The following is a 54,884-nucleotide window of genomic DNA, read 5'->3' as shown; positions in this document are numbered from 1 at the left end:
GATCGGCCACGATGTAAATTACGCCGTGACCTGCTCGGTATTCGACGCCTTTTATGGTGACTTCCGTTTCCAGCCCTCGCTTGTACAGAAAGAGCTGGTGGATGCCGGGCGTCTTGGGCGCAAGAGCGGCCAGGGTTTCTACGATTACAGCGAAGGTGCGCTGCGGCCGCAGCCCGCCGAGGTGCAAAGCACGGCGCGTGTCGAGTGCTGCGTGGTCGAAGGCAGCCTGGGCGTTATGCAGCCCTTGCTGCAGCGCATCCAGGCCAGCGGCGTCCAGGTCACTGAGCGCCCGGGCAGTGGTCTGCTGCGGGTAGGTGATGCCACCCTGGCGTTGTCTGACGGCCGCCTCGCCAGCCAACGCGCGCGTGAAGATGGGCTGCGCAACCTGGTGCTGGTGGACCTCGTGCTGGATTACAGCAAGGGCGAACGGATTGCCATCAGCACTTGCCCCGACACCACCCCAGAGGCGTGCGAACACGCCGTGGCGTTGTTGCGCCAGGCGGGCCTGAAGGTTTGCCTGATAGCCGACCTGCCGGCCCTGGTGGTGTTGCGCACCGTCACCACACTCGCCAACGAAGCTGCCGATGCCGTGCTGCAAGGCGTCGGCTCGGCAGCCGACATCGACCTGGCCATGCGCGCTGGGGTCAATTACCCGCGCGGCCCGTTGGCCTGGGCCGAGCAGATCGGCATCGGCTACACCCTGCGCGTGCTGGACAACCTGCAGAGCTGCTACGGCGAGACCCGCTACCGCCCTTCGCTGCTGCTGCGCCGCGTACATGCCCAAGGAGGCCGACTGCATGACTGAAGCCCAACGTACCCCAGAGCAACTGGCACGCGCCTGCGCCGATGCAATGTTGTCCCGCGACCGCGCCACCCAGGCCCTGGGCGCTCGGCTGCTCGACGTCGGCCCCGGCCAGGCCCGCCTGAGCATGCCTGTGCGCGCCGACATGATTCAGGGCCACGGCAGTTGCCATGGTGGTTTCTTGTTCAGCTTGGCGGACTCGGCGTTTGCCTTCGCCTGCAACAGCTACGACGAAGCGACCGTGGCCTTGAACTGCAGCATCGACTACGTGGCACCGGCTTTCGAGCAGGACGTGCTCACCGCTACCGCCAGCGAAATCACCCGCAAGGGCCGCACGGGGCTGTATGACGTACGCCTTGAAAACCAGCGCGGCGAACTGATTGCCCTGTTCCACGGAAAATCCTACAAAGTGCGCGGCACGGTGTTGCCGCAGGAGACCCAGGATGACTGACCAGACTTTCGAACAGGCGTTGATCATCGACGCCGTGCGCACGCCGATCGGCCGTTATGGCGGCGCTTTAAGCAGCGTGCGCGCCGACGACCTCGCGGCAGTGCCGATCAGGGCGCTGATGGCCCGCCATCCCGAACTCGACTGGGCCGCCATCGATGACGTGATCCTCGGCTGCGCCAACCAGGCGGGCGAAGACAACCGTAACGTGGCTCGCATGGCTTCCCTGCTGGCCGGCCTGCCCGATGTGGTGCCGGGCACCACCCTCAATCGCCTGTGCGGTTCCGGGCTGGATGCCGTCGGCAGTGCCGCCCGCGCCCTGCGCTGCGGCGAGGCTGGGCTGATGTTGGCCGGCGGCGTCGAGTCGATGTCGCGAGCACCTTTCGTCATGGGCAAGTCAGAGCAGGCCTTTGGTCGCAGCGCCGAGCTGTTCGACACCACCATCGGCTGGCGTTTCGTCAATAAACTGATGCAGGCGCAGTACGGCATCGACTCGATGCCCGAGACCGCCGAGAATGTCGCCGCGCAGTTCGGTATTTCGCGTGAAGCCCAGGACGCCTTCGCCTTACGCAGCCAGCAAAAGGCGGCTGCCGCCCAGGCAAGGGGCCGGCTGGCACGGGAGATCGTGCCGGTCGAGATCCCACAGCGCAAAGGCCCGGCCAAGCTTGTCGAGCATGATGAGCACCCCCGCGCTGACACCACCCTGGACCAGTTGGCCAGGCTCGGCACGCCGTTCCGTGAAGGCGGCAGCGTGACAGCAGGCAACGCTTCGGGCGTCAACGACGGCGCTTGCGCCCTGCTGCTGGCCAGCACTAATGCGGCCCGCCGCCATGGCCTGAAGCCGCGCGGCCGGGTCCTGGGTATGGCCGCCGCTGGAGTCGAACCGCGCATCATGGGCATCGGCCCGGTCCCGGCGACCCGCAAGGTACTTGCGCAAGCCGGCCTGAGCCTGGCCGACATGGACGTCATAGAGTTGAACGAGGCATTTGCGGCCCAAGGCCTGGCGGTGCTGCGCGAGCTGGGCCTGGCTGACGACGACAAGCGCGTCAACCCCAATGGCGGTGCTATCGCACTGGGGCATCCGCTGGGCATGAGCGGCGCACGGCTGGTGACCACCGCCCTGCACGAGCTGGAAGAACGCGGCGGCCGCTACGCCTTGTGCACCATGTGCATCGGCGTTGGCCAAGGCATTGCCCTGGTCATCGAGCGCCTCTGAGCACATCAGACCAATGGCCTGAGACTGAACACGACACGGGCAGTATGCTGCCCGCATGACACTCAAGGCCTTAGCGCCTACGTACAAGAACAATTCGAGTGAAGCCATGAACATGTACCACGATGCCGACCGCGCCCTGCTTGACCCGATCGAGACCGCCAGTGTCGACGAGCTGCGCCAGCACCAGCTGGACCGCCTGCGCTGGAGCCTGAAGCACGCCTACGACAATGTACCGCTGTACCGCCAGCGTTTCGACGAGTGCGGTGCCCACCCTGACGACCTTACCGCGCTGGAAGACCTCGCCAGGTTCCCCTTTACCGGCAAGAACGACCTGCGCGACAACTACCCCTATGGCATGTTCGCCGTGCCCCAGGAAGAAGTGGTGCGCCTGCACGCCTCCAGCGGCACCACAGGCAAGCCGACCGTAGTCGGTTACACCCAGAACGACATCAATACCTGGGCCAACGTGGTCGCCCGTTCGATCCGCGCGGCCGGTGGGCGCAAGGGGGATAAGGTGCACGTGTCGTACGGCTACGGCCTGTTCACTGGCGGCCTGGGCGCGCACTATGGCGCCGAACGGCTCGGTTGCACGGTGATCCCCATGTCGGGCGGCCAGACCGAGAAGCAGGTGCAGCTGATTCGCGACTTCCAGCCTGACATCATCATGGTCACGCCCTCGTACATGCTCAACCTGGCTGACGAGATCGAACGCCAGGGCATTGACCCGCACGACCTCAAGCTGCGCCTGGGGATCTTCGGCGCCGAGCCATGGACAGATGAGTTGCGCCGCTCGATCGAGCAGCGCCTGGGCATCAATGCCCTGGATATTTATGGGCTGTCAGAGATCATGGGGCCAGGGGTGGCGATGGAATGCCTGGAAACCAAGGACGGGCCGACCATCTGGGAAGACCACTTCTACCCCGAGATCATCGACCCGGTCAGCGGTGAGGTGCTACCGGACGGGCAGCTGGGCGAACTGGTGTTCACCTCGTTGAGCAAGGAAGCGCTGCCAATGATCCGCTACCGCACCCGCGACCTGACACGCCTGTTGCCGGGTACGGCGCGGCCGATGCGGCGGATCGGCAAGATCACCGGGCGCAGTGACGACATGCTGATCATCCGCGGGGTCAACGTATTCCCCACGCAGATTGAAGAGCAGGTGCTTAAAATAAAACAGCTTTCAGAGCTGTATGAGATACACCTGTATCGCAATGGCAACCTGGACAGTGTCGAGGTGCATGTGGAGTTGCGTGGCGAGTGCCAGGCACTCGACGAGGCGCAGCGCAAATTGGTGGTGGCTGAGTTGAGCAGGCAAATCAAGACCTACATCGGCATCAGCACCCACGTGCGGCTGCAGCCTTGCGGCACACTCAAGCGCTCCGAAGGCAAGGCATGCCACGTTTACGACAAGCGCTTGGCTGGCTGATCGCTCAGCGCTGAGTCCTTTTTCCGGGGCCACCAAGTGCTTGGCTTGGCATTTTCAGCGCCTATCAGATCGAGCGCCGCCGGCGCGGCGCAAGGCCGCTCCTACATTTGTTTCGGGCCAGTTATTCCTGAGGGATTGGCGCGCGGCCCCTTGGTGCCTGTCCCGATATCGCGTCGGACAAACAAGGCGGTCGCGCGCAAATGCCATAGGCCTCACTGACCCGAAACAAATGTAGGAGCGGCCTTGCGCCGCGCGGGCGGCGCTCGATTTCCGCCCCACCTCCAAACCCAAGACAGGCACCTAGCCGCCATCACCCTATCTCGCGACAAGCACATAGCAGCCGCTGTGGGCACTTCTTCGCGGCAATCCGATACAAAAACATTATCCGATACCTAATAATATGTTTGATGTTGTGTTTTGTATCGCTTATAAATGACTCATGCCCCACCCAGCCCTGAGGCAGGAGTCAGAACATGTACGCACAGCTAGTCGATACCGGTGTAAAACGCGTCAAGTCGCTGGACGAAATGTCGCCTGAAGAGCGTCACTTCCAGGAAAAGATCGACGCCGAAATCAAGATCGAAGCCAAGAACTGGATGCCCGAGGCCTATCGTCAGACCCTCATCCGGCAGATCTCTCAACACGCCCATTCCGAAATCGTCGGTATGCTGCCCGAAGGCAACTGGGTCACCCGTGCGCCAAGCCTCAAGCGCAAGCTGCAGCTGATGGCCAAGATCCAGGACGAAGCCGGTCACGGCCTGTACCTGTACAGCGCCATGGAAACCCTCGGCGCCGACCGTGACGGAGAAATCGCCAAGCTGCACAGCGGCAAGGCCAAGTACTCGAGCATCTTCAACTACCCGACCCTGAGCTGGGCCGACATGGGCGCGGTAGGCTGGCTGGTCGATGGCGCCGCGATCGTCAACCAGGTGGTGCTGCAGCGCACCTCCTACGGCCCCTACTCCCGCGCCATGATCCGTATCTGCAAGGAAGAGAGCTTCCACCAGCGCCAGGGCTACGAGCTGCTGCTGACCATGATGCGCCACGGCACCCAGGCACAGAAGGACATGGTCCAGGACGCCATCAACCGCCTGTGGTGGCCGTCGCTGATGATGTTCGGCCCAAGCGACGAGCACTCCCCCAATAGCGCCCAGTCGATGGCCTGGAAGATCAAGCGCCAGACCAACGACGAACTGCGCCAGCGTTTCATCGACCAGACCGTGCCACAGCTCGAACTGCTCGGCTGCACCGCGCCCGACCCGCACCTGAAGTGGAACGAGGCCCGCGGCCACTACGACTTCGGCGAAATCCAGTGGGACGAGTTCTACGAAGTCATCAAGGGCAACGGCCCGTGCAACCTGGAGCGTGTCGCCACCCGGCGCAAGGCTATCGAGGACGGTGCCTGGGTGCGCGAGGCCGCCGTGGCCTATGCGCGCAAGCAACAGAACAAGAACGCCGCCTGAGCGGCGATTGATGCGGAGAGCGAAAATGTCTGTCTGGACCCTCTACGAAGTGTTCGTGCGCAGCAAGCACGGCTTGAACCACAAGCATGTCGGCAGTGTGCATGCCGCCGACGCCGCCATGGCCATTGAGAATGCACGTGAGCTGTACACCCGCCGCAGCGAAGGCGTGAGCCTGTGGGTGGTGCCTTCGGCGCTGATCACCGCCTCCTCGCCTGACGAGAAAGACCCGTTGTTCGCCCCTTCGGACGACAAGGTCTACCGCCACGCCAGCTTTTACGAACTGCCCGACGAAGTCGGACACATGTGAGGTTGGCCATGCATACAGAAACGCTTATCCCGTATTTGCTGCTACTGGGCGACACCGCCCTGGTGCAGGGCCAGCGCCTTTGTGAATGGTGCGGCCATGCGCCGGCCATCGAAGAAGAGCTGGCCTTGATGAACGTCGGCCTCGACCTGGTCGGCCAGGCCCGCAACTGGCTGGAGTACGCCGCCGAGCTGCTCGATGACGGCCGAGACGCCGACGCCCTTGCCATGCTTCGCGACGAACGCGCCTACCGCAACCTGCTGCTGGTCGAGCAACCCAATGGCGACTTCGCCGTGACCATGACCAAGCAGTTCTTCTATGACGCCTGGCATTACGCGGTGCTACAGGGCCTGGCCGTGTCCAGCGACGAACGAATCGCCGGCATTGCCGCCAAGGCGCTCAAGGAGGTCACCTACCATCTGCGTCGCTCCGGCGAATGGGTGCAGCGTCTGGGCGGCGGTACCGACGAGAGCCGTCGGCGCATGCTCGATGCGATCCCGGCGCTGTGGCGCTTCACCGTCGAACTGACGCAAGGCTGCGAAAACGAAGTGCGCCTGGCCGAGGCTGGTATCGCTGCCGACCCACGCAGCGTCGGCGCGGCTTGGCTCAAGCAGGTGACAGCGATTTTCGAGTCGGTGCAACTGCCACTGCCCAAGGCGGCCAGCCATTTCTACCTGGACAGCCGCAAAGGCCTGCACACCGAGCACTTGGGGCTGTTGCTGGCCGAAATGCAGTTCCTGCCACGGGCCTATCCCGATGCAACCTGGTGAGCTGATTGCCAGCGACCTCGGCGCCCGTGCGGCCCGCGGCGATGACCTGGCACGGGCCTGGGCGGTACTGGAGCAGGTCATGGACCCGGAAGTGCCGGTAGTCAGCGTGGTCGACCTGGGCATCGTCCGCGACCTCGACTGGCGCGCAGGCCACCTGCACCTTGTAGTCACGCCGACCTACTCCGGTTGCCCGGCGACCGAGGTCATCGAGGCCGACATCCGTGACGCGCTGCAACAGGCCGGTTTCGCTGCACCTGCGCTGGAGCGGCGGCTGACTCCGGCCTGGAGCACAGACTGGATCAGCGAGCTGGGCCGGCAACGCTTGCGTGCCTACGGCATCGCACCGCCAGAGGGCAGCACCAGCAAGCGCAGTTTGCTCGGTGAGGCTCCTCAGGTGTGCTGCCCGCAGTGCGCCAGCACACACACCGAAATGCTCAGCCAGTTCGGCTCCACGGCCTGCAAGGCGCTGTACCGCTGCCGCGAGTGCCTGGAGCCGTTCGACTATTTCAAATGTATTTGAGCCGTGGAGAACACCATGAGCCAGTTTCACAGCCTGACCATCAAGCAAGTGCGCAACGAGACCCGCGACGCAGTGTCCATCGCCTTTGAGGTGCCTGAGCACTTGCAGGCGCAATTCAGCTTCACCCAGGGCCAGTACCTGGTCATGCGTACCCAATTGGACAACGAGGAAGTACGCCGCTCCTATTCCATCTGCAGTGCGGTACAGGATGGCGAGCTGCGGGTAGCCGTCAAGCGAGTGCCGGGCGGGCGGTTTTCCGCCTTTGCCAATGACGTGCTCAAGGCTGGCCAGCAGTTGGAGGTGATGCCACCGTCCGGCAGCTTCTACGTACCGCTGGACCCTGCCCGCCAAGGCCACTACCTGGGCGTAGCCGCAGGCAGCGGCATCACACCGATCCTGTCGATCATCGCCACCACCTTGGCCAGTGAGCCGCACAGCCGCTTCACCCTGCTGTATGGCAACCGGTCCAGCTCGGGGGCGTTGTTCCGCGACAAGCTCGAAGACCTGAAAAACCGTTACCTGGACCGTCTGAACCTGATTTTCGTGTTCAGCCGCGAGCAGCAGGACGTCGACCTGTACAACGGCCGCATCGACGCCGACAAGTGCGGCCAGCTGTTTTCCCGATGGATGGACGTTGCCACGCTGGACGCGGCGTTCATCTGCGGCCCCCAGGCGATGACCGAAACCGTGCGCGACGGCCTGCTGGCCAATGGCATGGGCAAGGAGCGCATCCATTTCGAACTGTTTGCCGCCGCTGGCAGCGAAGCACGCCGCGAGGCCCGTGAGGCGGCGCGCCAGGTCGATTCGGCGCTCAGCCATATCACCGTGATCAGCGATGGCCGCGCCCTGTCGTTCGACCTGCCGCGCAACAGCCAGAACGTGCTGGACGCCGGTAATGCCATCGGCGCCGAGCTGCCCTACTCGTGCAAAGCGGGCGTGTGCTCCACCTGCAAGTGCCGGGTGATCGAGGGCGAAGTGGAGATGGACAGCAACCACGCGCTGGAAGACTACGAAGTGGCGGCGGGCTATGTGCTGTCGTGCCAGACGTACCCGGTGAGCGACAAGGTGGTGCTCGACTTCGACCAGTTGTAAACCCGCGCCGCTTTTCAACACCGCATGCAACACCCGTGTGACCTCACAAAAAACAACTACAACACCAAGAGATCGCTGACCCATGACCCCCGAACGCATCGCAAGCATCGCCAACCACCCCGACTTCCAGCACCTGGTCCGGCGCAAGCGCCGCCTCAACGGCAGCCTGACCCTGGCCATGCTGGTGATCTACTACGGCTTCGTCCTGCTGGTGGCGTTCTCGCCCAGCACCCTCGGCCAGTCGCTCAGCGGTGGCGTGACCACCGTCGGCATGCTGGTGGGCGTGCTCATGGTGCTGTTGTCGTTCGCCCTCACCGGCATTTACGTGCACCGCGCCAACAACGTACTCGACCCGCTCAACGACAAGGTCAAGCAGGAGTGCGCGCAATGAACTGGACCGCCATCTCGATGTTCATGGTGTTCGTCTGCTTCACCCTCCTGGTGACCCGCTGGGCTGCCCTGCGTACCCGCTCGGCCAGTGATTTCTATACCGCCGGCGGCGGCCTGACAGGTATGCAGAATGGCCTGGCGATCGCAGGCGACATGATCAGCGCCGCGTCGTTTCTGGGCATTTCGGCAATGATGTTCATGAACGGCTACGACGGGCTGCTGTACGCCCTGGGCGTGCTCGCGGGTTGGCCGATCATCCTGTTCCTGATTGCCGAACGCTTGCGCAACCTGGGCAAGTACACCTTTGCCGATGTGGTGTCCTACCGCCTGGCTCAAACCCCCGTGCGCCTGACGTCGGCGTTCGGCACCCTGGTCGTGGCGCTGATGTACCTGGTGGCGCAGATGGTCGGTGCCGGCAAGCTGATCGAGCTGCTGTTCGGTATCAGCTACCTGTATGCGGTGATGCTGGTCGGGGTGCTGATGGTCGCCTACGTGACCTTCGGCGGCATGCTCGCCACCACCTGGGTGCAGATCATCAAGGCGGTGATGTTGCTCAGCGGTACCACGTTCATGGCCTTCATGGTGCTCAAGCACTTTGGTTTCAGCACCGAGGCGATGTTTGCCAGTGCCGTGGCCGTACACGCCAAGGGCCAGGCAATCATGGCGCCGGGTGGCCTGCTGTCGAACCCGGTGGACGCGATTTCCTTGGGCCTGGGCATGATGTTCGGCACGGCGGGCCTGCCTCATATCCTGATGCGGTTCTTCACCGTCAGCGATGCAAAGGAAGCGCGCAAGAGCGTGTTCTACGCCACCGGCTTCATCGGCTACTTCTACCTGCTGCTGATCGTCATCGGCTTCGGCGCCATCGTCATGGTCGGCACCGAGCCCTCTTACCGCGATGCGGCGGGCGCGATCATCGGCGGCGGCAACATGGTCGCGGTGCACCTGGCGCAGGCGGTGGGTGGCAACCTGTTCCTCGGTTTCATTTCTGCCGTGGCCTTCGCCACCATTCTGGCGGTCGTGGCTGGCCTGGCGCTATCCGGTGCGTCGGCGGTGTCCCACGACCTGTATGCCTGTGTGATGCGCAAAGGCCAGGCCACCGAGCAGCAAGAGATGCGGGTTTCGCGTATCGCCACCCTGGTGATCGGCCTGCTGGCAGTGGTGCTCGGGCTGGTGTTCGAGTCGCAGAACATCGCCTTCCTCTCCGGCCTGGTGCTGGCCGTCGCCGCGTCGGTCAACTTCCCGGTGTTGCTGCTTTCGATGTTCTGGAAGGGCCTGACCACCCGCGGTGCGGTGTGCGGGAGCATGGCGGGGCTGCTTTCGGCGGTCGTACTGGTTGTACTGGGCCCGGCGGTGTGGGTGAACGTGCTGCACAACGAACAGGCACTGTTCCCCTACAGCAATCCGGCGTTGTTCTCGATGAGCCTGGCGTTCCTCGGCGCCTGGGTGTTCTCGGTCACCGACAGTTCGGCGCGGGCCACCGAAGAACGTGGCCGCTACCTGGCGCAGTTCATTCGCTCCATGACCGGTATTGGCGCCGCCGGCGCCAGCAAGCACTGATTTTGAGAACAACCATGTCGGGTACAACAACAATGAACCGCACTCGCTTCTCTTGCCTCACCTGGCTTGCCACGCTCGCCCTGCCCTTGCCGGCCATGGCGGACTTCGTCGGCGACAGCCATGCGCGCCTGGAACTGCGCAACCACTACCTCAACCGCGACTTCCGCCAGAGCAATGCGCCGCAGGCCAAGGCCGAGGAATGGGGCCAAGGCTTTACTGCCCGCCTGGAATCGGGCTTCACCGAAGGCCCGGTAGGCGTCGGCGTGGATGCCATGGGCCAGTTGGGCGTCAAGCTCGACAGCAGCCGTGACCGCCGCAACACCGGCCTGCTGCCGTTTGGCCCGAACAGCCACGAGCCTGTCGATGACTACAGTGAGTTGGGCCTGACCGGTAAAGTGCGCGTGTCCAAGAGCACCCTGCGCCTGGGCACCTTGCAGCCGATTCTGCCGGTAGTGGTTTACAACGACACACGCCTGCTGGCCTCGACCTTCCAGGGCGGGCTGCTGACCAGCCAGGAACTCGACGGCCTGACCGTCAACGCCGGACGCTTGACCAAGGCCAACCTGCGCGACTCTTCGGGCCGCGACGACATCGGCTACGGCGCCGCCAGCAGCGACCATCTGGACTTCGGTGGCGGCAGCTATGCCATTACCCCACAGACCAGCGTCAGCTACTACTACGCCAAGCTCGAAGACATCTACCGCCAGCAGTTTGTCGGCCTGGTCGACACCCGCCCGCTGGGCGAAGGCCTTAGCCTGCGTAGCGACCTGCGGTACTTCGACAGCCGCAATGATGGCGCCGAACGTGCCGGCAACATCGACAACCGCAACTTCAACGCCATGTTCACCCTCGGCGTCAGGGCACACAAATTCACCGCCACCTGGCAACAGATGTCCGGTGACAGCGCCTTCCCCTTCGTCAACGGCGGCGACCCGTTCACCGTGAACCTCGTGACCTACAACACCTTCACCCGTGCCGGGCTCGATTCGTGGCAGGTGCGCTATGACTACGATTTCGTTGCCATGGGCATTCCCGGCCTGAGTTTCATGACCCGTTACACCGACGGACGCCACGCCGAGACCGCGACCGTCAGCAACGGCCGTGAGCGCGAGCGCGATAGCGACCTCACCTATGTCATCCAGAGCGGTCCGTTCAAAGACGTCAGCCTGCGCTGGCGCAATGTCACCTTCCGTTCCGGCAATGGCCTGACCAATGCCGTGGACGAAAACCGCCTGATCATCGGCTACACCCTGGCGCTGTGGTAACAGTGCCCTTCAAAGGAGAACAGCATGTCTGACGCCCCAACCCTGCAGAGCTTCATTGCCGGCCGCTGGATCGGCCAGCACGGCGCCCAGGCCCTGCGCAGCGCCCTGGACGGTCATGTCCTGGCACACAGCCATGAAGAACGCCCGGACTTCGCCGAGGCAGTGGACTTTGCCCGCGCCCGAGGCGTGGCTGAACTGATGGCCATGGACTTCCAGCAGCGCGCCGCGCGGCTCAAAGCCCTGGCGCTGTACCTGGCTGAACGCAAGGAACAGCTTTACGCCCTGTCCCACCACAGTGGCGCCACCCGCGCTGACAGTTGGATCGACATCGAAGGCGGCAACGCCACGCTGTTCTCCTATGCTGGCATCGGCAGCCGCGAATTGCCTTCAGGCAACCTGGTACACGAAGGGCCGGCGATCCCGCTGGGAAAAAAGGGCCACTTTTCCGGTAGCCATATACTTGTGCCGCGTGCCGGTGTTGCCGTTCACATCAATGCCTTCAACTTCCCGATCTGGGGCATGCTGGAGAAGTTCGCCCCAACGTTCCTTGCCGGCATGCCATGCATCGTCAAGCCGGCGACTTCCACAAGCTACCTGACCGAAGCGGTGGTACGCCTGATGGATGCCTCTGGTCTGCTCCCCGCCGGCTGTCTGCAATTGGTGATCGGCAGCACCGGTGACCTGCTCGACCGCTTGCAGGGCCAGGATGTGGTGACCTTCACCGGTTCTGCTGACACCGCGGCAAAACTGCGTGTCACGCCTAACCTGATCCGCAATTCGGTACCCTTCACCGCCGAGGCCGACTCGCTCAATTGCGCCATCCTCGGCCCTGACGTGAGCCCGGACAGTGAAGAGTTCGAGCTTTACCTCAAGGAAGTGGTGCGCGAGATGACCACCAAGGCCGGGCAGAAATGCACAGCCATCCGCCGTGCCATCGTTCCGGCCAAGCACCTGGATGCCGTGGCCACACGCCTGCGCGAGCGCCTGAGCAAGGTGGTGGTCGGCGACCCTTCATTGGACGGCGTTCGCATGGGGGCCCTGGCCTCTCATGACCAGCAACGCGATGTCGGCGAGCGTGTACGTGCCCTGCTTCAAAGCTGCGATCAGCTGTTCGGCGCCAGCGACGGTTTCGCCCCACGTGGCGAGAGCGTTGCCGAGGGCGCGTTCTTCGCCCCAACCCTGCTTCAGGCACGAGACCCGCATGCCGAAGGCGGCGCCCACGATATCGAGGCCTTTGGCCCGGTCAGCACGCTGATGGCCTACGATGACCTGGACGAAGCTCTGGTCTTGGCAGCTCGTGGCAAGGGCAGCCTGGTCGCGACGCTGGTAACGGCCGACCGCGCCGTGGCCGCCAAGGCGATCCCGACCGCTGCAGCCTGGCATGGCCGCCTGTTGGTACTCGACCGTGAAGCTGCGCAAGAATCCACCGGCCACGGCTCGCCGCTGCCGCAACTCAAGCACGGCGGCCCCGGCCGCGCGGGGGGCGGCGAGGAGCTGGGTGGCTTACGTGCGGTCAAGCATTACCTGCAACGTGCGGCGATACAGGGCTCGCCGAGTATGCTGACGGCAGTGACCGGGGAATATGTACGCGGCGCCGAGGTAATCGAGAGCGAGGTACATCCCTTCCGCCGTCATTTCGACGAGCTGCGCATCGGCGAGTCGCTGCTGACCCACCGCCGCACGGTCACCGAGGCCGATCTGGTGAATTTCGGTTGCCTGTCGGGCGATCACTTCTACATGCATTTCGACGAGATAGCCGCCAGGCAATCGCAGTTCGGCAAGCGCATCGCACATGGTTACTTCGTGCTTTCGGCGGCGGCCGGGCTGTTCGTCTCCCCGGGCGAAGGCCCGGTATTGGCCAACTACGGGCTGGATACCCTGCGTTTTATAACCCCGGTCGCCATTGGCGATACCATTCAGGCGCGCCTGACCTGCAAACGCAAGATCGACCAAGGCAAGACCAGCCCGTTGGGGCAGCCTCAGGGGGTGGTAGCTTGGGATGTAGAAGTCACCAACCAGTTGGGGGAGCTGGTGGCCAGTTACGACATCCTGACCTTGGTGCTGAAGCAGCCTTGAGCGATGGTTTTGACTGCACCGGCAATTGCTCCGCAGCCAACAAGGCAGGTCGCGCCCATGGGCAATGACCCATTGGTCGGTATTTTCAGGACGCAGGCTGATCATCCGTAGCTCGATCACACTCCAAACTGCATCTGACGCCAAGGAGAACCGTGATGAGCCAACTAATGAAAATGGGTGGCGGTAACGTCCAGGATGACTGGCCTGAACTGGATCCGGGCCAGCCCGACGATCGGGTGGACGACCCGGATGCTGACCCGAATGTCACCGACGATGAGGAGAATCGCCCAGGGGTACCAGCAAGCGATCCCGAGTCAGGCGCTTGACTATAGGGAGCGGGCGAAAGCCCGCTCCCTTTCCCTCAACTGCTAATCGCAGAGTCACTGACCGGCTGGTGGGGTTTTCCCCCGGACAGCCGCCAACTCACTGCGGTAATCCCATAGCGCTCAGCCATTGGCTTGCTGACTTTCTTGATTTTTTCGCGGCCAAACTTAGGAATGATGCCAATACCCGCATCACAACTGGCCCAGTGCCAGGCTTCGGTGTTATCCATCCGCTCCATGCGGATAATGAAACTGCGTGGCTCGCCATGCAGTTGGTAGTCAATGATGTACAGCTGGGGGTTAGGCATCACGGGGCCCTCCTCTTCTCCATGGATGACTCATTCATTGAGTGATGCCCGCCAGGAAAGATTCAAAATAATTGTCCAACAATTCCCCTCTGCGACACCCCTCAAGGCAACGGGTCGGGTGCAGCGCCAGGTACCAGGATCACCTTGCGGCAGCGCTCCTGCTGCTCATCGAACATTTCGTAGCCTCGCGCGGCATCTTCCAGCGCCAGCCGGTGAGTGATGATCGCTTGCGGGTTGAGCCGGCCTGCCTCGATGTGTTCGAGCAACTCCGGCAGGTAGCGATGGACGTGCGTCTGGCCCATGCGGAAAGTCAGGCCCTTGTCGAATGCGTCGCCGAACAGGAAGCCGTGAATGAAACCGGCATAGACCCCCGGCACGCTTACCACGCCACCACGGCGGACCGCAGCGATGCTCTGGCGTAAAGCCTTACCGCTGCTACCTTCGAGTTTAAGGGCAGTCAGCACGGTTTCGGTGGTGCTGCCTTTGGCTTCGAAGCCCACGGCATCGATCACTGCATCGACGCCCCGCATGCCGCGCGTCTGGCGAATGATGGTGTCGGCAGGATCGTCGTCGTGGGCAAAGTCGATAGGAATTACGCCGTAGGCCTGATGGGCATAATCCAGGCGATAGCCGCATTCATCGACCATGAAAATCTGCTCTACCCCCAGCATTCTTGCACAGGCCGCTGACAGCAGCCCGACCGGCCCTGCGCCATAGATAGCCAGCGATGCACCCTGCCCGACTTCTGCGTTGAGCACCGCCTGCCAGGCGGTGGGCAGGATATCAGACAGGAACAGCAGCTGATCATCGGCCAGGTGCCCCGGTACCTTGAACGGCCCCGTGTTGCCTTTAGGAACGCGTACGTAGTCGGCCTGGCCACCTGGCACCCCACCGTACAGGTGGCTGTAGCCGAACAAGGCTGCACCCGGCGGGATCACCTTCTTGTTGAGAATCGCCCCGTGGCCCGTATTGGTGGTTTCACAGGCCGCGAACAGCTGGTGCTGGCAGAAGAAACAGCCGCCGCACGCGATCACGAACGGGATCACCACCCGGTCACCGGGGCGCACGGCTGTCACTGCGCTACCAACGTCTTCGACGATCCCCATGAACTCGTGGCCGAGGATATCGCCCGTCTCGACCAAAGGGATCTTGCCGCGATACAAGTGCAAGTCCGAGCCGCAGATGGCCGTGGCGGTCACACGCAGAAGGATATCGTCATCTTCCTGCAGGTCCGGTTCTGGCACGTTGTCAACACGGACATCGCCAGCGCCGTGATAGGTCAAAGCGCGCATGCTTGAGTCTCCCTACGAGGACATGGGACGAGGCCGCTGGCAATGCCGACAGGCCTCGGCTAACGCGTCTGTTCAACTCGGCTGGCGGCCTCCACCATGGCTGTTCTGCCCGCCCTTGCGGCCAGCTTGCGAGGCACGCTCTCTGTCATTGGCAAAGTTGCCACCCGACGCCTGCCCGCCCTTCTGGCCGGCACGGGATGCCCGTTCGCGGTCATTGGCAAAGTTGCCCGGGTTGGTTTCCTTGGTGCCGCCTCGTTGTCCAGTCCGCTCTTGATCACGAGCCATGTCGTTTCTCCTTGCGATGGGATGGTTGGACGCATGAATCTTTGCCATGCCCTGTTTCCGAGCCGCCGATGCGCACGAATGCTCAATTCAATCGTGGGCAGCCGACCGGTGGCACGAAAAACCGCCCGGGAAAATGTTTGCGCGCTCCCTGATGCCGGTGCTGTGAGCTTTACGCATGCACACTCCACTGTGTGACTTGTGCCTCGATCGGCATTTCATCGACGGCATGGATCAAGCCGCTCCCCAGCGCCTCCTGAGGATCCAGTATTCGCGGGTCAGCCATCAGGTAGCGCTGCACATCCAATACTTCGGCGCTGCCAGCGGTTCTTTCGGCAACGATCTGGGCATACAGCCGCAAATCATAATCAAGACTCATCGCATACTCGGCCATACGCGCGTGGTCGACCGCGCCATGCAGCGTCCAGTGAAACGGGTGAAACAGGAACTTGCTCATGGCGCAGGCGGTACGGTGCTCACCCGCCAGAAACAGGATGTTGCCCATCGATTCCACAGTACCGAGGTTGTGCGTGTGCACGTGTACAGGCAAGGCGCGCAGGAAGTTGTACAAGGTAAACCCATAACTGCATTCGCCGCCCATCGTAGCGATATTCAACTGAAGCACATCGGCCCCCTGTTGCATCACCTTGGAGCAGGTACTGATCAGGTTGCCGCAGGTGGATGAGTTGATCGGGCCGGTGAAGTGAATGATGTGTCGGGCCATGCTTACCTCCAGATTGGCGGGTCATTGCCGTATGTCGAACAGGCCTCCCATCGCAACATATTGGTCAGGTCTGGTTTTCGGTGGAAACGTGTGCGGGTGCAAAGTTCCCTGGGCAGGGCCAGGTCGCCACTGGTCAACCATCCTGAACCGTTTGTGGTCGTTGCGTGTCGCTAGTGAAGGGACAGCAATGAGGACCACAGTGTGAGCGAGATCCGCATCGGCATATCCGGATGGCGCTATGGCCCCTGGCGCAAGGACTTCTACCCCAAGGGGCTACGGCAGGATCACGAACTGGCATTTGCCTCGCGCGCCGTGAACAGCATAGAAATAAACGGGTCGTTCTATAGCCTGCAGACACCGGAACGCTATGAGCGCTGGCGGGACGATACGCCGGAGGACTTCATCTTTTCAGTCAAAGGGCCCCGCTATATCACGCATGGTCGGCGCCTCAAGGACATCGAAGAGCCGCTGGCGAATTTCTTTGCATCAGGCCTTTTGTTGCTGGGCGATAAGCTGGGGCCGATTCTGTGGCAGTTTCCGCCGAACATGAAATTCGATGAGGATCGCTTCGAGCGTTTCCTCGCGCTATTACCGCACGACCGCGAGGCGGCGCACGCCTGTGCCCGCAACTGCGCGGAGCGTTTACGGGGCAATGGCGGGACGGCCATCGACGGCAATGCACGCATTCGCCACGCAGTGGAAATACGTAATGAGAGCTTTCTGTGCGAGGCGTTCGTCCGGATGCTGCGCAAGTACCGGGTGGCGCTCGTGGTCGCCGACAGCGCGGGCAAGTGGCCCTATGTCGAAGATGTGACCGCCGACTTCGTCTACCTGCGTCTGCACGGCGATGTCGAGCTTTACAGCAGCGGATATACAGCCCGCGCATTGCGCCGCTGGAAGCAGCGTATCGAATGCTGGAGCCGCGGCGCACAACCAGACGATGCCCACCTGATCATCGATCAGCCGCCACCTCGGCGTACCTCACGGGATATCTATTGCTACTTCGATAACGACCAGAAGGTACATGCCCCATACGACGCACGCCGTCTACTGGACAAAATGGATCTGAATGGCCACTTGGTGACAGAACCGGGTGTCACACCGCAGGTGCAATTGTGAACAAGACACTGCAAACACCCGCCAGCATCATCGACCGAGTCACCACGGTACATCGCCTCAATGTACTGACCATCAACGTACACAAAGGCTTCACCGCGCTGAACCGGCGTTTCATCCTGCCCGAATTGCGCGAGGCGGTACGTGCCACCGATGCCGACCTTGTGTTCCTGCAGGAGGTCCATGGCAGCCATGAGCACCACGCCTTGCGCCATCCCGCGTGGCCCGAAACCCCGCAATATGAATTCCTCGCCGACAGCATGTGGCCGCAGTTCGCCTACGGCCGTAATGCCATTTACCCGCACGGTGATCATGGCAACGCGCTGCTGTCGAAATTCCCTATCGTCGAGCACCGCAACCTCGATGTATCGATCCATGGCAACGAACAGCGCGGCTTGCTGCACTGCCGTCTGGACGTGCCAGGCCACGAATCGGTTCATGCAGTCTGCGTGCATCTGGGGTTGCGTGAAGCCCATCGGCAGCGCCAGGTAAGCCTGCTGTTCGACTTGCTCGACAGCTTGCCTGCCGAAGCGCCTGTGATTGTCGCCGGGGACTTCAACGACTGGCGCCTGAAAGCCGATGCCGTGCTCTCGCAACGCCTGGTAGAAGCGTTCGGTGAGCATTTTGGTAGCCCGGCCCGCAGTTTCCCGGCGCGCCTGCCGCTGCTGCGGTTGGACCGTATCTACTTGCGCAATGCCAAACCGAGCAAAGCGCAAGTGCTGTCCCATTATCCCTGGTCACACTTGTCTGACCATGCACCGTTGGCTGCGGAGATCAATCTGTGAACAAACCTTGGGTGGAGGGCAACAGCGTCGAGCTGTTGATCAATGGAGAAGGCTATTACCCGCGTGTATTCGAGGCCATGGCCCAGGCGCGCGAAGAAATCCTGCTGGAAACGTTCATCATCTTCGACGATAAGGTCGGCCAGCAGCTGCAGCGCGTTCTGATCGATGCGGCGCGCCGCGGCGTACGGGTGGAACTGGCGGTGGATGGGTACGGCACAGCCGACCTGCCGGATGCCTTCATTTCGGCCATGACCGAAGCGGGTGTGCGTTTTCACGCTTTCGACCCGCAACCGCGGGTGGCCGGCATGCGGACCAACCTCTTCCGGCGCCTGCACCGCAAGATCGTCGTGGTAGATGGCGAGCGGGCGTTCATTGGCGGGATCAACTACAGCGCCGATCACCTGGGCGATTATGGCCCGATGGCCAAGCAGGACTATGCGGTGGAAGTGCGTGGCCCGGTGGTGGCGCAGGTGCACGCCTCCAGCCGACGGCTGATGGCTCCGGTGCTCGAACAGCCCAGTGAGGTACAGCCGCTCACCCAGCCCGCCGGCCAGGTAAGCGCCGTGCTGGTCGAGCGGGACAACACGCGCCACCGTAGCGATATCGAGGCCTGTTACCTGCAGGCCGTGCGTTCTGCCCGTCAACGCATCGTGGTTGCCAATGCTTACTTCTTCCCCGGTTACCGCCTGTTGCGCGAGTTACGCAATGCAGCGCGCCGTGGGGTGCAGGTAACCCTGATCCTGCAGGGTCAGCCGGACATGCGCTGGGTACGTGCGCTGTCGAGACTGTTGTACAACTACCTGTTGCGCGACGGCGTGCATATCCACGAGTACTGCCAGCGTCCTCTGCACGGCAAAGTGGCGCTGGTGGACGATGAATGGTCGACGGTAGGCTCCAGCAACCTCGACCCGCTGAGCCTGTCGTTCAATCTTGAGGCCAACCTGCTCATCCGTGATCGGGCGTTCAACCAACATCTGTACCAACACTTGGCCTCGCTCGCCAGTGACCAATGCAAGGCGGTGACACTGGAGCGGATGATCCGCGGCTACTGGTGGCGGGCGCCGCTGATTTTCATCGGTTTTCACCTGACCCGCTACTTCCCGCGCATTGCCGGCTGGTTCCCGGCGCACCGGCAACGCCTGAAATCTGTCCAGCCTGAAGTGCAGGCCCAGGGCGACCTTCACGAGGGCAATACCTGATGAAGCACAAAGCCTGGCATACCTGGGGCAAGCGCCTGCTGACCCTGCTGTTCATCGTGCTGATTCCGGCGCTGCTGTACATGCTGGCGCGCAACCTTGACTGGAACGAGGTTCGCCAATCACTGGTCGCCTACAAGCCAAGCACCCTGATCATCGGCTTGGGCCTGGCGCTGTGCAGCTACCTGACATTCGCCAGCTACGACCTGCTGGCACGCGCCTATACCGGCCACCACCTGCCAGCGCGCCAAGTGTTACCGGTGGCCTTCGTCTGCTATGCCTTCAACCTCAACTTTACTACCTGGGTGGGCGGTGTTGCCCTGCGTTACCGGTTATACGGGCGGCTGGGCCTGGACACGGGGACCATCACCAAGATCCTGACCCTGGGGCTGCTGACCAACTGGATGGGTTACATGCTGCTTGCCGGTACGGTGTTCGCCCTGCGCCTGGTCAAATTGCCGGAAAATTGGGCAGTGGGCGTAACCGGGCTGCAGATGATCGGTTTTCTGCTGCTGGGTGTGGCGCTCGCCTATCTGCTGGCCTGCGGTTTTGCCAAGCGTCGTACATGGCGTGTGCGCGAGCATGAAATCACCCTGCCTTCGCTGCGTCTGGCGCTGTGCCAGGTAGCGCTGGGTGCCAGCAACTGGGCATTGATGGCAGCGCTGATTTACTGGCTGCTACCCGGCGACCTGTTCTACCCCTCGATTCTCGGTATCTTGCTGATCAGTTGCGTGGCTGGAGTTGTCGCTCACATTCCCGCCGGGCTGGGTGTGCTTGAAGCCGTGTTCCTCGCTTTGCTGCACGGCCAACTGGGCCAGGGCAGCCTGGTGGCGGCGCTGCTGGGCTACCGCACCCTTTACTACCTGATCCCGCTGCTGCTGGCGGTTATTACCTACCTGGTGCTGGAAAAACGCGCCCGCGCTATGCGCCAACGCGGTGAAGCGACATTACGCAAGACCTGAACACGGGCCCAAGGCCCGGGAGGTGGCACATGCGTTTATCCCTGGTGATGGTGGTGCTGGGCGGCCTGGCTAGCACAGAGGTATTGGCCGAAGCGTGCGAGGTGATGACCCGCTCCGCCAGTGAAGCTGTCAAACCCGTTGAAGGACGGACCTGCTACAGCTACAGCAACATGCCCGCTGAAGCCATCGATTGGTCATGCAGCAATGAAAGCAAGGAGATGCTCAGCACTGAGAAACGTAAAGTCCCGCGCTGCGCCGATGGCAGTGTGGGTAGCTGCATCGCGCCGTTGACGCAGGAGACCCTTGCCAATCCGAAATCGGCAGGGCGCGACGAGCCCTCCACGCGCCCGACACTGCCGAAGGGGGCACAGGTAATCACCTATTATTACGACACCCCCAGCCTCGGCCAGGCCCGTACCGACTGCGAGCGCAATGACGGGATCTGGCAGACGCATTGAAGCTCAGGCCTGCCGCACCCCGGGAGCCGGCATTGCCAGTTCCCGGGGCGCGTACTGCAACAGATATCGAGCTGTTCAAGAGGCTCAGGGGGAAATCGGATCGCTGGCCGGGAAGGTTCCATCCAAGGCATTGTCGACCTTGTTTTCATCGGGCTGAGCCGCTTCACCGCACTTGCAATCACTCATACGGCACGGCTCACCGTTGCGGTGCCCTGATGCACAGGCCTCACAGCAATAGGCTTTTTCATTCTGCATGCGGGCATTCTCGTCCACCGTGCACGAACAGTTCGCACAGGCACATCGACGCTCATTCATGGTCACTTCCTCGGCTCGTTATCAACCACTTCATCAGTCCAGGGTTCACCGTCCAGCGGAGCGGACCGTGCCAGCTCGGCTTCGTCCAGGCCAATGCCACCACCGATCTCCTGCTCATCGACCTCACGCAGGTTCTCATCCGCTGGGCCGTCGTCATCGCCCGGTTCGTAGGGGTCGCGTGCGCCGGTTTCATCCAGCAGGGTGCCGGGGCTAAGGTCATCGTCGGTGACGTTATCTTCCTGCGCGCTGGCCGTCAGTGTCTCACCACCGGTCATGCCGCCTTCTGCGACACGCCGCGCAGGGAACTCCTTCGCCACTTCAGCCGCCGGGCGTTCGTCCCCTATGCGCCCCTCAGGGCGGTCATTGAAGTCCAGCTCGTGCACGCTGCCCATGCGGTCCTCGGTGTCATCGATTTCGCTGGGGGTATAGGGCTGGCGATCATCGGGTCGGCTCATTTGGGATCTCCGTCAGGGGTGTGTCCGGTCGACTGTGAGTGGGCCTGGAAAATTCAGAGTTTTTTCGCCCGCCAGCGTGCAATCGATTTTTTGAACTACCGCCCGGCCCGCTGCCTCCCAAATGAGAGACCGCGACCCCTGGGAGCCTTAGATGACGGCCAAGCCCCTGCAGGAATATGAGCGCAAGCGCGACTTCAATGCCACACCCGAGCCCAGTGGCAAGCGCGGCCGTGCAAAACGTAATCATGCCCTGCAGTTCTGCATTCAGAAGCACGACGCCAGCCACCTGCATTACGACTTCCGTCTGGAACTGAACGGTACGCTGAAAAGCTGGGCCATCCCCAAGGGGCCCTCCCTGGACCCCAAGGTGCGGCGCCTGGCGGTGCACGTAGAGGATCACCCTCTCGACTACGCCGATTTCGAAGGCAATATCCCGGAGGGTCACTATGGCGCCGGCGATGTGATCGTCTGGGATCGTGGAGTCTGGGAACCAGAGGGTGACGCAAATCAGGCCTATGCCAAGGGCAAGCTGCGCTTTCGCTTGCAAGGAGAGAAGCTGAGCGGCGTGTGGAACCTGTTCCGCACCCGTCTGGCAGGCAAGAAAGAGCAGTGGATGCTGGTCAAGTCCCACGACGCTCAGGCACGCAGCGAGGCCGACTACAGCATCGTTGAAGCGCAGCCTGACAGCGTGATCAGCGATCGCACGCTGGTGCCGCGACGCAATGCCAGCGCCAAACCGGCGCCGGCGCCCAAGCGCAAGCGGGCCGGTGCGTGCAAGAAAGCGGCCTTGCCCGGTCTACTGCAGCCGCAGCTTGCGACCCTGGTGGATTCCCCCCCCGCTGGCGACTGGCGCTATGAAGTCAAGTTCGACGGTTATCGCGTGCTTGCCCGGATTGAAGGCGACGACGTGCGGCTGTTCACCCGTAACGGCCATGACTGGAGCCACAAAATGCCACGACAGGTGGCTGCGCTTCGCGCTTTAGGTCTGGACAGCGCCTGGCTTGACGGTGAGATGGTCGTCAACGGCGACAACGGGGCGACGGACTTCCAGGCCTTACAGAATGCCTTCGACACTGCCCACGACGAGCAAATCGTCTATTACCTGTTCGACCTCCTCTTCCTGGGTGGCCAGGACCTACGCGCGCTGCCCTTGGAGGACCGGCGCAAAGCATTGGGTAAACTGCTTGAGCAGGATCAGTCCGAGGTTCTGGAGTTTTCCGCCGACTTCCAGCAACCGGTGGAGTCGCTGCTCGACAGCGCCTGCCGCCTGGAGCTCGAAGGGTTGATCGGCAAGCGCGCCGGTAGCCCCTATACAAGCCGGCGCAGTGCTGACTGGATCAAGCTCAAGTGCAAACAGCGCCAGGAGTTTGTGATCGTCGGGTTCACCGACCCCAAGGGGAGCCGCAGCGGCTTCGGTGCGCTGTTGCTCGCCCTGCATGACCCGGACACCGGTGAGCTCCGCTATGCCGGCAAGGTCGGGACCGGCTTCAGTGCCACCACGCTCGACAGCATCCATGCGCGCCTCAAACCCCTGGAAATCGGCAAACCCGCCCTGCCCCGGCCTCCCACCGGGGCTGAAGCCCGAGGAGTTCATTGGCTCAAGCCAAAACTGATGGCCGAGGTTTCTTATGCGCAAATGACCCGGGACGGCGTGGTTCGCCATTCGGTTTTCCATGGGCTGCGCGACGACAAACCTGCCAGCGCCATCGACCAGGAGCGTGCCATGCCAGCCAAGACCGTGCCAAAAGCCAAGCGTGCCAAAGCGACAGAAGACCTGGGCGACCTGCGCCTGACGCATCCGGACAGGATCATCGACGCCAGCATTGGTGCGACAAAGCGGGAGATTGCCGAATACTACGCCGGCGTCAGTCAGTGGATCCTGCCGCAACTCAAAGACCGCCCGGTGGCGCTGGTACGGGCGCCGGAGGGCCTCAATGGCGAACTGTTCTTCCAGAAGAACGCCGGCCAGTTGCATATCGCCAATGTGCTCAGTTACGACAGGGCCGAAGCCGGCCAGGCGGCGATGGTCATCAACCGTCCTGACACGTTGCTCGGTGCCGTGCAGATGAACATGCTTGAACTGCACACTTGGAATGCCACCGACAAAGACTTCGACAAGCCCGACCGCTTTGTGCTCGACCTTGACCCGGACCCGGCATTGCCCTGGAAGGCCATGCTCGATGCTACCCAGCTCGCCCTCACGTTGCTCGACGAACTGGGCCTCAAAGTGTTCCTCAAGACCAGCGGCGGCAAAGGCATGCACCTGGTGGTGCCATTGACCCGCCGTGCGGGCTGGGACGAGGTTAAAGACTTCAGCCATGCCATCGTCAATTACCTGGCCAAGCTCTTCCCCGACCGGCTCAGCGCCGTGTCCGGGCCAAAGAACCGGGTCGGACGGATCTTCATCGATTACCTGCGCAACGGTAAAGGCGCGACCACCGCCTGTGCCTACTCCCTGCGCGCCCGGGAAGGCCTGCCGGTGTCGGTGCCGATCTGGCGCGAGGAACTTGGCCACCTCAAGGGCGCCAACCAGTGGCACATCGGCAACCTGCACGAACGCTTGGCCGAGGTCGATGACCCTTGGGCGGACATGAGCAAGACCCGACAGTCAATCACAGCGCGCATGCGCAAACAGATGGGGATGACATGAGCATCATTCAGGATTTTGACCTGAACACCCTCGACAGCCTGTTGCGTACGTTCAGCGAGCGCGCGCAGCCTTTGAACCTGGACACCAAGCTTTCGCAACTGATGCAGGCGCTGTTGGCGGACCATCTCGACCTGCTCCCGCTGCCGGGCCAAGGGCATACCTTGCAGCGCTGGCAGACCTTGGCGCGCATTGCCGGCTGCGACCTGGCACTGGCCAAAGTGTACGAGGGCCATACCGACGCGCTGGCGATCCTGGCTGAATGCGGCGCTGCTCACCTGGTGGGGGATGCTGTATGGGGCGTGTGGGCCGCAGAGCCCCCTGAAGCGCGGGCGCGGATCATTGCCCGTGACGGCGATCAGGTGCACCTTGCCGGCAGCAAGGCCTGGTGCTCAGGTGCCTTGCAGATCGACCGTGCGCTGATCACTGCCTGGGCTGAAGATGACCAGCCGCAACTGGTGGCGATTGAACTGGCCCACCCCACCCAAGGCTTGCAGGTCGATCACTGGCAAGCAGTGGGTATGGCCACGACCGCCAGCATTGAAATCACCTTTGAGGGTTCGCCCGGGATCGCCGTAGGCCAGCCAGGGCAGTACCTTTCGCGCCCCGGTTTCTGGCACGGCGGTGCGGGGATCGCCGCCTGCTGGTACGGCGCGGCAGAGGCGCTGGCCGATTACTTGCGTGAACGTTGCCGCAAACCACGCCCTGATCCTCATGCCCAGGCACACCTTGGGGCAGTGGATGCGGCGTTGTACGGTGCCCGTGCAGCACTACGCGAATGTGCCGCGTGGATAGATCGCCAGCCCAGCGCCGACGCCAGCTTCGAGGTGCGCCGTGTGCGTGCCCAGGTAGAGCATGCTGTAGAGCAGGTGATCCACCATGTGGGGCGTGCGTTGGGTGCAACGCCGTTCTGTCGCAGCAGCCATTTTGCACGGCTAAGCGCCGACCTCCCGGTCTTCATGCGGCAAAGCCATGCTGAACGCGACCTGGCCGAACTTGGCCAACAGCTGGCCCAGGTGCCGGCAGGAGCCTGGCAACTATGAGTGAGAACCTGATCAAGGCCAGTGAAGGCAGGCCGTGGGCCGCGTGGCAGCAGTCTGCACACCTGGCGCGGGCGAGCTGGATCACGCCGGACCAGTTGCTACCCGCAGGCCGGCGCTTGGTATTGCTGGCTCCGCACCCCGATGACGAAATCCTCATGGCCGGCGGACTGTTGGCAGGGCTGCACGGCCGCGAGCAGGACGTGCTGCTGATTTCCGCTACCGATGGTGAAGGGAGCCACCCTGAATCCGCGACCTGGACCGAACACCGCCTGCGTCGCCAACGGCCTCTTGAAAGCAGGCACGCCTTGCAACAGCTGGACCTGGACCTCAACCGGCTGGACTGGCGGCGCCTGCACCTTAAAGACGGTGCGCTGCCGCGAGACGAAGCGTTTCTGGTCAATCACCTTAACCAACTGCTCAAGCCCGATGATGTGCTGATGACAACCTGGCGCGGCGACGGCCACTGCGACCATGAAGCGCTTGGCCGGGCGGCAGCGCAAGCCGCACTGGCGCGCCAGGTGCAACTGGTGGAGGTGCCCGTGTGGGCCTGGCATTGGGCACAGCCTGACGACCCCCGCCTACCCTGGTCGCGGGCGCATCGCATTGAGTTGGATGAAACACGGGTTGCGCGTAAGCGTCGGGCCTTGGCGGCGCATCACAGCCAGCTGGAGCCCGACCAGGGGCGCGCGCCGGTATTGCCTGCCACCCTGCTCGATTGCCTGCTGCAACCCTTCGAACTGGTGTTCCTGTAAAGGAGTTGTCATGAGTATCGATGCGCAATATTTCGCCGACCTGTATGCCAACAATGACGACCCTTGGGCGTTTCGTACCCGTTGGTACGAGCGCCGCAAACGCGACCTGCTGATGGCCAGCCTGCCGCGCCAGTGCTACCAGCGGGTGTTCGAACCCGCCTGCGCCAATGGCGAGCTGAGCGCCTCGCTGGCGGAGCGCTGTGCCGAACTGCTGTGCCAAGACCTTGATCCTACGGCAGTGGCGTTGGCTCGCCAGCGCCTGGCGGGCTTGCCCAATGCTTCGGTCGTCGCTGGCCGCTTACCAGCGGACTGGCCTGGCGGCAGCTTCGACCTGATCGTGCTCAGCGAAGTGGGTTACTACCTGAACGCTACCGACTGGTTGCAGGTGATCGAGCAGTCGGTTGCGAGCCTCACTTATGACGGTGGCCTGTTGGCCTGTCACTGGCGCCATCCGATCGCAGGCTGCCCACAGGATGGGCGTGAAGTGCATCAGTTGCTGGCCAAACACGTGCCGTTGTACCCGGTATTTCGCCACGAAGAGGCGGACTTCCTGCTGGAGTACTGGTCAGCCGAGCCTAGCGTGGTCGACCTGGACGAGATATGCCCATGATTGCTGTCGTCATTCCCGCCCATAACGAAGCCCGACGGCTGGGGCGCTGCCTCAAGGCCATGGCGGCGGCGGTTGCCTTGGCCAGGCAGGCAGGCCAGCAGGTCGAGGTGCTGGTGGTGCTGGACCGCTGCCGTGATGCCAGTGCCGCTGTGGCCAAGCGCTTCGGGGTACACACGCTGGCAGTGGAGGCTGGCAGCGTTGGCATGGCCCGCCGGCTTGGCGCTGCGCTGATGCTGGACCGCGGCGCCCGCTGGCTGGCCTGTACCGATGCCGATAGCCAAGTGCCCTCGCACTGGCTGCTTTGGCAACTGGCCTGCACTGCCGAGGTGGTCTGTGGCACGGTGCACATCGAGCACTGGCAGCCCTGGCAACGCGCTGCGCTACGCAAGCTGTACCGCAGCGGTTATCAGGCATGTGAGGGCCATCGGCATATTCATGGTGCAAACCTTGGTGTCTGTGCCCGCGCTTATGAGCGTGTGGGGGGCTTTCAACCGCTGGCGGCGCATGAGGACGTGCAGCTGGTACGCGACCTGGAGGCTAGCGGCGCACAGATCGTATGGACGGCCAAGCACAGTGTGGCGACCAGCAGCAGAGGCGACAGCCGGGCTCGGGAAGGGTTTGGGGATTTTCTGGGGGGGCTGCAGGTTCGTTTGGACGGGTGATCAGCCTGTCGCAGGGTGGTTAGTGTTCTTGAGAGCGGGCGCAGCGTGAGCGGCGCTCGGTCTCAAGGCAGGCGCCCGCCCCACGCAATCATGAGGCCTTGCGAGTACGCTTGGCAGGCTTCTTTTCGGCAGGTGCTTTTTTCGCAGCTTTACCACCCAGGCTGCGCTTGAGCAGTTCGGTGAGGTCGATGATATCGGCGCTTTTCTCCGCTTCGCCCCCTTCGCCCTTGTCCACCACGCTGATCTTGCCTTTGCTGGCCTTTTCTTCCACCAGGTCCATGATGGTCTGGCGGAACGCATCATGGTACTCATCAGGGGCCCACGAGCCGCTCATGTCTTCGACCAACCGCTTGGCCATGTCCAGTTCGCGCTTGTCGACCTTGGTGTCGGTCACGCTTTTTTCCAGCTCAAGCGTCTCCAGGCCGCGCACCTCTTCGGGCCAACGCAAGGTGATCATCACCAATGCGTCGTCCAGTGGCCGCAACAATGCAAGGTGCTGGCGTGTATGCAGCACCACCGTGGCCAGCGCCACCTTGCCAGTGCTCTCCAGTGTTTCACGCAGCAACGCATAGACTTTGCCGCCGCGACGATCCGGGCTCAGGTAATACGGTGTATCGAAGTGCTGCAAGGGGATCTCGCTGGCAGCCACGAATGAGAAGATATCGATGGTCTGGGTCGCTTCCGGGCGGGCCTTGCGGATCTCTTCCTCGCTGATCACCACATAACGACCTTTCTCGTGCTCCACACCTTTGACGATGTTGTCTTTGTCGATTTCCTTGCCGGTCACCTTGTTGATCCGTTTATAACCCACCGGCTCCATGCTGCGCTTGTCCAGCCAGTCGAAATCGATGCGCTCGGTGCGCACTGCCGTGTTGAGCGAGACGGGGATATGCACCAGGCCGAAACTGATCGCGCCTTTCCAGATTGCCCTAGCCATGGCGTGCCTCCGAAGATTGCAGGGAATGGCCCGGCTGGCAGTAACGCAGGGCGCCACAGCGTTCGCAAAGCTGGCATTGCAGCCCAGGCACTTCGGGTTGGGTCATGGCGCGCCAGTGGCAGCCCCGCAGCAGACAGACAATGGTCATCAGCCACCTCCTTGGCCCGGAAATGTCGGGCGCTTACCTGAAATGACTGCACGGCGCGCTGAAGGTTTAGCCCAAATGCCCTACGGCTGTCGAAACTACAGTGGCTTGATCGTCATGGCTGATCAGGGCTCGATGGCAAAAAGCACGCGCTTGAACGCCTCGGCGGCCAGATGTACCTGCACAGACCAGTCCTGGGCTGCATCGCTGCCGGCATCATCGGAGATGTATTTCAGGCACACGAACGGAATGCCTTCATTACGGGCGATCAACGCCAAAACGTACGCTTCCATGTCGACGATGTCGTATGGAGCATCCCCGTGGCTGACCTCAAAGCTGTCACCGCTGCCGCAGCTGCCCAGCGGCAGCCCTTCTATCGGCTGGCCATGCTCGAGCAGCACCGGAACGTCCGACAGCGGCGTCTCGTAGCGGGCGAAGCCCAGCGCAGTAACGTCCATGTCGCGCTGCACGAAGTGCGTGCAGCACACCACCTCCCCCTTGCCGTATCGCTGGCTGCCTGCCGAACCGAGGTTAACGATCAGTTTGGGGCGCTGGCGCTGAACCGCCTTGGTCAGGGCGATGGCAGCATTGACTTTGCCGATGCCGGTGAAAACCGTATTGAGATCAGCGAACACAGTACCGGCTTCAGCCTCGAGGGCGAATACGAACAGGGTGTCGGCCAGCGTAATGTCGGGGAATTGCTGGGTCAGCATCATGGCGCAGGGCGTTCCAAATGGCTTGCTAAGGGCGCTGCCATTGTCGGTGAACGCTAACTGATTGCAAGCCCCATCGGGGTGGCAAGCTGCAATAACGCGTCATGTACTGCGGTTGACAGTCAGCGCAACTGCGGCAATACGCTCGACCTGCTCATAACCTGGCTGCAGTAATTGTTCACCGAATACGTCCGGGTCGACCTCACGGTACACCCAGGCCCATTCAGGCCCCGCCAGGCACAGACGAATGGCTTCGAGCAAAGGATCACGACCTTCGACGATCGCCACGCCTGTGTATAACAACAGTGATCCGCCGGGGCTCAGACGCTCGCGCGCCTGCTCAATGATGCGCAATGACAGATCGGCGCCCAGCGTACCGCCACCATGGCGATACGTGCGCTGGCCGTCATCAAGCATGTAGGGTGGGTTGGCTACGATGAGGTCGAAATTGCCACTGATCCCCGCCAGCAGGTCACTGTGTGCAATGAACACATTGCTCACCCCCGCCAGCGCAGCGTTGATCGCGGTATAGCGCAGTGCCAGAGGGTTGATGTCCACGGCGCTGACCTGGGCGTGTTGCGCCGCGCGGGCGATCAGCAAGGCACCGACGCCGCTGCCGCAACCAATGTCCACAGCGCGCTCGATCCGTACCGGGCTGCGCTGTAGATGGTCATGGATGACCTGGGCGAAGCGATAGCTGTCGGGGCCGAAGAACACCGCATCAGCCGCCTCGGTCGGGTAGGCGGAATGCACCAGCAGCAGATCGTCAAGGCTGGACCAACGTACTCGGCTGCGCAGGAGTGCGCCGTCCTCGTAAAGCACCTGCGCGGTGCTGAGCTGGTCCAGTTCGTCGGCGCTGATCAATGACGCCGGGAACGGGCGGCTCCAGCCGAATACGTCGCGCAGGTTGCCGGCCCGCTCTGCGCCCCGGCGGGCATTGTTGTGTGCATGGGTGGCCGGCGTCACGCAGGTGAACTGGTAACCGTCAGCACGCAGGCGGCGGCCCAGTTGCAGCAAGGCTTCATCGGCCTGGGCTCGTTGCGGGTTGAGTATCATCAGTGCGGCCCCTCCTCGCCAAGACCTGTGGCATGCAGGTACGCCCGAGTGGCAGACAACCCCTGCGGCAAGGCGTGCTGATTGCCCGCCATGTTATCGATCAACGTTTCGATATCGACGTTCTCATGGTTTTCTTCCCCATGCGGTGCCTGGTGCAGCGAAGCCTCCCAACTGCCTGGCGGCACGCGACGCACTGCGCTCTGCCAGTCGCCGGCGATCCAGTCGTGCCACAGCTGCTTCTCGTAGGCATTGAAGACTCCGAACATGGGGGCGCCCGGACCATCGACCAGTGACCACCAGCGGCTGTCGGCTGGATTCTGCCCGCGCTTGATCCAGCCTTGGGTCACAAGCGCCTGCAAAAATGCGGGTAGCGCAGCGGGTTCGGACAGCCATTGGTTGACCGTTCGCTGCTGCAATCGGCAGCGGTCAGCGTGCATGAACTGCCCGAACACGCGCTTGCGCTCCAAGGCAGCCAGCAGTTGGGCTTCAAGGTCGAAGCCGCTGATCAGCGTGGGCGTGTCGATGCCCAGATCATTGAGGCGGTAGCCATGCCTGACTCGACGGTAAAACACCTCAGCATCCTGCGCCGGGCACAACTGCTGCACCGCCTGGATGGCCTTGCTGGCATGGCCGCTGGCAGCATTGTCGATCGTTACATGGAGCTGGAAATAATGACCGTCGATGCCGAGCTCAGCCAGCTCGTGGGTGGTGATCAACAGGTGTAAAGGTGGCTGCTCGTAACCCAGGTTGTACCCAATGACCTCAGGCAGAAACCACTGCGCGCAGTTGCCCAGCGCCAATTGTACTGCCCCTTGCAGGTAGCGCTCGTCATCCAGAGGCATGCAATCCAGGCAACCCAGCCTGCCGAGCAACCGCTGGTAGATAAGCACGTGATTGCAATGCGGATCGCCGTCGCCCAGTTCCTCAAGGTAGGTACGGATCAGGCCGTGATAGCGCGGGTCTTGCCAGTGGCGCAAGGTCCCGTGAAGCCAGGCACCATCAACAACCTTGGTCGGTGCCACCTGTTGCAGGAACCACAAGGCGTGGGCGCGGTTGGCGAAATAACGGCGAGGCGCGCCTTCACGGCGCTCGGCCAGATAGGCAGCGTGCTCGGCGGCAACCTGTGCGGCGTGTCGTGCACTCCAGTCGTGTAGTTGATCAGGCGCCTCCGGCAGGTCATCGGCCATGGCGTTCGCCTTAGCGAACTGCTCGGCGAGCCATTGGCGCGCGCTGGTGTAGTCGCCGGACAACATCGCGTGGTAGCGGCTGCTCAATTGCCTATGCGCGGTTGGCGCCGGCGTCTTGGATGTGGTGCTGCGCATCAGGACCGTCATGCCTCGCTCCTCTCTTGACTATTGGCTCTGGCCTTCCCGTGGCATGGGCTCAGGGTCAGGTGCAGGCTGTGGCGCAGGCTTTTCGTCGGGTTGCTGCATTTGCAGCGAAGGTTTGCTCTGGTCTGCATCCTTGGCCGGATGATCGGTGTCACGATCGAAACAACCGCCGAGCAGCGTAAGGCTGCTCAGCAGAACAATGATGGCTGTGGTTCGCATGGCACATCCTCTTTACCAGCTAAGTAATCGCGGTGCCGGAGTACCCGGCACCGCGTGCTCGTCACTTACGAGCGGCCGCCTTTTTGGCCTGACTCGCGGTCCTTGTGCATATCGGCATCTTTGCGGCCCGACTCACGGTCTTGAGCCATACCGCCGCCTGAGGACTGTCCTCCCTTGCGGCCAGCTTCGGAAGCTTTTTGCCGGTCGTTGGCGAAATTGCCGGGGTTTTTGGTGCCACCCTGGCCGCCCTGGCTGCCGGTGCGGCTGTTATCTTTGTTAGCCATGGTCTGAAACCTCATGTGACTGCTGGATGCACGGCAAGCGCCGTACATAGGTTCGGAGTTCAGCGATAGCGAGGCATTCGTTTTATTGCCAAGCGTTCGGACCGGTGGCGTTAAATAACCGGAGGCGGTGTATTTTGCGCACCAGCCGGTTGCGTGTCGCGGGCATCCAGCTTGCGCTGCCGGCGCCCCAGCCACCCACCGGTCAGGCCCCAGCCCAAGGCAATCGCTGCGCCAATCAACATAGCCAGTTGCGGATGGTCGCCGAGCACATCCAGTGCACGCTTGACCCACCCACTCAACGCATCGCCTCCTCGGTAAACCACGGTGTCGATGAAGTTCTTGGCTTTGTATTTATCCTCTGCGGGCAATACGGTGAACAACATTTCCCGGCCCGGCCGGACCAGGGCATATTCGCCTGCGCGGCGCACCACCATCACAACCACGAACACCGCAAATACCGGTGCCATGGCCAGCCAGAGGAAGCCTGCTGCCATCACCAACGGCACAGCCACCAGCAACACCCCTACCCCCATGCGTTTGGCCAGCCGACCGGTGATGAACACTTGGGTGAGGATGGCCAGGGCCTGAACAACCGTATCGATCAGGCCAAACACCTGAGTCTGACGAGTACGGTCAGTGAACGTTTCGCTGACGATCCGCGCCTGCTCGAAATACAGGAAGGTACTGACACTAGCCAACAGCACCACGAACAAGGCAATACCCAAAAGATAAGGCGAACGCATCAAAGCAGTTGCGCCCGCGAATGGGTTACCGCCCAGTGGCCGCGACGCTGGCTGCTCGCTCAGCGTTGGCATTGGTTGGCAATCACGCCAGCGCTGCAGGTACCCGGCAGCGGCAATGCTGCCCAGTAAAAACAGAGCGGCCAGCGAGACCAGCCCGGCGTGCCCCAGCGGGGCGACCAGCAGCGTACCCAGTACCGGCCCACTCAGGCCGCCCAGGCTGGCCCCGGCTGCCAGCAGCCCGAACAGGCGCTTGCCTTGCTCGGTGGAGAACAGGTCGGTCAGGACGCTCCAGGCCAGTGAGATGGTCAGCAGGTTGAACACCGACAACCAGATGTAAAACGCCCGCGCATTCCACAAATCGTCTGGTTTGCTGGCAAACAGCAGCGCAAACAGCAGCAGGTTGCTGGCAAAAAAACCGTAGGTCCAAGGCAGGATATGCCGCCGGCGCACCTTGGAGGCCAGCCAACCGAACAGCGGCAGGCAGATCAGCGTAGCTATGAAGGTGCCGGTGAACAGCCATTGCAGGTTGTCAACGCCCCCTGCCACGCCCATGGTCTCGCGCACCGGGCGCAGCATGAAATAACCGGTGAACAGCAGGTAGAACAGTGCCAAACCACCGGCCACAGCCGGCCCCTCGCCAGGCTGGATATTCAGCCCTTGGTCCGGACGCTTGCGCCAAGTGGCCATGGTGTCAGGCGAACAGCTCGATCAGCGCCTTTTGCTGCGCCTGGGTGAACAAAGGCTCGTGGCCGGCCTTTAGCTGGTCGAGTTGGCGGTCAGGGCGGCCGGTTGCCGGGATGACAGTTGTAACAGCCGGATGGCTGAAGGCGAACTTGAGGAACACTTGCGCCCAGCTGCTGACTCCCGCTTCTGCGGCCCAGGCAGGCAGTGGCCGGTCCTTGACCTTGGCAAACAGACGACCGTCATCGAATGCCCGGTTTATAAGCACTGCCACGCCCTTGTCCTGGCATAGCGGTAACAACTCCTTTGCCGCGTTGGGCGCATTGACCGAATAGTTGATCTGGATGAAGTCCAGTGGTTCGTTGCGCACGATGCGGGCGACTTCGTCATGGCCGCTGTTCAGGTAATGGGTAATACCTGTATAGCGGGTCTTGCCCTGCTGCTTGAGTTCGCGGGCATAGGGCAGCTGAGTCTTCCAGTCTCGCAGGTTGTGGATCTGCAGCAGGTCAACCTTGTCAGTACGCAGGCTTTTCAGGGTACCCGCCCATTGAGCCTCGGCGTCAGCCCGACTGTCGGCGGCGATTTTGGTGGCGATGAAGCACTGCCGGTGCCAGCCCCCCTCCTCCAGTAACTGGCCAAGAATACGGTCTGCCCCGCCGTAGTTCGGCGAGGTGTCGATGACTTTGCCGCCGCCTTCGAAGAACGCTTTCAGTACGGCCTTTAGCTGCTGGTAATCGGCCGAGCCGGCCTCGACCTCGAAACTGCCGGAGGTACCTGCGCCAATAACCGGCAAGGCCTCGCCTGTGGACGGTACCTTGCGGGTCAGCAAGCCGGTGCTTGGGGCAGCGCGCAACCAAGGGCTGGTGGCCAACAGCCCCAAAACCGCGCCGGCACGTAGGACATCGCGACGTGCATACATGGCAAAGCTCCCGTCATAAGTCGGAAACTTTCAAGGCTAGTCGCCCTACCCCCCGATTGCAGGTGATTTCGTTTCTGGATGTTTAATCCTCAGGCCTTCAGCAGGAGGCTCAGGTCCAGGCTGACGTCGGTCATCGGCGGGCACCAGTAGTAACCACCTGTCAGCGGCCGGCTGAAGCGGTACAAGCCATCAATGATGCCGTCTTCCAGCCCGCTCATGCGCCGCAGTTGCACTTCGAAGGCATCGAAGCTTCGGCCCAAAGCGACAAACGCCAAGCCTGCGCCACGGTGGTCTGCCCAAGACACCGAGCGACGAACCATGAATGCCTCGGGTGCGAAGCTTTCCTGGGCAGTGCGCTTGACGTGTGCCGACTCCGGCGCATCGTCGAGCTCCTCGTTATCGCTCAGCCGCCGGCCAATGATGTTGTCCTGGTCCGTCTGGGGCAGCGACTTGAAGTACTCCAGGTCATGCTTCCACAGCTGGAAAGCAGCAAAACTGGAGCCTGCCAGGCCCGGCTGCTCGCCCGCGACAATGGCCGCGTCGACAGCATCCTGATCAACCGGATTTTCGGTACCGTCCTCGTAACCGGTCAGGTCGTGGCCGCCACGGTGCAGGAAGCCGTCGATGCTGTCGGCCAGGCGCAGTGCCGGTGCCAAGGCCTGTTCCAGCGCCTGGGCCTGCAGCAGCAGGTCACCACGTTCGTTGCCACGCAGCCACAGCCACAAGGCATGCTGGGTGCTTGGGTTCTCCACGGCTGCGTCCAATTGGGGGAATGCACGCAAGCCAGGCACTTCGCGGCCCAAGGCCTTTGCCAAAGGCGCGCCTACACCCATGATCAGGTGTTCGCCATCCACATGCGGCAGCAGCGCATCCAGTGCTGCAGGCAACGCCTCGGGCGACTGCAGAGTGAAGAACAGGTGGCGGGCTTGGGCCGGCACCGGGGTGGCAAGCAGACCTTGCTGAAACGGCATGACAGGCAAATCCTTGGTAAAAGCGCGAATGCTACTGCGCGCAGCGGCCCGTCGCAACGCGGTGTGCAGTCGCTTTGCCATCTGGCAACCGGACGCCTCAGTAACAAAAGGTTACCAAGTGCTGGCCCATTGCAATTAGCTATCGTTCAGCACCGGCCTAGACTGGCTTGATCCCTTGCCCGAGTAGCCATCATGACCGCTTCGCCCTTGCTTACCGCCTTCCTACCTTTGGCCTTGGGCATCATCATGCTTGGCCTTGGTTTGTCGCTGACATTGGCCGACTTCGCTCGCGTAGTGAAGTACCCCAAGCCGGTGGTCATCGGCCTGGCCTGCCAGCTTCTTCTGCTGCCGCTGGTGTGTTTCCTGATTGCCAACGGTCTTGGGTTGGAGGCGGCCCTGGCCGTCGGCCTGATGTTGCTGGCCGCCTCCCCGGGCGGCACCACCGCCAACCTGTTCAGCCACCTGGCCCATGGCGACGTGGCGTTGAACATCACCCTGACGGCGGTCAACTCCCTGATCGCCATTCTGACCATGCCGTTGCTGGTCAACCTGTCGCTGATGTGGTTCATGGCGTCAGATCAGGCCATCCCGCTGCAATTTGCCAAGGTCATGCAGGTATTCGCCATCGTGCTGCTGCCGGTTGCCTTGGGCATGATGATCCGCCACTGGGCGCCAGGCTTTGCCGCACGCATGGAAAGGCCCATGAAACTGGTGGCGGCACTGTTCCTGGCATTCACCATTGTGCTGGCCTTGGCCAAGGATTGGCAGACCGTGGTTGCGTACGCTCCCGTTGTAGGCCTGGCTGCACTGCTGTTCAACGTGATCAGCCTCGCCGTCGGCTACTGGGTGCCGCGCCTTTTGAGCATCCCCAAGCGCCAGGCCATTGCCATCGGCATGGAGATCGGTATCCACAATGGCACCTTGGCGATCGCCGTCGCCTTGAGCCCATCGCTGCTGAACAACGCCACCATGGCGGTGCCGGCGGCGCTCTATAGTCTGATCATGTTTTTCACGGCAGCAGGGTTTGGTTGGTGGGTGAGCCGTGGGCACGGCACGGAGCAGGCTCAAAGCAAGGGCGAAACGGTAAATTGACGCCCTCAGTTGCGCCGGCGTCGGGCCTGTAACTGGCGTTTGAGCACCTTCATGGGCGGTGCGTAGAAAAAGCCGAACGACACGCTGCCTGTACGCCCCTTGACCGCATGGTGCAGGCGATGGGCACGATCCAGGCGCTTGAGGTAGCAGTTGATGGGCCGTGGCTTGCGGGGCCAATGCCGATGGAAGAACCCATCGTGGGCCAGCACGTACAATATCCCGTAACCCGCCACACCCCCGCCCACCCACTGCAAGGGTGCATGGCCGGCCTTGCCCAGGGCCATCAAAACCGCAGCGATGATCCCCAGGGCCAGCAGATACAGGTCGTTGGCCTCCAGCATGCCCAGGTGGGGCTCATGGTGCGAACGGTGCAGCCACCAGCCCCAGCCATGCATGATGTACTTGTGCGCCAGCGTGCCGACGCCTTCCATGGCCACCAGAGAGCCAATCAGCACAACAAAATTGAGCAGCATGTAACGGTCCGGGGGGATGACAAAGAGTGGCGCAAGGGTACCGAGTAACAGCGTTTTTTTCCATGCAGCCGTGGCTTGCTGTAGGGCGTTTCCTTATGAAGCCATTGTCATGTTTTCGCCCTTGACCCCTGCACAAGCTGCGGCGTAAGGTCCTCCCCGCAATTTCGCACCCTTGAACAGGAGTCCTGCATTGGACAGTAGCCCCAGTCGCTTGCGACAGGCCCACACGGCGAGCTAGTCCGGCAGCTTCCTGCCACTGTCTCGCTATTGGCCAGACGGTGGATTTCTCAGCCTCTGCGGCTTGAGCCCTCCTCGTTCCTCCTCTTGTGGTCCTGCGCATTCCTGGTCTTTCAACCGCGCCATTCGCGATGGCGTTAGAGCGGGCATGTGCCCGTGCAAGAGGTTCGCTATGGATTGGAAAGTATTTCTGCTGCGTGTCAGCATCGCATTGCTGCTTGGCGCCCTGATCGGTGCCGAGCGCCAGCTGCGCCAACGCATGACCGGGCTGCGCACCAATGCGCTGGTCAGCACTGGCGCCTGCCTGTTCGTGCTGATGACCCAGGCGGTACCGGGCATGGCCCCCACCGATGCCTCAAGGGTTGCCGCCTATGTGGTCTCGGGGATCGGCTTTCTGGGGGGCGGTGTAATCATGCGCGACGGTTTCACGGTGCGCGGCCTGAACACTGCAGCCACACTGTGGTGCACGGCGGCTGTCGGGGTGCTGTGCAGCCTCGGCCTGCTGCTGGAGGCCACCCTGGGTAGCCTGGTGGTGCTGTGTGCCAACATACTGCTGCGCGACATCGCTCAGCGCCTGGACCGCCAGGGCGTGGTGCCGGCCAGCGAGGCCGAACAACGCTTCGAGGTGCGCGTGGTATGCCGTGCCGAAGATGAAATTCAGGTACGCAGCCTGATGCTGCACAGCCTGGGCGATCCGGAACTGCGCCTGCAGTCGCTGCACAGCGAAGACTTGACCAACCCTGCGCGCCTGGAGGTGCGCGCAGAGTTGCTCGGTAACCCACAGGCACCGGCGCAACTGGAGCGCCTGGTCAGCCGGGTAAGCCTGGAGAAAGGCGTCAGTTCGGTACGCTGGCAGCTACAGGCACAAGTCATGGCCACCGATTAAGCGGGTCTTGGCTTAATTACCAGCACTCATCGCCATGCGATCAGCGACGGCATAGCCATCGCGCCCTTGGCGCTTGGCCTGATACAGCGCCCCGTCAGCCGCAGACATAAGGCTTTCGGGGCTGCTCGCATCCACTGCCGGATGCCCGACAGCAATCCCGGCACTGGCAGATACAAGGCCAAGCGGGCTGCCGGCATGCTCGATCATCAGGCGGCGTAGCAGTTGCAGAATTTCATCGACAACCTGTTCGGCCCCCTTTACGTCAGTGTCAGGAAGTAAAACCGTGAACTCCTCTCCACCATAACGCACCGCCAGATCCGCCGGGCGCTTCAATACCTGCTGCAGCAATTCGGCAAAGCGGCGCAAGCATTGATCTCCCGCAGGGTGGCCATAGCGATCGTTGTACAGTTTGAAAAAATCAAGATCGATCATTACCAGCGCCACCGCATGCCCCAGTCGCCGCGCCCGGCGGATTTCCGCATCCAGCACGGCATCCAGCCTGCGGCGGTTTCCCAGCCCGGTCAGGCTGTCGGTCAGGGCCAGCGACCTGAGGGTCTGGTGGGCCTGGTGCAGCGCCCTTTCGATAGCGATCCGCTCACGCAACTGGCGCAATACCACCCAGCCGAAGCCACTCAACCCAACCAGCAAAAGCAGCAGAATGAAGGCTGACTTGATGACATCTTGCCGCCAGGGCGCAATGATCGACTCACGCGACAAGCCCGCCTCTACCACCAACGGATATCGCGTCAGGGCGCGATAGGCGTACAGGCGGGGCGTACCATCAACGACCGCCACCGCTTCAACCAGCCCTTCGCTCGCATGAGGCAGGTGATGTCGGAAGACTTCGCTGTTTGCAAGGCTGTGGCCGACTACGTGTTCCACGAACGGCCGGCGTACCAGGATCGTGCCGTCTCGCTTGGCCAGCACCAGGGCGCCTCGCTCGTCGATCTTGAAATCACCGTAATAGCGCACGAACCAGTCCACCTTAATGGTGCCGAGCAACACCCCGGCAAAGCTGCCATCGCGATTTTCCAGCCTGCGCGAGATTGGAATGATCAGGTCACCGGTGGAGCGGCTGCGTACCACCGAACCGATACGCACCTCACGGTCAGTGTGAGTCTGGTGGTAAGCAAAGTAGTCACGGTCGGCATTGTTGGCCTTTGCCGGGATGGAAGCCTGGTCGGTGACGATCCAGCTACCATCCGGCCCGTATACGAACAAACCGTGCAGTTGCGGCATGATCGTTTTCTGTTGTGCCAGAAGGGCGTGCAAGCGGGGGCGATCGAGATGATCGAAACCATCGCCTTCAAGGCGCTCGGCCAGCACAGCGGTAATCGCGTCCACCTGGCGAATGGCATCTTCGGCGTGCTGCGCCGTGGCCCTGGCCAGGTTGCTGACAATATTCTCGGCATTGATGGAAGCCTGCCTGTAGTCGCGCCAGATACGCCACCCTTCGATCGATACGAAGGTCAGCAGCACAACCGCCATGAACGACAGCACCAGGCGGAACAGCGCCACCGCGCGAGCCTCACCGGTTACGGTGAAGAGCCCGTCTTCGTCCTGTTTTCCGCCCGCACCCATGGAAGTCCTTGCCCTCAAGCGTTTGCCGCCTGTCACTATAGATCACTGCTGCTTTCACGTACCCAGTTCGATCCATGCCGGTGCATGGTCGCTGGGCTTGGGCTCGTTGCGCACCCACGCGTCTACGCCGCCGGCCTTGAGGTGCGACGCGATGTCCGGGCTGAGCAACAGGTGGTCGATGCGCAATCCGGCATTGCGTGCCCAGTGATTACGGAAGTAGTCCCAGAAGGTGTAGATGCGTTCATCGGGATACAGCTGGCGAATGGCATCGGTCCAGCCTTGCTCAAGCAAGGCCTGGTAGCAGTTGCGCGACTCGGGTTGGAGCAAGGCATCCTTGAGCCAGGATTTGGGGTTGTAGATGTCGAAGTCAGTCGGCACGACATTGAAATCACCCGCCAGCACAGTAGGATGGCCACTGCCCAGCAAGTCGTGCGCATGCTTGACCAGGCATTCGAACCAGCGCAGTTTGTACTCGAATTTCGGCCCCGGTTGCGGGTTGCCATTTGGCAGGTAAAGGCAACCTACCAGTACACCTTGTACTGCGGCTTCCAGATAGCGGCTCTGGCTGTCATCTTCCATGCCTGGCAGGCCGCGCCGAACTTCCAGCGGCTGGCTGTCGCGCGCGAGGATGGCCACTCCGTTCCACGAGGGCTGCCCCATGTACAGGCAGCCATAGCCTGCGGCTTCGATGGCCTCACGGGGGAACTTCGTGTCGGCCGCCTTGAGCTCCTGAAGGCAGGCGACATCGGGCTTTTCCCGCTCCAGCCAGGCGAGCAGCGCCGGCAGCCGGCTACCGATGCCGTTGATATTGAACGTGGCAATGCGCAATGGCTTCATGTGCCAGGGTCATCCACATGACTTTGTACCGCCTCCTGCAGTGAGCCCATTTGGGCCTCGTCTGCCAAGGCCTTGAGGGCCAGCCAGTCATCCCAATCGATAGCGCCGTCATCACGGAGCGCTTCGGCGGTGCGGAGCAATTCGTGATGATAGGCATCCGGGGACTCACGGCGGTAACTGTCATCATCGTATTGCGCGTACCACGCCTCAAGTTCGGGAATGCTGCGCTCTATGCTCATACCCTGCTCCTTCGCGGCAACCTTTGAATGTGTGAGCGTTACTGCTGCGTATCGTTCAACCTAGGCGTCGCGGTGATCACTTGCCCTGACAAAAAGCCCTGAAAAAAATTAAACCTATGCTCACCTCCCTGGCTCAACCGTACGCGACACTGAGGTCGCGCCACCGATAGCAAGGAGTGAAACATGAGCAATCTGTTCATAAAACGCGCAGGTTTGTCGCTGGTGCTGGGCATGGCGTCGCTGCAGGCCCAGGCGGCTTCCTCCGATGACTTTGTCGATGCAGCCACCGAGGCAGGTATCGCCGAGGTGGTCACCGGTAATCTGGCCCTGGAAAAGAGCCAGAACGCTGATATCAAGACCTTCGCCCAGCATGTGGTCACCGATCACACCAAAGCCAACCAGAAGCTCGGCGACATCGCTCGCAAGCTGGATATCAGCGTGCCCGATGAGGCGGCGCTGACCGACAAGGTCAAGAAAATGATCCTTGAATGGCGCGAGGAGTCGTTCGACAAGTCCTATGTCAACAACCAGGTCGATGCCCACGAAAAAACCGTGGAGCTGTTCAAGAAAGAAGCCGCTTCGTCCGACAAACCAGAGCTTAAGGCTTTCGCCAGCGAAACCCTGCCAACGCTCGAGAAGCACCTGGAACAGGCCAAAGCCCTGCAGGCCAAGCATGGCAAGTGATCGGAGGACACACATGACTAACGATACTTTGCAGACCGAAATACTGACGCGTCTGCTGCACGCCCACCCACAGGGCTTGGGCAAGGAAGTGCTGGATAACTATCGCGGTGAAAATGCCGTTGCCGATGCGCTCAAGACGCTGCAGGAGCATGGGCTGATTCACGATGGCAGCGTAACGGTCGACAGTAACCGGCAGTTCAGTGTCAACTATCCGATCAAGCTCTCTGCAGCGGGTGTCGATGCTGCGAAGCGGGTGGAAAGCTAAACAACTCTAGCGACCCATCTTTCGATCCTTTGAGCGTGCGTTGCGGGAGCCGGCTTGCCGAAACCTGCAACGCTTCCTCTACCGTGTGGTTTGACTCTCCCGAAGCACCTTCAGCGCTTCATCACGCCTGAGCAGTTCCTCTTCCAGAAACTGCAACTGCCTGCCCTGCTCTGCACAGAGCGCACGTTTATCTTCCAGGCTTTGGCCCTGCGCCTGCAATTGCCTGCGCATTTCGTCACTGGCCCCCTGCGCTTGCGCCAGGATCGTGCGCAAGCCCTGGATCTGCGTATCACGCTGTTCCAGCAATTCATCCAGCGCCTTGCGCTCGCTACTGGCCTGGCGGTGCTCGCCAAGCAAACGCTCGTTGTCCCGATGCAGGCGCGTCAGTTCATCCTGCTTGACGATCATGCCTTGCTGAAGCTGGCGTAATTCGAGTTGCAACTGTTGCACCTGTGCCTCATGGCGACGCAGGTCTTGGTCGCGCTGCTCGCGGCTGGCGCTTCGGTAATGTTCCAGAGCGTCCCGTGCATGCTGATGTTTTTCTTCCAGCGAGCGCACCTGTTCGTCCTTGTCGGCCAAACGCAGCTGCAGTTCACCCAGCGACTGGTTCAGGCTGGCGCCACGCAATTGCTCGGCTTGCAGCGTGCTCTGGGTGGCGCTGAGCCGCTCCGACTCGGCGGCCAGCGCCGCAGCCTGGATCTGCTGTTGCTGATGCGCTGCGGCCAACGCCTGCTGAGCCAGTTGCAGCTGGCTCTGGAGCTGCTCCTTATGCTCATTGAGGGTCGCTTCGATTTGCTCGATACGCGCATCGGCCTCTTCCTGCAGCTGCTCCGCCAGCTGCGCCACCAGCTTGGCCAGTGTATCGCTCAGTGCCGGCGCGCCTTGAAGCGCTGCAGGCTGTTGGCCTTCCAGCTCTTTCAGGTAACGATGAATGGTGGTTTTGGAGCCCGTATTGCCCAGTTCGATACGTACAGCATCGATGCTGGGGTACTCGCCCCGGGCTATCAGCACCTGCCTTGCCTGCTGCACTACCGCCTTGTTTATGCCGCCCCGGGCCATGATTGCTCCTACGATTTCATATCATGGTACGTACCATGTATTTACGTATCAATTTTGTCTTTTTTGAGGCGATAACTCAACCCATTTATAAGGTGTAATAATCACGGCTTATCGCATGAGAGGGTGTGCAAAGCGGGTTTTGAATGGGCTGGAGATCGGATGGCAGTATGAAAGGTGCTGAAAAGTGATTACTGAAGGTGCCTTGAAGTTGAATAGCGCTTGAGTCCACCATGGACAAAACGGCTATCTGCCAAATCAAGTACCCACGCCCGGCTCAAGATGAACATCGAAAACTACAAGGCAATCGCCGACAGCATCGCGCTGCTGCTCTTCCCCCATGCCGAAGTGATCGTCCACGAGGTGCAAAGCCAGACGGTCGTCCACATCGCCAATAATTTTTCCAAACGCAAGATTGGCGATGACTCGGCACTGGACCTTGAACTGGGCGACTTTCGCAACGCCGCCAAGCTCGGCCCATACGAAAAGCTCAACTGGGACGGTCAAAAGATCCGCTCCATTACCACGGTGCTTTACAACCAGAACGGTGAAGCCGAACACCTGCTCTGCATCAACCTGAATTTCTCGGTACTGGAACACGCACGCGAAGCGCTGGATGCGTTTTTCCAGATAAGCCGTTTGGTGCCGCAGCCCGATGCGCTGTTCAAGGATGACTGGCAGGAACGCATCAATACCTTCCTGCACGCGTGGCTGAAGGAGCGCAACTTGTCGCTGCGAACGCTGAAGATGAAAGAGAAACGCACACTGGTGGAAGCCTTGCACGCAGAAGGCGCATTCGAGGGGCGCAGCGGGGCCGACTATGTGGCCAATGTGCTGAGCATGGGCCGGGCGACTGTTTACAAGTACCTCAAGGAACTGAGGGACCAACCCGTCTGATCGAGTGGTCAACACTTGTCTGTTATAGATATTGAGTCTATTGTGGACTGAATATCCATATACGGACGCTACCACAATGCCTGCCGATGCCCCGAACCTGTCTTCCCTGTACCAAGCGATCGCTGATGCACACCAGGCACTGCGCCCTGAGGTAAATGTCACCCCGCTCGACTTCAGCCCAGGGCTTTCGGCAATGACCGAATGCAACGTGTACCTCAAATGCGAACACCTGCAACACACTGGCTCGTTCAAATTCCGCGGTGCCAGTAACAAGGTTCGCCTGCTGCCGGCCGAGCAACGCGAACTGGGCGTCATCACGGCCTCCTCTGGCAACCATGGGCAAGCGCTCGCGCTTGCCGGCAAGGTAATGGGAGTGCCTGTCACCGTTTACACCACCACTTCGGCGTCGTCTTACAAGCTGGGTGCAATTCGCGCGCTCGGCGCCGAAGTGATAAGCCTCGATCTGGATCCTTTGGGTGTGGAGCTTGAAGCGGCGCGTCAGGCTGCCCTCCAAGGCAAGCCTTTTGTATCGCCCTACAACGACCTTGAAGTGATCGCCGGCCAAGGCACCATCGGGATGGAGCTCTTTGAACAGGCACCGGACCTGGACGCAGTGTTCGTGGCGGTCGGCGGCGGCGGCATGATTTCGGGTATCGGCGCGGCACTGCGGGCACTCAACCCAGGCATCGAGATCATTGGCTGCTGGCCGGCGAATGCCCCTACCCTGCAGCGCTCGCTCGAAGTCGGGGAAATCATCGACATGCAAGAGCAGGACACCATCTCCGACGGTACAGCCGGAGGGGTCGAGCCAGGCTGCATCACCTTCCCCCTCTGCCAGACGCTGCTGTCGCGTACCGTGCTCGTCAGCGAAGAAGAGATAAAGTCGGCGATGCGCGATGTCGCCAACCACGAGCGCTGGATCATCGAGGGCGCTGCCGGTGTGGCGGTGGCCGGCATGCAGAAAATGGCCAAGGCATACCGCGGCAAGCGCGTCGCGGTCGTCATTTGCGGCCGCAACATCGTGCTCGATAAATTCCTCGAGGCTGTTCAATGAAAGTGTTCAGCAAGCAACAGATCACTGCTGGGCTCGATATGGAGCTGGCGGTGCAATGCCTGGAGGAAGGTTTCATCGCGTTCTCCCAAGGCAAGGTCCAGGTACCACCGGTACAAGCATTCGCCTTCCCTCAGGCCAACGGTGACTGCTGTATCAAGTCAGCGCATGTCGAGGGTAGCGACACGTTCACGGTGAAGCTGTCCACCGGTTTTTACGACAACCCGTCAAAGGGGCTACCAAGTAATGATGGCTTGATGCTGGTAGCCTCCGCCAGCACAGGCCAACCGCTTGCCTTGTTGCAGGATGAGGGCTGGCTGACCTGCATCCGCACCGCGCTGGCCGGGCGCATCGCCGCCCGCCTGCTGGCCCCTGCAACCGTGAAAGCGATTGGTATTCTGGGCACCGGCACCCAGGCGCGCATGCAGTTGGAGCAACTGGGTGCCGTTACCTCCTGCCGCACGGTAGTGGTGTGGGGGCGCGGTGATGCTGAACTGGCAGCCTACAAAACCTTTGCCAACGACCTGGGTTATGAGGTGCGGGTAACGCGCAACGCCGCAGAGGTTGCACAGGCCGCTAACCTGATCGTCTGCGCAACACCTTCACGTGAGCCGCTGTTGCAGAGTGAATGGGTGCAACCTGGCACCCATATCACCGCCGTTGGCGCCGATGCACCGGGCAAACAGGAGCTTGAACCCGCGCTGGTTGCACGGGCCGACCGCATCATCGTCGACTCCCTCTACCAGTGCAGCCAGTACGGCGAAGTCTCTCACGCCCTGCAGGCCGGCCTGATCGTCGAGCAGCAACTGAGCGAGCTTGGTGCCCTGCTTGAGGGCCGCGCCACCGGCCGTGAGCATGACGCCCAGATCACGCTGGCCGACCTGACCGGGGTCGCCGTGCTGGACGCCCAGATTTCAAGCTGCGTATTGGCGTCGCTCGCTGCTGGTTGACGGGCGCAGCCGCGTCAGGTCACTCATGGCTCCGTCACCTGGGCCTTCCTGGGTGCCGGCTTGAGCGAGGATTTCTTCTCCTGCACCACGATGTAGAACTCTTCGCCGTGCTTGACGGCGCCGTACAGCACGGCCTTTTCGATCAGCTCGCTGCCGCGCAGGTGGCGCAGCATCATCGGATCCTTGCGCAGGTCACGGTACAGCGCCAGGCACAGCAGCACCATGACCACCACAAACGGCAACGCTACGACGATGGTCAGGTTCTGCAGGCCGGTAAGCGCTTCCCCGGGGTTACCCGGGTCGCCCAGCGCGAGCATGATGGCCGCGACGGTGCCGGTCAGTGCCCCCCAGAAAATCACTGTTGCGCGCGAGGGTTGCGTGGTGCCGTGTTCGGACAAGGTGCCCATCACCAGCGATGCCGCATCTGCGCCGGAGACGAAGAAGATCGCCACCAGGATCATGACCAGCACCGAAGTGGCCCAAGCCCAGGGGTAGCTGTCGAGCAACTGATACAGGGCATGGTTGCTGTTCACCGCACCGTCGACGAGGGCGAAGCTGCCTTCGCGCAGGGCATCGATGCCGGCGCCGCCAAAAACGCTGAACCACACCAGGCTGACCAGGCCTGGCACCAGCAAAACACCGCTGACGAACTGGCGGATGCTGCGCCCGCGGCTGATGCGGGCGATGAACATACCCACAAAGGGCGTCCAGGAAATCCACCAAGCCCAGTAGAATACGGTCCAGCCGGCCAGCCAGCTGTCCATCGCATCACCACCACTGGCGCTGGTGCGCGCCATCATCTCGGGCAGCAACTTGATGTAGACACCGATCGAAGTCGGCAACAGGTTGAGCATCAACAGCGTCGGCCCCACCAGGAAGACGAACAGCGCCAGTGCCAACGCCAGTACCATGTTGGTATTGGACAGCCACTGAATACCTTTGCCGATGCCAGACACGGCCGAAGCAACGAAGGCAATGGTCAACAAGGTGATGATGGTGATGTAGAACAGCTTGCCGGGCTGTTCGATCCAGCCGTTGTATTCCAGCCCGCCCGCAATCTGCAAGGCGCCGAGCCCCAGCGAAGCCGCTGAACCGAACAGGGTGGCGAAGATGGCCATCATGTCGATCACCCGCCCGACAGGACCGTTGGCATGCTTGCCGATCAAGGGCCGGAACGCGGTGGAAATCAATTGCGAACGGCCGCGGCGGAACGTGCCATAGGCAATTGCCAGCCCGACGATGGCGTACATTGCCCAGGGGTGCAGCGACCAGTGGAACAGCGTGGTCGCCATCGCCACCTGCAGTGCCTCGTCGGATTGGCCAGCGGCAGTGCCGGGCGGTGGTGAAATGTAGTGTGACAGTGGCTCGGCGACGCCGAAGAACATTAGGCCGATGCCCATGCCCGCGCTGAACATCATGGCAACCCAGGAGATCGTGCGAAATTCCGGTGCTTCGCCGTCGCGCCCGAGAGGGATCCTGCCGTAGCGGCTGGCGGCCAGCCACAGCACGAAGATGACGAACACGGTAGACGTCAGGACGAAAAACCAGCCGAAATTGACGATGACCCAAGATTGCGCAGTGGTAGCGCTCGCGGCGAGGCTGGCTTGGTTGACAACACCCCAGGTGATGAAGGCGATCGCCAGCAAGCTGGTGACGCCGAATACCGCCCAGTCGAGCTTGCCTTCAAGGTGGCGGTCCTGCCTGGCCTCGGCAGTCTTGGACGGGTCGGTGACGCCGAGCGGCGGTGTTTCAACGTTCTCTTGTGTTGCCATCGATGGGCCCTTTTCAGTTTTGCTGCAGGCTTTTGTTGTTGTAATTGCTAGCGATGCCTGCGCAAGAACCGGGGGCGGCCGCGCTGGAGGCCCCGTGATTATCCTGTGAGCGAAACAGCAGCCCCTATTCCAGGACCGTCCTGGCACATCCTCTGAACGACCTGGCGGTCACATTGTGCCGGCCCCGATGGAGCCGGCACAGAACCTGAACTGGCTCAGACAGCCCCATCCAACCCCATCTGCCAGAAGTCCGCCTCCAGCCTCGAAGCCTGGCCAAAAATCGCCGCCAGTTCCACGAACCGTTGCTCGGTCATGCTGCGCGCCGCCAGCTCATCAAGGTGCCTGCGTGCCGCGGATGCCACGCTCTGGTAGCCCTCGCCGGCGTATTCGCCAATCCACTCGCGGTAAGGGTGATCACTCAGGTCACCGATGTGCGCAGCGAGCGTGCGGCCGATTTCGGCGTAGCCGATCACGCACGGTGCCAACGCCACATGCAGTTCGAGCAGGTCACCGGCAGCGCCGCAGTCGAGCACGTAACGGGTGTAGGCGACCGTGGCCTGGTGCTCCGGCGCGGCCTCGACATCGGCCTGCGACAAACCCCAGCGGGCGCACAGGCGCAGGTGCAGTTCGGTTTCGTCGAGGATTGCAGCCAGGCCAGCCTGGGCCGCGCGGATGTCGGTCGCCAGCCTGCTTTTGTAAGCGGCAAGCGCCCAGGCACGGGCGAACTGGATGAGGAACAGGTAGTCCTGCACCAGGTAAGTCCGGAACGCGTCTTCGCTCAAGGTGCCCTCACCCATCTGCCGAACGAAGTCGTGGTCCACATAGCTCGACCACTGGGGCTCGGTGGCGGCCTTCAGGCGCTCGAAGATATCCATCCTCAGGCCTCCTGATCGTAGATGGCGTCGAAGAAGGCCAGCTCCAGCGCCACGGTGCGCTGGTAGAAGTCACTTGCCAGTGCCGGTTCCTTCGGGCCGACGCGGTCCAGTTCAGCCTGCAGGAAGGCGACGAATTCCTGGAATGCCGCATTGTCATGCAGGGTGATCCACTCGGCGTACACGAAGTTTTCCGGTATCGGTTTTGGTGCCTTCAGCGCCCAGTCCAGGTACAGGCCTTCGGCAACGTTGAGCACTGCCAATGCCGCCGCATAGGAACGGGTTGCTGCTGCTTCGCGCATGATGGCTTTGAAGCCTTGGGTCGGCACCGTGTCCTTGGGTTCGGTGCGCTGCTGCCGGCTTACGTCCAGCGCCTGGAAGGCTCGCAGAAAATAGGTGTTTTCATCGCTACTGATCATCCCGGCAAAACGGCCGAAACGCAGGCGGGCATCGAAGGTGTCGGCTGTGGCGATGGCTGCGCCGAGCAAGGTCAGGAAGCTGTCGAGAAAACGGTGGTCCTGTACCAGGTAGCGGACCATGATCGGGTCCGCCACGCTGCCATTGCACAGTTCAGTGACGAAGCGGTGGCCGACAGCAGCCGACCAGGTCGGTTCGCTCTGGCGGCGCAAGGTTTGGGAAAAACGTTCGGTCATGGTGCTGCCCTCCATAGGGTGACAGCGAGGCCGTTATGGTGGAGCATGGAGCGGCCTCGCAGTGAGGCCGGCAAAAAGGCAGGTCGGCAGTCCCATCCCTTCGCCGGCATGATCCGGATCAGGTGCTAAGGGTCACCGCGCTGCAGTGCCAGCGGTTTCTCAGCCCGTTGCCGGGCTCCCCTTGGTGGCGTGAAGGTATACAGCACCTTCAGGGCCGCTGTCACGGAGCAAATCACCACAAGCAGCACGTAACAGCCCGACTGCCAGCGCCCTTGTCAGCCAGAAAGAAACCCTGCAAGCAAATGGCCACCAGTCATTAGCCTGTCATCTTACTGTCGTATTTTCCGGCCTTCACCCAGGGTCGGGAATACCAGCCGTGATACGCCGTTTTCTCTCGTCAGCAGGCCTGCTGCGCCTGTTGATCCTGATGCTCTGTGCAGCCACCCTGACCTTCCTCTGGGGGGTGCACTTCAGCCAGAAGGCCGCCGCGCGCCAGGATGCGCTGATGGCCAAGGCGGCCGAGCACCAGAACCTCGCCCGCATCGTCGCTGAAAGCCTGCGTCAGCTGGTTGATCGTGCCCAGGCTGTGGGCCGCGTCACCCAGGACGATATGAAAGCACTGCCCCAAGGCAGCCTGAGCCTGGCACGGTTGCTTGCCGAAGACCCAGTGTTCAAACGCATGGGCCTGTATGACCGTAACGGCAAGCTGCTGTCAGCCAGCCACGTCAACGAAGTGCCAGAGCTGCCGGACGGCTGGCTGCAGCAGTTGAAACTGCATGTCGCGCACTACGGTTTCAAACCCTTCATGCCGCGTGTGGAACCGGGCCTCACCCCGTCGGCCCTGCCGAACTGGCGCCTGCCCTTCCTCTTGCCGCTGACCAGCCTGCCAGGCCGCGAGATCGACAAGATCCTGGTGGTGCAGCTCGATATCGGCTACCTCGCGGTGCTTTTCCAGCACATTGACCTGGGCAATACCGGCCTCATGCGCCTGCTGCAGGACGACGGCCAGGAACGCCTACGTATCGACACCCGCGGCGTGGTCATGGCTGTTGACGATTTCGAACCCGGCCTGTCGGCACCGGGCAGTGAGTCGGGCCTGCTGATCCAATATGCATCCGGCCAGCCCTATCAGAGCCTGTACAGGCGCATAGCCGAGCGCGGTTTCACCATCATCGTCAGCCAGCGCATCGACGAAATCCTCGCCCCCACAGCCCTGGCGTATTCACGTCAGTTCTGGTTGAACTTGAGCATGACGCTGATGATCCTTGCCAGTCTGGTCTGGACCCTGCGTCTGCTGCACAAGCGCCAAGAGGCTTTCAGCGCCCTTGAGCATGCGCAACAGGTCAACCAGCAACTGATCGGCCGCCTGGAGGATGCGCACCGTCGCAGCAGCCAGGCGGCCGCCACTGACCACCTCAGCGGGTTGCACAACCGCCGCCAGTTCGTCGAGGTGGCGGGCCTTGCGCTGACCCGCCAGCGCGGCAAGCGTCGGCTTATGGCAATCCTGTTCATCGACATGGACCGCTTCAAGTCGATCAACGATTCGCTCGGACACAAGATTGGCGACTTGCTGCTGCAGGCCGTGGCCGGGCGCATTCAGCGCCTGCTAGAGCAAGGCGACGAAGCCTCGCGCTTTGGAGGTGATGAATTCGTGGTACTGCTGGCCGGCGAACGCAGTGAAGAACAGATCAATACCTGGGTGCGCGAACTGGTGCAAAAACTGTCGGCTACCTACTCCCTCGACGGCCAGGAGGTCAATACCAGCCCCAGTGTCGGCATCAGCATCTGCCCGCGCGACGGCCAGGACATTGACAGCTTGATCCGCTGCGCCGACGCCGCCATGTATTCGGCCAAGCAGGCCGGGCGTGCCCAGTACCGCTTCTTCGACCCGTCGCTGAACCTTTCCGACATCCACGCCTTTACTCTTGAACAAGCCTTTGGCAGTGCCCTGGCCGAGCGTCAGTTCGTGTTGCACTACCAACCGCAAATCCGCCTGGATACCCAGCGCGTGCTGGGCTATGAAGCCCTGGTACGCTGGGACCACCCGGAATTTGGCCTGCTCTACCCGGACCGCTTCATCGGCTTGGCCGAACGCAGCGGTTTCATCATCGAGCTGGGCTGGGAAGTGCTGCGCCTGGCCTGCGAAGAGCTGGCACGCTGGGATGTGCAGGGCCGCGACAACCGCCTGGCGGTGAATGTGTCGGCACTGCAGCTGCGCCAGGCCGACTTCAGCACCCGCCTGCTGAGCAAGTTGCAGTTTTACGGCATCAGCCCGCAGCGCCTGGAGCTGGAAATCACCGAGACCACCATTCTGGACCCGGAAGGCACAGCGGTTGAACATCTGCACCGCCTGCGCGCGGCCGGCCTGGGCATCAGCCTCGACGACTTCGGGCGTGGCTACGCGGGGTTCGCCCACTTGCAGTCACTGCCGCTGAGCAAGCTCAAGATTGACAGGTCGCTGATCGCACCGCTGTCCAACAGCTACGACGACAGCCCGATCGTCTCCTCGACCATCATCCTGGCCAAGCGCCTGGGGCTGGAGGTGGTGGCCGAAGGGGTGGAAACCCGCGAACAGGTGGTGTGCCTGAAACTTGCCGGTTGTGATATTGCCCAGGGCTACCACTTCAGTCGCCCCTTGTCGCCGGCGCAATTGCGTGAATACCCGCCTTTCAACGGCATCGAGGAAAAGCCATGCGTGCTCTGAAGCCCTCGGTGGCCTTGCCCGCCAAAGAGCCGGGACAGACGAAACGTTAGGGTTTATTGTGTTGGCAACACACGCTGACACCACCCTCACATGACTGACATAGAGCGCTACGTCCGCGCCGCCACCCGTGACAACACCCGGCGCAGCTATCAGGCTGCCATCGAGCATTTCGAAGCCCACTGGGGCGGTTTTCTCCCGGCCACTGCCGACAGCATTGCCCGCTACCTGGCCGATCACGCCGGGCAGCATGCGGTCAGCACCCTGCGCCAACGCCTTGCGGCCCTCAGCCAATGGCACATCAGCCAAGGCTTCCCCGACCCGACCAAGGCCCCGCTGGTACGCCAGGTCCTGCGCGGTATCCGCACCTTGCACCCGACGCCGCCGAAACAGGCCGCACCGCTGCTGTTGCAACACCTGCAAACGGCTGTCGAGCATTTTGAAGAAGAGGCCAGGCTGGCCCGCGAGCAGCATGACCTGCCAGCACTGCGCCGCGCCCGGCGTGACACTGCACTGTTGCTGCTGGGCTTCTGGCGAGGGTTTCGCGGTGACGAACTGGCGCGCCTGCGCGTGGAGCACATCCAGGCCGAAGCCGGCGTTGGTATCAGCCTGTTCCTGCCACGCAGCAAAGGTGACCGTGAAGCGCTTGGCGTACAGCACCGCACGCCGGCACTGAAGGCGCTGTGCCCGGTCGCAGCCTACCTGCAGTGGCTTGAAGTGGCGGGCATCGCCCGCGGCCCGGTATTTCGCAAGCTCGACCGCTGGGGCAACCTGAGCGACACAGCGCTCAACAGCAACAGCCTGGTCGGCCTGTTGCGGCGCATGCTCGAACGGGCCGGCGTGCCGGCGGCGCTGTACACCGGCCATTCCCTGCGGCGCGGTTTTGCCACCTGGGCCACGGCCAACGGCTGGGAGTTGAAGTCGCTGATGAGTTACGTGGGCTGGAAGGATGCCAAATCGGCGTTGCGCTATATCGACTCGGCTCAGCGTTTTGGCGAACTGGCCGTATTACCGGCCAGCCAGGGGCAAGTGCTTATTCCTTGAACGCGTAGCGGGGAATGCCGCCCACTTCCGGGCGAATCGCATACAGGTCGCCAGCGTCCGGGTAGTGGCGCAGTTCTGTCGGCGACATGCCGACCCGTGCCGTGGTGATGTACAGCGTACCCATGCCATCGCCACCGAAACAGCAACTGGTCGGGCGCGGTACCGGCATCACCACCTGCTCGGTCAAATGGCCGTTGCGGTCATAGCGCAGCAGGCAGCTGCCATTGAACTGACACACCCATAACCCGCCTTCACGATCCAGCGCGATACCGTCAGGGCGCCCCAGTTCGGCAGGCGTCTCGGCAAACAGGCTGACCTGCTCCAGCCGCCCTTCGGGCAGATACTCGGCACGGTAGATCGAGCGTGCAGCGGAGTCGACGAAGAAAACGGTCTGGCCATCGGCCGACCAGGCAATGCCATTGGGCAACGCCATGCCGTCATGGATCACCACATCGTGCAGTTCGCCATCGAAACGCAGCAGCGCACCGGTCTTGCCACTTGGGCCCTCATCCATCAGGCCGGTGACGAAGCGCCCCTGGGGGTCGCAGGTACCGTCATTGAAGCGGTAACTCGGGCGATGATGCACCGGCGCCGAGTACTGGCGCACCTTGCAAGACGACATATCCAGAATGGCAACGCTGGCATCTTCGGTGAAGATCAGGTTGCCCTGGTCGGTCAGTGCCAACGCACCGATACGTGCAGCGGATTCATAAAGGTTCTCGACCTCGCCATCCGGTAACAGCCGGTGAATCCGCCCGCCGGTAATATCGATGAAATACAACGCACCCGTGCGCGCATCCCACACAGGGCTTTCACCAAGGTCGGCACGGGTGTTGGCGACCTTGGTCGGTACGTAATGACATTCCTTGATGAGGCTCCAGCGTTCAGCCACTTCGCCCAGGCTCGAAGCCTCTACCCGCGCCAGGTCACGCGGGTAGCTCACGCCGCTGTTCTCGCTGAAGCGCGTGGCGGTGAACTGGCCATTGCTGGCACGCAGGATGTACCCGGTATCCCGGCAAAGCGCACTGGCCAGGTACAGCACGCCCGGTGTCACCCATTGCGGCTTGAGTTCTTCCGGCGGCTGGGTCACGCCCCACATACGGGTTTTGGCCACTGGCGAGACCGCATTGACCAGGATGCCGTGTTCCAGCCCTTCCATGCTCAATGCGTTCATGATGCCCACCTGGGCCATCTTGCCCGCCGAGTACGCGACCAGGCCTGGCTGGGCATAGCGCTGATACATGGCGCGGTCCGAGGTGGTGAGGACTATGCGTGGTGCCTCGGCTTGCTTGAGGTGCTTCCAGGCATGCTTGGCGAGCCACACCGGGGCGTGCACGCTGATGCCCAGTGCGCGATCGAGAAACGCCTGTTCCTGTGTCTCGATGCCTTGGTAATCGACCCAGCCGGCGTTGTGGATGAGAATATCCAGCGCGCCGAAATGCGCGATGGCCAGTTCCACCAGTTCTCGGCATTCTTCTTCGTTTTCCAGGTGGCCGACATGAGCGACCACATCAAAACCCTGGCCCCGCAGGGTTTCGAGTGCGACGCTGACCGCCGCCGGGTTCTGACCTTCGCCCGAGCGATCAGTGCCCAGGTCGCTGATGACTACCCGCGCTCCCCGCGCGGCCAGCGCCATGGCGTAATCCAGGCCCAGGCCCTGGGCGGCACCGGTGACGATGGCGACTTTATCTTTGAATGGGTCTGTGCTTGGCATTGTAGAGCCCTTCCGATTCTCCTTTTTTACGATAACAATAAAAAAATCAATGACTTAATATTAAAAGCATGCAACTTTGATATCTGCTGGATATCACCTGAGACCCGCCACCTTCCGATGCACCCCGACCCTTAGTGTCAAGCCCCGGATGAGCCGTTTACAGCAGAGGCTTTGTCGCCGCGATGCCACGCACTATCATGGCCGCCTTGCACGGTCGGCCGCCGGAGAACGCTTTCCCGGCCCCCGTTCGACTCGATGAAGGAACGTAGAATGATCGAGACACGTTTGCTCAGGCAGTTCATTGCCGTGGCCGAGGAGCTGCACTTTCACAAGGCAGCCATCCGCCTGCACATGGCACAGCCGCCCCTGAGCCAGGCGATCAACCGACTCGAAGAGAAGCTGGGCTTCAGCCTGTTCCTGCGCAACAAGCGCGGGGTCAAGCTCACCGCCGCGGGCATGGCCTTCCTGGAAACCGCCTACCGTACCCTCAAGGAGTTGGAACAAGGCATCGAATACGCCCGCAACGTGTCCGAGGGCATCTGCGGCAAGCTGACCATCACTGCCATTTCCATCGCTTACTACGAGTCGCTGCTCAATACCCTGAAGAAATTCCGCGAAA

The 54,884-nt window shown here is 62.0% G+C and carries 58 protein-coding genes, 1 pseudogene and 1 riboswitch (2 of these 60 running past the window's edge); of the genes and pseudogenes, 34 read left to right on the top strand and 25 right to left on the bottom strand.

The annotated features are described in order from the left end of the window. The 14 genes and pseudogenes from paaH to ACW4TB_RS08675 form a co-directional block, all read left to right on the top strand. Window positions 1–805 carry the 3' portion of a 3-hydroxyacyl-CoA dehydrogenase PaaH gene (gene paaH / locus ACW4TB_RS08740; protein WP_279931613.1) on the top strand. 713 nt of this gene lie to the left of the window's left edge, so the window shows 805 of its 1,518 coding nt (coding positions 714–1,518); the start codon falls outside the window, past its left edge; its stop codon occupies window positions 803–805. Beyond that, on the top strand, window positions 798–1,253 hold the full coding sequence (gene paaI / locus ACW4TB_RS08735) for a hydroxyphenylacetyl-CoA thioesterase PaaI (RefSeq protein WP_254465769.1): 456 nt from the start codon (window positions 798–800) through the stop codon (window positions 1,251–1,253). Before paaH ends, paaI begins: the two co-directional genes overlap by 8 nt. Then, window positions 1,246–2,466, top strand: a complete 1,221-nt coding sequence (pcaF, locus tag ACW4TB_RS08730; protein ID WP_039603752.1) for a 3-oxoadipyl-CoA thiolase — start codon at window positions 1,246–1,248, stop codon at window positions 2,464–2,466. Before paaI ends, pcaF begins: the two co-directional genes overlap by 8 nt. A 106-nt stretch (window positions 2,467–2,572) precedes the next feature. Then, complete coding sequence (paaK, locus tag ACW4TB_RS08725; RefSeq protein ID WP_039603753.1) at window positions 2,573–3,892, top strand: phenylacetate--CoA ligase PaaK; 1,320 nt, start codon at window positions 2,573–2,575, stop codon at window positions 3,890–3,892. Window positions 3,893–4,419: 527 nt separating this feature from the next. Then, a complete protein-coding gene (gene paaA / locus ACW4TB_RS08720) occupies window positions 4,420–5,355 on the top strand; it encodes a 1,2-phenylacetyl-CoA epoxidase subunit PaaA (protein WP_455842952.1) in 936 nt (311 codons plus the stop codon). A 25-nt stretch (window positions 5,356–5,380) separates the two neighbouring features. Beyond that, window positions 5,381–5,662: a 1,2-phenylacetyl-CoA epoxidase subunit PaaB gene (gene paaB, locus ACW4TB_RS08715; protein ID WP_004374528.1), complete on the top strand. Its 282-nt coding sequence runs from the start codon at window positions 5,381–5,383 to the stop codon at window positions 5,660–5,662. A gap of 8 nt (window positions 5,663–5,670) precedes the next feature. After that, window positions 5,671–6,429, top strand: a complete 759-nt coding sequence (gene paaC / locus ACW4TB_RS08710; RefSeq protein ID WP_254465770.1) for a 1,2-phenylacetyl-CoA epoxidase subunit PaaC — start codon at window positions 5,671–5,673, stop codon at window positions 6,427–6,429. Continuing rightward, window positions 6,416–6,949, top strand: a complete 534-nt coding sequence (gene paaD, locus ACW4TB_RS08705; protein ID WP_012314485.1) for a 1,2-phenylacetyl-CoA epoxidase subunit PaaD — start codon at window positions 6,416–6,418, stop codon at window positions 6,947–6,949. The genes paaC and paaD overlap by 14 nt, the downstream gene beginning before the upstream one ends. Window positions 6,950–6,964: 15 nt before the next feature. Continuing rightward, window positions 6,965–8,041, top strand: a complete 1,077-nt coding sequence (paaE, locus tag ACW4TB_RS08700; protein WP_254465771.1) for a 1,2-phenylacetyl-CoA epoxidase subunit PaaE — start codon at window positions 6,965–6,967, stop codon at window positions 8,039–8,041. An 82-nt stretch (window positions 8,042–8,123) separates the two neighbouring features. Next, the gene (locus ACW4TB_RS08695) at window positions 8,124–8,432 is read left to right on the top strand and encodes a DUF485 domain-containing protein (protein WP_012314487.1); all 309 of its coding nucleotides are present in this window, start codon (window positions 8,124–8,126) and stop codon (window positions 8,430–8,432) included. Continuing rightward, a pseudogene (locus tag ACW4TB_RS08690) lies at window positions 8,432–9,991 on the top strand (cation acetate symporter); the annotation flags it as partial. The gene ACW4TB_RS08695 and the pseudogene ACW4TB_RS08690, both read left to right, overlap by 1 nt. 32 nt (window positions 9,992–10,023) lie before the next feature. Next, window positions 10,024–11,256 carry an OprD family porin gene (locus ACW4TB_RS08685; RefSeq protein WP_254465772.1) on the top strand — a complete coding sequence of 411 codons (1,233 nt, stop codon included), beginning with the start codon at window positions 10,024–10,026 and terminating at the stop codon, window positions 11,254–11,256. 24 nt (window positions 11,257–11,280) lie between these two features. Beyond that, complete coding sequence (paaZ, locus tag ACW4TB_RS08680) at window positions 11,281–13,332, top strand: phenylacetic acid degradation bifunctional protein PaaZ (protein ID WP_012314490.1); 2,052 nt, start codon at window positions 11,281–11,283, stop codon at window positions 13,330–13,332. A 155-nt stretch (window positions 13,333–13,487) separates the two neighbouring features. After that, window positions 13,488–13,658, top strand: a complete 171-nt coding sequence (locus ACW4TB_RS08675; protein ID WP_190273350.1) for a hypothetical protein — start codon at window positions 13,488–13,490, stop codon at window positions 13,656–13,658. A gap of 35 nt (window positions 13,659–13,693) precedes the next feature. Here the strand turns inward: ACW4TB_RS08675 and ACW4TB_RS08670 are convergent, their stop codons facing one another. The 4 genes from ACW4TB_RS08670 to ACW4TB_RS08655 form a co-directional block, all read right to left on the bottom strand. Next, window positions 13,694–13,963: a DUF6555 family protein gene (locus ACW4TB_RS08670; RefSeq protein ID WP_279931626.1), complete on the bottom strand. Its 270-nt coding sequence runs from the start codon at window positions 13,961–13,963 to the stop codon at window positions 13,694–13,696. A gap of 101 nt (window positions 13,964–14,064) precedes the next feature. Further along, window positions 14,065–15,255, bottom strand: a complete 1,191-nt coding sequence (locus tag ACW4TB_RS08665) for a zinc-dependent alcohol dehydrogenase (protein WP_039601581.1) — start codon at window positions 15,253–15,255, stop codon at window positions 14,065–14,067. A gap of 72 nt (window positions 15,256–15,327) precedes the next feature. Continuing rightward, window positions 15,328–15,540, bottom strand: coding sequence for a con-10 family general stress protein (locus tag ACW4TB_RS08660; protein ID WP_012314493.1), 213 nt, complete (start codon window positions 15,538–15,540; stop codon window positions 15,328–15,330). Window positions 15,541–15,709: 169 nt separating this feature from the next. Further along, window positions 15,710–16,261: an ATP-dependent Clp protease proteolytic subunit gene (locus ACW4TB_RS08655; RefSeq protein WP_279931631.1), complete on the bottom strand. Its 552-nt coding sequence runs from the start codon at window positions 16,259–16,261 to the stop codon at window positions 15,710–15,712. 201 nt (window positions 16,262–16,462) lie between these two features. Between ACW4TB_RS08655 and ACW4TB_RS08650 the strand changes: the two genes are divergently transcribed. The 5 genes from ACW4TB_RS08650 to ACW4TB_RS08630 are packed head-to-tail and all read left to right on the top strand — an operon-like array spanning window position 16,463 to window position 20,778. Then, window positions 16,463–17,380, top strand: coding sequence for a DUF72 domain-containing protein (locus ACW4TB_RS08650; RefSeq protein WP_279931633.1), 918 nt, complete (start codon window positions 16,463–16,465; stop codon window positions 17,378–17,380). Between the two features lie 29 nt (window positions 17,381–17,409). Then, a complete protein-coding gene (locus ACW4TB_RS08645; RefSeq protein ID WP_455842951.1) occupies window positions 17,410–18,162 on the top strand; it encodes an endonuclease/exonuclease/phosphatase family protein in 753 nt (250 codons plus the stop codon). Next, window positions 18,159–19,361 (top strand): cardiolipin synthase ClsB, encoded by a 1,203-nt coding sequence (gene clsB / locus ACW4TB_RS08640; protein ID WP_012314497.1) that lies wholly within the window; start codon window positions 18,159–18,161, stop codon window positions 19,359–19,361. Before ACW4TB_RS08645 ends, clsB begins: the two co-directional genes overlap by 4 nt. Continuing rightward, window positions 19,361–20,320 carry a lysylphosphatidylglycerol synthase domain-containing protein gene (locus ACW4TB_RS08635; protein ID WP_012314498.1) on the top strand — a complete coding sequence of 320 codons (960 nt, stop codon included), beginning with the start codon at window positions 19,361–19,363 and terminating at the stop codon, window positions 20,318–20,320. The genes clsB and ACW4TB_RS08635 overlap by 1 nt, the downstream gene beginning before the upstream one ends. 29 nt (window positions 20,321–20,349) lie before the next feature. Then, complete coding sequence (locus ACW4TB_RS08630; protein ID WP_012314499.1) at window positions 20,350–20,778, top strand: hypothetical protein; 429 nt, start codon at window positions 20,350–20,352, stop codon at window positions 20,776–20,778. Between the two features lie 84 nt (window positions 20,779–20,862). Here ACW4TB_RS08630 and ACW4TB_RS08625 read toward each other — a convergent pair whose 3' ends face one another. Together ACW4TB_RS08625 and ACW4TB_RS08620 are read right to left on the bottom strand one after the other, a co-directional pair. Then, on the bottom strand, window positions 20,863–21,093 hold the full coding sequence (locus ACW4TB_RS08625; RefSeq protein WP_279931640.1) for a metallothionein: 231 nt from the start codon (window positions 21,091–21,093) through the stop codon (window positions 20,863–20,865). A 2-nt stretch (window positions 21,094–21,095) separates the two neighbouring features. Next, complete coding sequence (locus ACW4TB_RS08620) at window positions 21,096–21,548, bottom strand: phosphotransferase system, HPr-related protein (protein WP_254465777.1); 453 nt, start codon at window positions 21,546–21,548, stop codon at window positions 21,096–21,098. Window positions 21,549–21,699: 151 nt separating this feature from the next. Here ACW4TB_RS08620 and ligD point away from each other — a divergent pair, with 151 nt between their 5' ends. From ligD to ACW4TB_RS08595, 5 genes are read left to right on the top strand one after another with little or no spacing between them, the layout of a single operon-like run. Then, complete coding sequence (gene ligD / locus ACW4TB_RS08615; protein WP_279931643.1) at window positions 21,700–24,198, top strand: DNA ligase D; 2,499 nt, start codon at window positions 21,700–21,702, stop codon at window positions 24,196–24,198. Continuing rightward, a complete protein-coding gene (locus ACW4TB_RS08610; protein WP_279931645.1) occupies window positions 24,195–25,238 on the top strand; it encodes an acyl-CoA/acyl-ACP dehydrogenase in 1,044 nt (347 codons plus the stop codon). The genes ligD and ACW4TB_RS08610 overlap by 4 nt, the downstream gene beginning before the upstream one ends. After that, window positions 25,235–25,990 carry a PIG-L deacetylase family protein gene (locus tag ACW4TB_RS08605; RefSeq protein ID WP_012314504.1) on the top strand — a complete coding sequence of 252 codons (756 nt, stop codon included), beginning with the start codon at window positions 25,235–25,237 and terminating at the stop codon, window positions 25,988–25,990. The genes ACW4TB_RS08610 and ACW4TB_RS08605 overlap by 4 nt, the downstream gene beginning before the upstream one ends. Before the next feature lie 10 nt (window positions 25,991–26,000). Next, window positions 26,001–26,600 carry a class I SAM-dependent methyltransferase gene (locus ACW4TB_RS08600; protein ID WP_279931648.1) on the top strand — a complete coding sequence of 200 codons (600 nt, stop codon included), beginning with the start codon at window positions 26,001–26,003 and terminating at the stop codon, window positions 26,598–26,600. Further along, window positions 26,597–27,262 carry a glycosyltransferase gene (locus ACW4TB_RS08595; protein ID WP_042111982.1) on the top strand — a complete coding sequence of 222 codons (666 nt, stop codon included), beginning with the start codon at window positions 26,597–26,599 and terminating at the stop codon, window positions 27,260–27,262. The genes ACW4TB_RS08600 and ACW4TB_RS08595 overlap by 4 nt, the downstream gene beginning before the upstream one ends. A gap of 88 nt (window positions 27,263–27,350) precedes the next feature. Here the strand turns inward: ACW4TB_RS08595 and ku are convergent, their stop codons facing one another. The 10 genes from ku to ACW4TB_RS08545 form a co-directional block, all read right to left on the bottom strand. Continuing rightward, entirely contained in the window at window positions 27,351–28,199 is an 849-nt protein-coding gene (gene ku, locus ACW4TB_RS08590) for a non-homologous end joining protein Ku (protein WP_254465780.1), read from the bottom strand. Beyond that, window positions 28,192–28,347 (bottom strand): PSPA7_2676 family Cys-rich small protein, encoded by a 156-nt coding sequence (locus ACW4TB_RS08585; RefSeq protein WP_254465781.1) that lies wholly within the window; start codon window positions 28,345–28,347, stop codon window positions 28,192–28,194. The genes ku and ACW4TB_RS08585 overlap by 8 nt, the downstream gene beginning before the upstream one ends. Window positions 28,348–28,469: 122 nt before the next feature. Continuing rightward, complete coding sequence (locus tag ACW4TB_RS08580; RefSeq protein WP_279931652.1) at window positions 28,470–29,060, bottom strand: 5'-methylthioadenosine/S-adenosylhomocysteine nucleosidase family protein; 591 nt, start codon at window positions 29,058–29,060, stop codon at window positions 28,470–28,472. A gap of 99 nt (window positions 29,061–29,159) precedes the next feature. After that, window positions 29,160–30,113 carry a methyltransferase gene (locus ACW4TB_RS08575; RefSeq protein WP_254465782.1) on the bottom strand — a complete coding sequence of 318 codons (954 nt, stop codon included), beginning with the start codon at window positions 30,111–30,113 and terminating at the stop codon, window positions 29,160–29,162. After that, the gene (locus tag ACW4TB_RS08570; RefSeq protein WP_438826635.1) at window positions 30,113–31,447 is read right to left on the bottom strand and encodes an iron-containing redox enzyme family protein; all 1,335 of its coding nucleotides are present in this window, start codon (window positions 31,445–31,447) and stop codon (window positions 30,113–30,115) included. Before ACW4TB_RS08570 ends, ACW4TB_RS08575 begins: the two co-directional genes overlap by 1 nt. 18 nt (window positions 31,448–31,465) lie before the next feature. Further along, complete coding sequence (locus ACW4TB_RS08565) at window positions 31,466–31,663, bottom strand: hypothetical protein (RefSeq protein WP_254465783.1); 198 nt, start codon at window positions 31,661–31,663, stop codon at window positions 31,466–31,468. Between the two features lie 65 nt (window positions 31,664–31,728). Beyond that, window positions 31,729–31,947: a con-10 family general stress protein gene (locus ACW4TB_RS08560; RefSeq protein WP_012314511.1), complete on the bottom strand. Its 219-nt coding sequence runs from the start codon at window positions 31,945–31,947 to the stop codon at window positions 31,729–31,731. A gap of 110 nt (window positions 31,948–32,057) precedes the next feature. Further along, the gene (locus ACW4TB_RS08555) at window positions 32,058–33,377 is read right to left on the bottom strand and encodes an NTP/NDP exchange transporter (protein ID WP_279931657.1); all 1,320 of its coding nucleotides are present in this window, start codon (window positions 33,375–33,377) and stop codon (window positions 32,058–32,060) included. A gap of 4 nt (window positions 33,378–33,381) precedes the next feature. After that, a complete protein-coding gene (locus ACW4TB_RS08550) occupies window positions 33,382–34,290 on the bottom strand; it encodes an aldo/keto reductase (RefSeq protein ID WP_254465784.1) in 909 nt (302 codons plus the stop codon). Between the two features lie 89 nt (window positions 34,291–34,379). Then, window positions 34,380–35,261, bottom strand: a complete 882-nt coding sequence (locus ACW4TB_RS08545; protein ID WP_012314514.1) for a Dyp-type peroxidase — start codon at window positions 35,259–35,261, stop codon at window positions 34,380–34,382. 192 nt (window positions 35,262–35,453) lie between these two features. Here ACW4TB_RS08545 and ACW4TB_RS08540 point away from each other — a divergent pair, with 192 nt between their 5' ends. After that, window positions 35,454–36,353, top strand: coding sequence for a bile acid:sodium symporter family protein (locus ACW4TB_RS08540; RefSeq protein ID WP_254465785.1), 900 nt, complete (start codon window positions 35,454–35,456; stop codon window positions 36,351–36,353). Between the two features lie 5 nt (window positions 36,354–36,358). On the opposite strand, the gene ACW4TB_RS08535 is transcribed toward ACW4TB_RS08540, so the two are convergent. Continuing rightward, window positions 36,359–36,826, bottom strand: a complete 468-nt coding sequence (locus ACW4TB_RS08535) for a sterol desaturase family protein (protein ID WP_279931661.1) — start codon at window positions 36,824–36,826, stop codon at window positions 36,359–36,361. Window positions 36,827–37,235: 409 nt separating this feature from the next. Between ACW4TB_RS08535 and ACW4TB_RS08530 the strand changes: the two genes are divergently transcribed. Next, entirely contained in the window at window positions 37,236–37,949 is a 714-nt protein-coding gene (locus tag ACW4TB_RS08530) for an MgtC/SapB family protein (RefSeq protein ID WP_455828310.1), read from the top strand. Window positions 37,950–37,961: 12 nt separating this feature from the next. Here the strand turns inward: ACW4TB_RS08530 and ACW4TB_RS08525 are convergent, their stop codons facing one another. The 3 genes from ACW4TB_RS08525 to ACW4TB_RS08515 are packed head-to-tail and all read right to left on the bottom strand — an operon-like array spanning window position 37,962 to window position 40,606. Continuing rightward, window positions 37,962–39,530 (bottom strand): sensor domain-containing diguanylate cyclase, encoded by a 1,569-nt coding sequence (locus ACW4TB_RS08525; protein ID WP_012314518.1) that lies wholly within the window; start codon window positions 39,528–39,530, stop codon window positions 37,962–37,964. Window positions 39,531–39,584: 54 nt separating this feature from the next. Beyond that, window positions 39,585–40,367, bottom strand: coding sequence for an exodeoxyribonuclease III (xth, locus tag ACW4TB_RS08520; protein WP_012314519.1), 783 nt, complete (start codon window positions 40,365–40,367; stop codon window positions 39,585–39,587). Beyond that, window positions 40,364–40,606 carry a hypothetical protein gene (locus ACW4TB_RS08515; RefSeq protein ID WP_012314520.1) on the bottom strand — a complete coding sequence of 81 codons (243 nt, stop codon included), beginning with the start codon at window positions 40,604–40,606 and terminating at the stop codon, window positions 40,364–40,366. Before ACW4TB_RS08515 ends, xth begins: the two co-directional genes overlap by 4 nt. A 183-nt stretch (window positions 40,607–40,789) precedes the next feature. Between ACW4TB_RS08515 and ACW4TB_RS08510 the strand changes: the two genes are divergently transcribed. Beyond that, a complete protein-coding gene (locus ACW4TB_RS08510; protein ID WP_012314521.1) occupies window positions 40,790–41,290 on the top strand; it encodes a DUF4142 domain-containing protein in 501 nt (166 codons plus the stop codon). Between the two features lie 13 nt (window positions 41,291–41,303). Beyond that, a complete protein-coding gene (locus ACW4TB_RS08505; protein WP_012314522.1) occupies window positions 41,304–41,555 on the top strand; it encodes a hypothetical protein in 252 nt (83 codons plus the stop codon). 78 nt (window positions 41,556–41,633) lie between these two features. Here ACW4TB_RS08505 and ACW4TB_RS08500 read toward each other — a convergent pair whose 3' ends face one another. Further along, window positions 41,634–42,614 carry a DNA-binding protein gene (locus ACW4TB_RS08500; RefSeq protein WP_279931670.1) on the bottom strand — a complete coding sequence of 327 codons (981 nt, stop codon included), beginning with the start codon at window positions 42,612–42,614 and terminating at the stop codon, window positions 41,634–41,636. Between the two features lie 279 nt (window positions 42,615–42,893). On the opposite strand from ACW4TB_RS08500, the gene ACW4TB_RS08495 reads away from it, so the two are divergent. The 3 genes from ACW4TB_RS08495 (at window position 42,894) to ACW4TB_RS08485 (ending at window position 45,509) form a co-directional block, all read left to right on the top strand. Further along, entirely contained in the window at window positions 42,894–43,508 is a 615-nt protein-coding gene (locus ACW4TB_RS08495; RefSeq protein ID WP_012314524.1) for a helix-turn-helix transcriptional regulator, read from the top strand. 97 nt (window positions 43,509–43,605) lie between these two features. Beyond that, window positions 43,606–44,562, top strand: a complete 957-nt coding sequence (locus tag ACW4TB_RS08490) for a threonine/serine dehydratase (protein WP_455842950.1) — start codon at window positions 43,606–43,608, stop codon at window positions 44,560–44,562. Beyond that, window positions 44,559–45,509: an ornithine cyclodeaminase family protein gene (locus ACW4TB_RS08485; RefSeq protein ID WP_279931675.1), complete on the top strand. Its 951-nt coding sequence runs from the start codon at window positions 44,559–44,561 to the stop codon at window positions 45,507–45,509. Before ACW4TB_RS08490 ends, ACW4TB_RS08485 begins: the two co-directional genes overlap by 4 nt. Before the next feature lie 23 nt (window positions 45,510–45,532). On the opposite strand, the gene ACW4TB_RS08480 is transcribed toward ACW4TB_RS08485, so the two are convergent. From ACW4TB_RS08480 to ACW4TB_RS08470, 3 genes are all read right to left on the bottom strand, one after another. Then, a complete protein-coding gene (locus ACW4TB_RS08480; protein ID WP_279931677.1) occupies window positions 45,533–47,281 on the bottom strand; it encodes a BCCT family transporter in 1,749 nt (582 codons plus the stop codon). Between the two features lie 215 nt (window positions 47,282–47,496). Then, entirely contained in the window at window positions 47,497–48,156 is a 660-nt protein-coding gene (tenA, locus tag ACW4TB_RS08475; RefSeq protein ID WP_254465794.1) for a thiaminase II, read from the bottom strand. 2 nt (window positions 48,157–48,158) lie between these two features. Then, entirely contained in the window at window positions 48,159–48,806 is a 648-nt protein-coding gene (locus tag ACW4TB_RS08470) for a TenA family protein (protein WP_012314529.1), read from the bottom strand. Between the two features lie 78 nt (window positions 48,807–48,884). Continuing rightward, window positions 48,885–48,998, bottom strand: a riboswitch (TPP riboswitch). A gap of 184 nt (window positions 48,999–49,182) precedes the next feature. Between ACW4TB_RS08470 and ACW4TB_RS08465 the strand changes: the two genes are divergently transcribed. Together ACW4TB_RS08465 and ACW4TB_RS08460 are read left to right on the top strand one after the other, a co-directional pair. Further along, window positions 49,183–51,510, top strand: a complete 2,328-nt coding sequence (locus ACW4TB_RS08465) for a putative bifunctional diguanylate cyclase/phosphodiesterase (protein ID WP_012314530.1) — start codon at window positions 49,183–49,185, stop codon at window positions 51,508–51,510. Between the two features lie 90 nt (window positions 51,511–51,600). After that, entirely contained in the window at window positions 51,601–52,551 is a 951-nt protein-coding gene (locus ACW4TB_RS08460; protein ID WP_254465795.1) for a site-specific integrase, read from the top strand. Here ACW4TB_RS08460 and ACW4TB_RS08455 read toward each other — a convergent pair. Then, window positions 52,541–54,265, bottom strand: coding sequence for an SDR family NAD(P)-dependent oxidoreductase (locus tag ACW4TB_RS08455; protein WP_012314532.1), 1,725 nt, complete (start codon window positions 54,263–54,265; stop codon window positions 52,541–52,543). The two genes, ACW4TB_RS08460 and ACW4TB_RS08455, sit on opposite strands and share 11 nt — an antisense overlap. Window positions 54,266–54,535: 270 nt before the next feature. On the opposite strand from ACW4TB_RS08455, the gene ACW4TB_RS08450 reads away from it, so the two are divergent. After that, window positions 54,536–54,884, top strand: partial view of a LysR family transcriptional regulator gene (locus ACW4TB_RS08450; protein ID WP_012314533.1) — the beginning only. 623 nt of this gene lie beyond the right edge of the window; 349 of the gene's 972 nt are visible here — the first part of the coding sequence; the start codon lies at window positions 54,536–54,538; the stop codon falls past the right edge of the window.

Source organism: Lelliottia jeotgali, from assembly GCF_977070485.1.
The sequence above is the reverse complement of the archived record's forward strand: the minus strand, read 5'-3'. Positions and strand labels throughout refer to the sequence as shown.

Excerpts from the sequence above, each read along its gene's own strand:
- ACW4TB_RS08460 (WP_254465795.1), top strand. The coding sequence starts at position 51,601 with ATGACTGACATAGAGCGCTACGTCCGCGCCGCCACCCGTGACAACACC.
- paaB (WP_004374528.1), top strand. The coding sequence starts at position 5,381 with ATGTCTGTCTGGACCCTCTACGAAGTGTTCGTGCGCAGCAAGCACGGC.
- paaK (WP_039603753.1), top strand. The coding sequence starts at position 2,573 with ATGAACATGTACCACGATGCCGACCGCGCCCTGCTTGACCCGATCGAG.
- ACW4TB_RS08495 (WP_012314524.1), top strand. The coding sequence starts at position 42,894 with ATGAACATCGAAAACTACAAGGCAATCGCCGACAGCATCGCGCTGCTG.
- ACW4TB_RS08670 (WP_279931626.1), bottom strand. The coding sequence starts at position 13,963 with ATGCCTAACCCCCAGCTGTACATCATTGACTACCAACTGCATGGCGAG.
- ACW4TB_RS08540 (WP_254465785.1), top strand. The coding sequence starts at position 35,454 with ATGACCGCTTCGCCCTTGCTTACCGCCTTCCTACCTTTGGCCTTGGGC.
- paaI (WP_254465769.1), top strand. The coding sequence starts at position 798 with ATGACTGAAGCCCAACGTACCCCAGAGCAACTGGCACGCGCCTGCGCC.
- ACW4TB_RS08530 (WP_455828310.1), top strand. The coding sequence starts at position 37,236 with ATGGATTGGAAAGTATTTCTGCTGCGTGTCAGCATCGCATTGCTGCTT.
- tenA (WP_254465794.1), bottom strand. The coding sequence starts at position 48,156 with ATGGATATCTTCGAGCGCCTGAAGGCCGCCACCGAGCCCCAGTGGTCG.
- ACW4TB_RS08500 (WP_279931670.1), bottom strand. The coding sequence starts at position 42,614 with ATGGCCCGGGGCGGCATAAACAAGGCGGTAGTGCAGCAGGCAAGGCAG.
- ACW4TB_RS08480 (WP_279931677.1), bottom strand. The coding sequence starts at position 47,281 with ATGGCAACACAAGAGAACGTTGAAACACCGCCGCTCGGCGTCACCGAC.
- ACW4TB_RS08600 (WP_279931648.1), top strand. The coding sequence starts at position 26,001 with ATGAGTATCGATGCGCAATATTTCGCCGACCTGTATGCCAACAATGAC.
- ACW4TB_RS08635 (WP_012314498.1), top strand. The coding sequence starts at position 19,361 with ATGAAGCACAAAGCCTGGCATACCTGGGGCAAGCGCCTGCTGACCCTG.
- ACW4TB_RS08535 (WP_279931661.1), bottom strand. The coding sequence starts at position 36,826 with ATGCTGCTCAATTTTGTTGTGCTGATTGGCTCTCTGGTGGCCATGGAA.
- ACW4TB_RS08510 (WP_012314521.1), top strand. The coding sequence starts at position 40,790 with ATGAGCAATCTGTTCATAAAACGCGCAGGTTTGTCGCTGGTGCTGGGC.
- pcaF (WP_039603752.1), top strand. The coding sequence starts at position 1,246 with ATGACTGACCAGACTTTCGAACAGGCGTTGATCATCGACGCCGTGCGC.
- ACW4TB_RS08660 (WP_012314493.1), bottom strand. The coding sequence starts at position 15,540 with ATGGCTCGTGATCAAGAGCGGACTGGACAACGAGGCGGCACCAAGGAA.
- paaD (WP_012314485.1), top strand. The coding sequence starts at position 6,416 with ATGCAACCTGGTGAGCTGATTGCCAGCGACCTCGGCGCCCGTGCGGCC.
- ACW4TB_RS08610 (WP_279931645.1), top strand. The coding sequence starts at position 24,195 with ATGAGCATCATTCAGGATTTTGACCTGAACACCCTCGACAGCCTGTTG.
- ACW4TB_RS08655 (WP_279931631.1), bottom strand. The coding sequence starts at position 16,261 with ATGGCCCGACACATCATTCACTTCACCGGCCCGATCAACTCATCCACC.
- ACW4TB_RS08695 (WP_012314487.1), top strand. The coding sequence starts at position 8,124 with ATGACCCCCGAACGCATCGCAAGCATCGCCAACCACCCCGACTTCCAG.
- ACW4TB_RS08625 (WP_279931640.1), bottom strand. The coding sequence starts at position 21,093 with ATGAATGAGCGTCGATGTGCCTGTGCGAACTGTTCGTGCACGGTGGAC.
- ACW4TB_RS08560 (WP_012314511.1), bottom strand. The coding sequence starts at position 31,947 with ATGGCTAACAAAGATAACAGCCGCACCGGCAGCCAGGGCGGCCAGGGT.
- ACW4TB_RS08580 (WP_279931652.1), bottom strand. The coding sequence starts at position 29,060 with ATGATGCTGACCCAGCAATTCCCCGACATTACGCTGGCCGACACCCTG.
- xth (WP_012314519.1), bottom strand. The coding sequence starts at position 40,367 with ATGAAGCCATTGCGCATTGCCACGTTCAATATCAACGGCATCGGTAGC.
- ACW4TB_RS08630 (WP_012314499.1), top strand. The coding sequence starts at position 20,350 with ATGCGTTTATCCCTGGTGATGGTGGTGCTGGGCGGCCTGGCTAGCACA.
- ku (WP_254465780.1), bottom strand. The coding sequence starts at position 28,199 with ATGGCTAGGGCAATCTGGAAAGGCGCGATCAGTTTCGGCCTGGTGCAT.
- paaA (WP_455842952.1), top strand. The coding sequence starts at position 4,420 with ATGTCGCCTGAAGAGCGTCACTTCCAGGAAAAGATCGACGCCGAAATC.
- ACW4TB_RS08585 (WP_254465781.1), bottom strand. The coding sequence starts at position 28,347 with ATGACCATTGTCTGTCTGCTGCGGGGCTGCCACTGGCGCGCCATGACC.
- ACW4TB_RS08605 (WP_012314504.1), top strand. The coding sequence starts at position 25,235 with ATGAGTGAGAACCTGATCAAGGCCAGTGAAGGCAGGCCGTGGGCCGCG.
- ACW4TB_RS08570 (WP_438826635.1), bottom strand. The coding sequence starts at position 31,447 with ATGACGGTCCTGATGCGCAGCACCACATCCAAGACGCCGGCGCCAACC.
- ACW4TB_RS08620 (WP_254465777.1), bottom strand. The coding sequence starts at position 21,548 with ATGAGCCGACCCGATGATCGCCAGCCCTATACCCCCAGCGAAATCGAT.
- ACW4TB_RS08525 (WP_012314518.1), bottom strand. The coding sequence starts at position 39,530 with ATGGGTGCGGGCGGAAAACAGGACGAAGACGGGCTCTTCACCGTAACC.
- ACW4TB_RS08505 (WP_012314522.1), top strand. The coding sequence starts at position 41,304 with ATGACTAACGATACTTTGCAGACCGAAATACTGACGCGTCTGCTGCAC.
- ligD (WP_279931643.1), top strand. The coding sequence starts at position 21,700 with ATGACGGCCAAGCCCCTGCAGGAATATGAGCGCAAGCGCGACTTCAAT.
- ACW4TB_RS08545 (WP_012314514.1), bottom strand. The coding sequence starts at position 35,261 with ATGCCGTTTCAGCAAGGTCTGCTTGCCACCCCGGTGCCGGCCCAAGCC.
- ACW4TB_RS08565 (WP_254465783.1), bottom strand. The coding sequence starts at position 31,663 with ATGCGAACCACAGCCATCATTGTTCTGCTGAGCAGCCTTACGCTGCTC.
- paaC (WP_254465770.1), top strand. The coding sequence starts at position 5,671 with ATGCATACAGAAACGCTTATCCCGTATTTGCTGCTACTGGGCGACACC.
- ACW4TB_RS08515 (WP_012314520.1), bottom strand. The coding sequence starts at position 40,606 with ATGAGCATAGAGCGCAGCATTCCCGAACTTGAGGCGTGGTACGCGCAA.
- ACW4TB_RS08595 (WP_042111982.1), top strand. The coding sequence starts at position 26,597 with ATGATTGCTGTCGTCATTCCCGCCCATAACGAAGCCCGACGGCTGGGG.
- ACW4TB_RS08575 (WP_254465782.1), bottom strand. The coding sequence starts at position 30,113 with ATGATACTCAACCCGCAACGAGCCCAGGCCGATGAAGCCTTGCTGCAA.
- ACW4TB_RS08555 (WP_279931657.1), bottom strand. The coding sequence starts at position 33,377 with ATGGCCACTTGGCGCAAGCGTCCGGACCAAGGGCTGAATATCCAGCCT.
- ACW4TB_RS08675 (WP_190273350.1), top strand. The coding sequence starts at position 13,488 with ATGAGCCAACTAATGAAAATGGGTGGCGGTAACGTCCAGGATGACTGG.
- paaZ (WP_012314490.1), top strand. The coding sequence starts at position 11,281 with ATGTCTGACGCCCCAACCCTGCAGAGCTTCATTGCCGGCCGCTGGATC.
- ACW4TB_RS08470 (WP_012314529.1), bottom strand. The coding sequence starts at position 48,806 with ATGACCGAACGTTTTTCCCAAACCTTGCGCCGCCAGAGCGAACCGACC.
- paaE (WP_254465771.1), top strand. The coding sequence starts at position 6,965 with ATGAGCCAGTTTCACAGCCTGACCATCAAGCAAGTGCGCAACGAGACC.
- ACW4TB_RS08485 (WP_279931675.1), top strand. The coding sequence starts at position 44,559 with ATGAAAGTGTTCAGCAAGCAACAGATCACTGCTGGGCTCGATATGGAG.
- ACW4TB_RS08550 (WP_254465784.1), bottom strand. The coding sequence starts at position 34,290 with ATGTATGCACGTCGCGATGTCCTACGTGCCGGCGCGGTTTTGGGGCTG.
- ACW4TB_RS08665 (WP_039601581.1), bottom strand. The coding sequence starts at position 15,255 with ATGCGCGCTTTGACCTATCACGGCGCTGGCGATGTCCGTGTTGACAAC.
- ACW4TB_RS08685 (WP_254465772.1), top strand. The coding sequence starts at position 10,024 with ATGAACCGCACTCGCTTCTCTTGCCTCACCTGGCTTGCCACGCTCGCC.
- ACW4TB_RS08455 (WP_012314532.1), bottom strand. The coding sequence starts at position 54,265 with ATGCCAAGCACAGACCCATTCAAAGATAAAGTCGCCATCGTCACCGGT.